Origin of the sequence: Corynebacterium capitovis DSM 44611, from assembly GCF_030440535.1 — a bacterium.
GTDB lineage: Bacteria > Actinomycetota > Actinomycetes > Mycobacteriales > Mycobacteriaceae > Corynebacterium > Corynebacterium capitovis.
This window is the reverse complement of the sequence record NZ_CP047117.1, coordinates 1,540,455-1,596,859: the sequence shown is the minus strand read 5'-3', so window position 1 is coordinate 1,596,859 and position 56,405 is coordinate 1,540,455. Positions and strand designations below refer to the sequence as shown.

Annotated in this window: 50 protein-coding genes, 1 tRNA gene, 3 rRNA genes and 1 riboswitch (1 of these 55 only partly in view); of the genes, 25 read left to right on the top strand and 29 right to left on the bottom strand. The window is 63.7% G+C overall.

Going from position 1 to position 56,405, the window contains the following annotated elements:
• Positions 1–90 precede the first annotated feature (90 nt).
• Positions 91–387, top strand: coding sequence for a GNAT family N-acetyltransferase (locus tag CAPI_RS07800; RefSeq protein ID WP_018018089.1), 297 nt, complete (start codon positions 91–93; stop codon positions 385–387).
• Here the strand turns inward: CAPI_RS07800 and epsC are convergent.
• Together epsC and cysK are read right to left on the bottom strand one after the other, a co-directional pair.
• Positions 384–953, bottom strand: coding sequence for a serine O-acetyltransferase EpsC (gene epsC, locus CAPI_RS07795; protein WP_018018088.1), 570 nt, complete (start codon positions 951–953; stop codon positions 384–386). The genes CAPI_RS07800 and epsC overlap by 4 nt on opposite strands.
• Positions 954–1,090: 137 nt before the next feature.
• Positions 1,091–2,026 (bottom strand): cysteine synthase A, encoded by a 936-nt coding sequence (gene cysK / locus CAPI_RS07790; protein WP_018018087.1) that lies wholly within the window; start codon positions 2,024–2,026, stop codon positions 1,091–1,093.
• Positions 2,027–2,321: 295 nt separating this feature from the next.
• Here cysK and ramA point away from each other — a divergent pair, with 295 nt between their 5' ends.
• From ramA to rrf, 5 genes are all read left to right on the top strand, one after another.
• On the top strand, positions 2,322–3,161 hold the full coding sequence (gene ramA, locus CAPI_RS07785; protein WP_018018086.1) for an acetate metabolism transcriptional regulator RamA: 840 nt from the start codon (positions 2,322–2,324) through the stop codon (positions 3,159–3,161).
• Positions 3,162–3,217: 56 nt separating this feature from the next.
• A complete protein-coding gene (murA, locus tag CAPI_RS07780) occupies positions 3,218–4,477 on the top strand; it encodes a UDP-N-acetylglucosamine 1-carboxyvinyltransferase (RefSeq protein WP_026157195.1) in 1,260 nt (419 codons plus the stop codon).
• A gap of 542 nt (positions 4,478–5,019) precedes the next feature.
• Positions 5,020–6,544: ribosomal RNA gene (locus tag CAPI_RS07775) — 16S ribosomal RNA — on the top strand.
• A 405-nt stretch (positions 6,545–6,949) separates the two neighbouring features.
• Positions 6,950–10,058: ribosomal RNA gene (locus CAPI_RS07770) — 23S ribosomal RNA — on the top strand.
• A gap of 101 nt (positions 10,059–10,159) precedes the next feature.
• Positions 10,160–10,277, top strand: a 5S ribosomal RNA gene (rrf, locus tag CAPI_RS07765).
• The 16S, 23S and 5S rRNA genes sit together here, the layout of an rRNA operon.
• Positions 10,278–10,340: 63 nt before the next feature.
• Here rrf and CAPI_RS07760 read toward each other — a convergent pair.
• From CAPI_RS07760 to CAPI_RS07735, 6 genes are all read right to left on the bottom strand, one after another.
• On the bottom strand, positions 10,341–12,413 hold the full coding sequence (locus tag CAPI_RS07760) for a YhgE/Pip domain-containing protein (RefSeq protein WP_018018084.1): 2,073 nt from the start codon (positions 12,411–12,413) through the stop codon (positions 10,341–10,343).
• A gap of 145 nt (positions 12,414–12,558) precedes the next feature.
• Positions 12,559–13,200, bottom strand: a complete 642-nt coding sequence (locus CAPI_RS07755) for a DUF3239 domain-containing protein (protein WP_245531649.1) — start codon at positions 13,198–13,200, stop codon at positions 12,559–12,561.
• Positions 13,201–13,210: 10 nt separating this feature from the next.
• A complete protein-coding gene (locus tag CAPI_RS07750; protein WP_156806914.1) occupies positions 13,211–14,851 on the bottom strand; it encodes a DNA repair helicase XPB in 1,641 nt (546 codons plus the stop codon).
• A 16-nt stretch (positions 14,852–14,867) separates the two neighbouring features.
• Positions 14,868–16,052 (bottom strand): ABC transporter permease, encoded by a 1,185-nt coding sequence (locus CAPI_RS07745; RefSeq protein ID WP_018018081.1) that lies wholly within the window; start codon positions 16,050–16,052, stop codon positions 14,868–14,870.
• On the bottom strand, positions 16,049–16,930 hold the full coding sequence (locus CAPI_RS07740; RefSeq protein ID WP_018018080.1) for an ABC transporter ATP-binding protein: 882 nt from the start codon (positions 16,928–16,930) through the stop codon (positions 16,049–16,051). Before CAPI_RS07740 ends, CAPI_RS07745 begins: the two co-directional genes overlap by 4 nt.
• 5 nt (positions 16,931–16,935) lie before the next feature.
• Entirely contained in the window at positions 16,936–19,017 is a 2,082-nt protein-coding gene (locus CAPI_RS07735) for a helicase-associated domain-containing protein (RefSeq protein WP_018018079.1), read from the bottom strand.
• Between the two features lie 53 nt (positions 19,018–19,070).
• On the opposite strand from CAPI_RS07735, the gene CAPI_RS07730 reads away from it, so the two are divergent.
• Positions 19,071–19,265, top strand: coding sequence for a hypothetical protein (locus tag CAPI_RS07730; protein ID WP_018018078.1), 195 nt, complete (start codon positions 19,071–19,073; stop codon positions 19,263–19,265).
• Positions 19,266–19,321: 56 nt separating this feature from the next.
• On the opposite strand, the gene CAPI_RS07725 is transcribed toward CAPI_RS07730, so the two are convergent.
• Positions 19,322–19,909: a resuscitation-promoting factor Rpf1 domain-containing protein gene (locus tag CAPI_RS07725; protein WP_018018077.1), complete on the bottom strand. Its 588-nt coding sequence runs from the start codon at positions 19,907–19,909 to the stop codon at positions 19,322–19,324.
• Positions 19,910–19,918: 9 nt separating this feature from the next.
• A riboswitch (cyclic di-AMP (ydaO/yuaA leader) is annotated at positions 19,919–20,093 on the bottom strand.
• Positions 20,094–20,403: 310 nt separating this feature from the next.
• Between CAPI_RS07725 and CAPI_RS07720 the strand changes: the two genes are divergently transcribed.
• Positions 20,404–20,787, top strand: a complete 384-nt coding sequence (locus tag CAPI_RS07720) for a cold-shock protein (protein WP_018018076.1) — start codon at positions 20,404–20,406, stop codon at positions 20,785–20,787.
• Here CAPI_RS07720 and CAPI_RS07715 read toward each other — a convergent pair.
• Together CAPI_RS07715 and CAPI_RS07710 are read right to left on the bottom strand one after the other, a co-directional pair.
• Positions 20,784–21,296, bottom strand: a complete 513-nt coding sequence (locus CAPI_RS07715; RefSeq protein ID WP_018018075.1) for a DUF2771 family protein — start codon at positions 21,294–21,296, stop codon at positions 20,784–20,786. The genes CAPI_RS07720 and CAPI_RS07715 overlap by 4 nt on opposite strands.
• Positions 21,297–21,307: 11 nt before the next feature.
• Positions 21,308–22,093: a glutaminyl-peptide cyclotransferase gene (locus CAPI_RS07710; protein WP_211205612.1), complete on the bottom strand. Its 786-nt coding sequence runs from the start codon at positions 22,091–22,093 to the stop codon at positions 21,308–21,310.
• A 24-nt stretch (positions 22,094–22,117) separates the two neighbouring features.
• Between CAPI_RS07710 and CAPI_RS07705 the strand changes: the two genes are divergently transcribed.
• The 3 genes from CAPI_RS07705 to CAPI_RS07695 are packed head-to-tail and all read left to right on the top strand — an operon-like array spanning position 22,118 to position 25,103.
• Positions 22,118–22,831, top strand: a complete 714-nt coding sequence (locus CAPI_RS07705; RefSeq protein WP_018018073.1) for a DUF3027 domain-containing protein — start codon at positions 22,118–22,120, stop codon at positions 22,829–22,831.
• A 32-nt stretch (positions 22,832–22,863) separates the two neighbouring features.
• On the top strand, positions 22,864–24,297 hold the full coding sequence (locus tag CAPI_RS07700; RefSeq protein ID WP_018018072.1) for an NCS2 family permease: 1,434 nt from the start codon (positions 22,864–22,866) through the stop codon (positions 24,295–24,297).
• Positions 24,294–25,103, top strand: coding sequence for a TrmH family RNA methyltransferase (locus CAPI_RS07695; protein ID WP_018018071.1), 810 nt, complete (start codon positions 24,294–24,296; stop codon positions 25,101–25,103). The genes CAPI_RS07700 and CAPI_RS07695 overlap by 4 nt, the downstream gene beginning before the upstream one ends.
• On the opposite strand, the gene CAPI_RS07690 is transcribed toward CAPI_RS07695, so the two are convergent.
• The 3 genes from CAPI_RS07690 to serC all read right to left on the bottom strand — a co-directional run bounded on the left by CAPI_RS07690 (position 25,100) and on the right by serC (position 28,134).
• Positions 25,100–25,966: a DUF6928 family protein gene (locus CAPI_RS07690; RefSeq protein ID WP_018018070.1), complete on the bottom strand. Its 867-nt coding sequence runs from the start codon at positions 25,964–25,966 to the stop codon at positions 25,100–25,102. The two genes, CAPI_RS07695 and CAPI_RS07690, sit on opposite strands and share 4 nt — an antisense overlap.
• 21 nt (positions 25,967–25,987) lie before the next feature.
• Positions 25,988–26,932, bottom strand: coding sequence for a septation protein SepH (sepH, locus tag CAPI_RS07685; protein WP_018018069.1), 945 nt, complete (start codon positions 26,930–26,932; stop codon positions 25,988–25,990).
• A 68-nt stretch (positions 26,933–27,000) separates the two neighbouring features.
• Positions 27,001–28,134: a phosphoserine transaminase gene (gene serC / locus CAPI_RS07680; RefSeq protein WP_018018068.1), complete on the bottom strand. Its 1,134-nt coding sequence runs from the start codon at positions 28,132–28,134 to the stop codon at positions 27,001–27,003.
• 211 nt (positions 28,135–28,345) lie between these two features.
• Here serC and CAPI_RS07675 point away from each other — a divergent pair, with 211 nt between their 5' ends.
• The 5 genes from CAPI_RS07675 (at position 28,346) to CAPI_RS07655 (ending at position 33,105) form a co-directional block, all read left to right on the top strand.
• Positions 28,346–29,641 (top strand): citrate synthase, encoded by a 1,296-nt coding sequence (locus CAPI_RS07675; protein ID WP_018018067.1) that lies wholly within the window; start codon positions 28,346–28,348, stop codon positions 29,639–29,641.
• An 88-nt stretch (positions 29,642–29,729) separates the two neighbouring features.
• Positions 29,730–30,089 (top strand): FKBP-type peptidyl-prolyl cis-trans isomerase, encoded by a 360-nt coding sequence (locus CAPI_RS07670; RefSeq protein WP_018018066.1) that lies wholly within the window; start codon positions 29,730–29,732, stop codon positions 30,087–30,089.
• Positions 30,089–30,919: an aldo/keto reductase gene (locus CAPI_RS07665; RefSeq protein ID WP_018018065.1), complete on the top strand. Its 831-nt coding sequence runs from the start codon at positions 30,089–30,091 to the stop codon at positions 30,917–30,919. Before CAPI_RS07670 ends, CAPI_RS07665 begins: the two co-directional genes overlap by 1 nt.
• A gap of 185 nt (positions 30,920–31,104) precedes the next feature.
• The gene (locus tag CAPI_RS07660; protein WP_018018064.1) at positions 31,105–31,446 is read left to right on the top strand and encodes a DUF485 domain-containing protein; all 342 of its coding nucleotides are present in this window, start codon (positions 31,105–31,107) and stop codon (positions 31,444–31,446) included.
• A 3-nt stretch (positions 31,447–31,449) separates the two neighbouring features.
• A complete protein-coding gene (locus CAPI_RS07655; protein WP_018018063.1) occupies positions 31,450–33,105 on the top strand; it encodes a monocarboxylic acid transporter in 1,656 nt (551 codons plus the stop codon).
• Here the strand turns inward: CAPI_RS07655 and CAPI_RS07650 are convergent.
• Positions 33,102–33,926 (bottom strand): DUF1906 domain-containing protein, encoded by an 825-nt coding sequence (locus CAPI_RS07650; protein ID WP_018018062.1) that lies wholly within the window; start codon positions 33,924–33,926, stop codon positions 33,102–33,104. The genes CAPI_RS07655 and CAPI_RS07650 overlap by 4 nt on opposite strands.
• Positions 33,927–34,009: 83 nt before the next feature.
• Between CAPI_RS07650 and CAPI_RS07645 the strand changes: the two genes are divergently transcribed.
• On the top strand, positions 34,010–34,864 hold the full coding sequence (locus CAPI_RS07645; RefSeq protein ID WP_018018061.1) for an MBL fold metallo-hydrolase: 855 nt from the start codon (positions 34,010–34,012) through the stop codon (positions 34,862–34,864).
• Here the strand turns inward: CAPI_RS07645 and CAPI_RS07640 are convergent.
• Entirely contained in the window at positions 34,852–35,199 is a 348-nt protein-coding gene (locus CAPI_RS07640) for a hypothetical protein (RefSeq protein WP_018018060.1), read from the bottom strand. The two genes, CAPI_RS07645 and CAPI_RS07640, sit on opposite strands and share 13 nt — an antisense overlap.
• 59 nt (positions 35,200–35,258) lie before the next feature.
• Between CAPI_RS07640 and CAPI_RS07635 the strand changes: the two genes are divergently transcribed.
• On the top strand, positions 35,259–36,542 hold the full coding sequence (locus tag CAPI_RS07635; RefSeq protein WP_040356847.1) for a hypothetical protein: 1,284 nt from the start codon (positions 35,259–35,261) through the stop codon (positions 36,540–36,542).
• Here CAPI_RS07635 and CAPI_RS07630 read toward each other — a convergent pair.
• The 5 genes from CAPI_RS07630 to CAPI_RS07610 all read right to left on the bottom strand — a co-directional run bounded on the left by CAPI_RS07630 (position 36,543) and on the right by CAPI_RS07610 (position 38,924).
• Positions 36,543–36,615 (bottom strand) — tRNA-Arg (locus tag CAPI_RS07630).
• An 18-nt stretch (positions 36,616–36,633) separates the two neighbouring features.
• Positions 36,634–36,879: a mycoredoxin gene (locus CAPI_RS07625; RefSeq protein WP_018018059.1), complete on the bottom strand. Its 246-nt coding sequence runs from the start codon at positions 36,877–36,879 to the stop codon at positions 36,634–36,636.
• Complete coding sequence (locus CAPI_RS07620; protein WP_018018058.1) at positions 36,876–37,355, bottom strand: dihydrofolate reductase; 480 nt, start codon at positions 37,353–37,355, stop codon at positions 36,876–36,878. Before CAPI_RS07620 ends, CAPI_RS07625 begins: the two co-directional genes overlap by 4 nt.
• Positions 37,352–38,152 carry a thymidylate synthase gene (locus CAPI_RS07615; protein ID WP_040356916.1) on the bottom strand — a complete coding sequence of 267 codons (801 nt, stop codon included), beginning with the start codon at positions 38,150–38,152 and terminating at the stop codon, positions 37,352–37,354. Before CAPI_RS07615 ends, CAPI_RS07620 begins: the two co-directional genes overlap by 4 nt.
• A gap of 10 nt (positions 38,153–38,162) precedes the next feature.
• The gene (locus CAPI_RS07610; protein WP_026157193.1) at positions 38,163–38,924 is read right to left on the bottom strand and encodes a 3'(2'),5'-bisphosphate nucleotidase CysQ; all 762 of its coding nucleotides are present in this window, start codon (positions 38,922–38,924) and stop codon (positions 38,163–38,165) included.
• 49 nt (positions 38,925–38,973) lie between these two features.
• Here CAPI_RS07610 and CAPI_RS07605 point away from each other — a divergent pair, with 49 nt between their 5' ends.
• Positions 38,974–43,566, top strand: coding sequence for an ATP-dependent helicase (locus CAPI_RS07605; RefSeq protein ID WP_018018055.1), 4,593 nt, complete (start codon positions 38,974–38,976; stop codon positions 43,564–43,566).
• A 52-nt stretch (positions 43,567–43,618) separates the two neighbouring features.
• Positions 43,619–44,398 carry a DNA-formamidopyrimidine glycosylase family protein gene (locus CAPI_RS07600; RefSeq protein WP_018018054.1) on the top strand — a complete coding sequence of 260 codons (780 nt, stop codon included), beginning with the start codon at positions 43,619–43,621 and terminating at the stop codon, positions 44,396–44,398.
• Here CAPI_RS07600 and CAPI_RS07595 read toward each other — a convergent pair.
• The 3 genes from CAPI_RS07595 to pgi are packed head-to-tail and all read right to left on the bottom strand — an operon-like array spanning position 44,361 to position 48,128.
• Positions 44,361–44,996, bottom strand: coding sequence for a DedA family protein (locus tag CAPI_RS07595; protein ID WP_018018053.1), 636 nt, complete (start codon positions 44,994–44,996; stop codon positions 44,361–44,363). The two genes, CAPI_RS07600 and CAPI_RS07595, sit on opposite strands and share 38 nt — an antisense overlap.
• A gap of 15 nt (positions 44,997–45,011) precedes the next feature.
• Entirely contained in the window at positions 45,012–46,499 is a 1,488-nt protein-coding gene (locus CAPI_RS07590) for a glutamate-cysteine ligase family protein (protein WP_018018052.1), read from the bottom strand.
• Positions 46,500–48,128, bottom strand: a complete 1,629-nt coding sequence (gene pgi, locus CAPI_RS07585) for a glucose-6-phosphate isomerase (protein ID WP_018018051.1) — start codon at positions 48,126–48,128, stop codon at positions 46,500–46,502.
• A 58-nt stretch (positions 48,129–48,186) separates the two neighbouring features.
• On the opposite strand from pgi, the gene CAPI_RS07580 reads away from it, so the two are divergent.
• The gene (locus CAPI_RS07580; protein ID WP_018018050.1) at positions 48,187–48,474 is read left to right on the top strand and encodes an antibiotic biosynthesis monooxygenase family protein; all 288 of its coding nucleotides are present in this window, start codon (positions 48,187–48,189) and stop codon (positions 48,472–48,474) included.
• Here CAPI_RS07580 and CAPI_RS07575 read toward each other — a convergent pair.
• Complete coding sequence (locus CAPI_RS07575; RefSeq protein ID WP_018018049.1) at positions 48,471–48,764, bottom strand: chorismate mutase; 294 nt, start codon at positions 48,762–48,764, stop codon at positions 48,471–48,473. The two genes, CAPI_RS07580 and CAPI_RS07575, sit on opposite strands and share 4 nt — an antisense overlap.
• A 65-nt stretch (positions 48,765–48,829) precedes the next feature.
• Here CAPI_RS07575 and pcrA point away from each other — a divergent pair, with 65 nt between their 5' ends.
• On the top strand, positions 48,830–51,109 hold the full coding sequence (gene pcrA, locus CAPI_RS07570; protein ID WP_018018048.1) for a DNA helicase PcrA: 2,280 nt from the start codon (positions 48,830–48,832) through the stop codon (positions 51,107–51,109).
• Here the strand turns inward: pcrA and CAPI_RS07565 are convergent.
• Positions 51,106–51,792 carry a M23 family metallopeptidase gene (locus CAPI_RS07565; protein WP_018018047.1) on the bottom strand — a complete coding sequence of 229 codons (687 nt, stop codon included), beginning with the start codon at positions 51,790–51,792 and terminating at the stop codon, positions 51,106–51,108. The genes pcrA and CAPI_RS07565 overlap by 4 nt on opposite strands.
• Positions 51,793–52,074: 282 nt before the next feature.
• Here CAPI_RS07565 and CAPI_RS07560 point away from each other — a divergent pair, with 282 nt between their 5' ends.
• Genes CAPI_RS07560 through purH form a run of 3 tightly spaced genes read left to right on the top strand, consistent with a single transcriptional unit; the run spans position 52,075 to position 55,248 of the window.
• Positions 52,075–53,142, top strand: coding sequence for a cell division protein PerM (locus CAPI_RS07560; RefSeq protein ID WP_018018046.1), 1,068 nt, complete (start codon positions 52,075–52,077; stop codon positions 53,140–53,142).
• Positions 53,143–53,152: 10 nt separating this feature from the next.
• Positions 53,153–53,725, top strand: a complete 573-nt coding sequence (gene purN, locus CAPI_RS07555; protein WP_018018045.1) for a phosphoribosylglycinamide formyltransferase — start codon at positions 53,153–53,155, stop codon at positions 53,723–53,725.
• The gene (gene purH, locus CAPI_RS07550) at positions 53,725–55,248 is read left to right on the top strand and encodes a bifunctional phosphoribosylaminoimidazolecarboxamide formyltransferase/IMP cyclohydrolase (protein ID WP_018018044.1); all 1,524 of its coding nucleotides are present in this window, start codon (positions 53,725–53,727) and stop codon (positions 55,246–55,248) included. The genes purN and purH overlap by 1 nt, the downstream gene beginning before the upstream one ends.
• 12 nt (positions 55,249–55,260) lie before the next feature.
• On the opposite strand, the gene CAPI_RS07545 is transcribed toward purH, so the two are convergent.
• The 3 genes from CAPI_RS07545 to rpsN all read right to left on the bottom strand — a co-directional run.
• Complete coding sequence (locus CAPI_RS07545; protein ID WP_018018043.1) at positions 55,261–55,932, bottom strand: TetR/AcrR family transcriptional regulator; 672 nt, start codon at positions 55,930–55,932, stop codon at positions 55,261–55,263.
• Between the two features lie 147 nt (positions 55,933–56,079).
• Positions 56,080–56,331 (bottom strand): 30S ribosomal protein S18, encoded by a 252-nt coding sequence (gene rpsR, locus CAPI_RS07540; protein ID WP_018018042.1) that lies wholly within the window; start codon positions 56,329–56,331, stop codon positions 56,080–56,082.
• 15 nt (positions 56,332–56,346) lie between these two features.
• Positions 56,347–56,405, bottom strand: partial view of a 30S ribosomal protein S14 gene (gene rpsN, locus CAPI_RS07535; protein WP_018018041.1) — the final stretch only. It continues 247 nt past the right edge of the window; only the last 59 of its 306 coding nucleotides appear in the window; its start codon lies off the right edge, out of view; it ends in the stop codon at positions 56,347–56,349.

Below are 56,405 nucleotides of genomic sequence, written 5' to 3'. Positions count from 1 at the left end.
ACCGTCAACCCCCTTCACTCCGGTGGAGGGGGTTGAGTGTTACCGCGGTAGGGTAGGACATCGACCGACCGTCGACGAAGGAGTCTAGTGATGGCAGAGCAGCCAGAGTTCGATCTGAGGGACAACCCCGACGAGAGCCGCTACGAGCTACGCGTAGGCGGCGAGGTTGCTGGTTTCGCGTCGTACAAAGACCACGAGGGGGTGCGCGTGATGCCGCACACCGTCGTGTACCCCAAGTACCGTGGACAGGGCCTGTCGAAGCCGCTGATCGCCTTCGCTCTTGACGACGTCTCCTCCCGCGGCCTCCGAGTTACGCCCGCCTGCTCGGCTGTGGAGCGCTTCATCGAGCAAAACCCGGACTACCAGAGCCTCGTCTCGGCCGATTAGATGACGTAGCTTCCGGGGTCGAAGTACTTGTCGGGGTCGACGAGCTTGTTCACCTCATCGTTCTTGCGTTCCCGCACCTTCGCGGGGATACCCACCGCGATGGAGTTGGGGGGCACGCTCTTCGTCACGACGGCGTTGGCCCCGATGGCGGAATTCGCCCCGATCTCGACCGGGCCGAGCACCTTGGCCCCGGCGCCGATCGTGACGTTGTCGTGGATCGTGGGGTGCCGCTTGGTCTGGGTGAGGACCTGCCCGCCCAGGGTGACGCCGTGGTAGAGCATCACGCCGTCGCCGATCTCGGCGGTTTCTCCGATGACAATGCCCATCCCGTGGTCGATAAAGAAGCGCCGGCCAATCCTCGCTCCCGGGTGGATCTCGATGCCGGTGAAAAAGCGATTGAGCTGCGCGAGAACGCGGGCCGGAGCTTTCCAGCCGCGGTTCCACATACGGTGGCATAGGCGGTGCACCCAGATGGCATGAAGACCCGAGTACACAACTGCGTTTTCGAGGTCGCCCCGCGCGGCGGGGTCGTGGTTCCTGGCGTTGTGGAGATCCTCGCGGACCATGTGAATTGCGTTGCGTACCTCCGCCATCATGCCCGCAGAGTCTAGCAGCGGGTAGCACGCGGGCCGGGCAAAATATTCAGCCCCCCGCGGCCGGCGGTGAACCGGGGCCGCGGGGGGCATCGACAAGCGAAGAGTTCTTAGTCGCGGATGTCTTCGTAGAGGATTGTGGAGATATAGCGTTCGCCGAAGTCGCAGGCGATGAAGACGATCGTCTTGCCCTCGTTCTCGGGACGCGCGGCAAGCTCCAGAGCGGCCTTCAGGTTTGCGCCGGTGGAAATGCCGGCGAGGACGCCCTCCTCGCGGGCAAGGGCACGAGAGGTCGAGACGGCGTCCTCGTTGGAGACGGTGATAATCTCGTCGACAATCTCGCGGTTGAGGGTGCCGGGGACGAAGTTCGCGCCGAGGCCCTGGATCTTGTGGGGCCCGGCCTCACCCTTCGACAGGAGGGGCGACGCAGACGGCTCAACCGCAACGAGCTGGATGTCGGGGTTTTGCTCCTTGAGGTACTTTCCCGCACCGGAGATCGTTCCACCGGTGCCGACGCCGGCGACGAGGATATCAATGGCGCCGTCGGTGTCGTTCCAGACTTCGGGGCCCGTCGTCTCGTAGTGGATCCGCGGGTTCGCTTCGTTCTCGAACTGCCGGGCGAGGATGGCGTTGGCGTTCGTCGCGACGATCTCGTTGGCCTTCTCCACGGCGCCCTTCATCCCGGCCGCGCCCGGGGTGAGAACGATCTCGGCGCCGAGCGCGCGCAAGACGACGCGGCGCTCGGTGGACATGGTTTCGGGCATGGTCAGGATGACGTGGTATCCCTTAGCCGCACCGGCCAGGGCGAGGGCGATGCCCGTGTTACCTGAGGTGGCCTCGACGATCGTGCCACCCGGCTTAAGCTCGCCGGAGGCCTCCGCCGCCTCGACGATGGCCTTACCAATACGGTCCTTCACGGAGTTGGCCGGGTTGTAGAACTCGAGCTTTGCGACGACGCGCGCCTTGGAATCGGCCGTGACGCGGTGAAGCTCGACAAGCGGGGTCCCGCCGACGAGGTCGAGGACGTTGTGTGCGATGTTCGCCATGTGTACTGCTCCTTCTGTGGTCCGCCCGCGGCCCGGCTCATCCTCCCCGGGCGCGTGGCTAGATGTTGCTGGGTACACCGCGCCATTATACACAGCTGCCTAGACAGAGCGGTATACTTAAAATGTACTGAGCAGTTTGCGCCGGGGATAGGGGGCATGGGCGGCGATTTGGCTACCCCCGATTTCGCGATATGATGACGCTCATTGCATAACGGGCGCGGTTTCACAACCGAGTTCGGGCGACACTAGGTCCCCCCGGGGACACCCGTAGGGGTGGAGGTTCTAAGGAACGATGATGGACGCGCAACGAATGAAGGATGACGACGACGCCATCCGCGCAGCGCTCACGGCTCTCAAGACCGCGACGGGTATCCCGGTGGCCATGTACGCGACCCTCCTGCCGGACAACCGGTTGCAGATCACGCAGTGGATCGGTTTGCGAACCCCCGCGCTGCAAAATCTCATCGTCGAGCCGGGTGCGGGCATGGGCGGCCGGGTCGTCGCCACCCGCCGCGCGGTGGGTATCTCCGACTACACCCGCGCCAACGTCATCTCCCACGAGTACGACCGACACATCCAAGACGAGGGGCTGCACTCCCTCGTGGCGGTACCCGTTATCGTTCAGCGCGAGATACGGGGCGTGCTCTACGTCGGTGTTCATTCGCCGGTGAGGCTAGGGGACAAGGTCATCGAGGAAGTGACGATGACCGCCCGCACCCTAGAGCAGGACCTCGCGGTCAACACCGCTTTACGACGCGCTGAGGCCGGCAAAGGCGCCTTGAAATCGGGCCGCGTGATGAACGGCGCCGAGTGGGAGCAGGTCCGTTCCACTCACTCGAAGCTGCGCATGCTGGCTAATCGAGTTGCCGACGAGGAGCTGCGGCGAGAGCTAGAGGGCTTGTGTGACCAGATGGTCTCCCCCGTGCGGATCAAGCAGTCCACCAAGTTGTCCGCGCGGGAACTCGACGTCTTGTCCTGCGTTGCGCTGGGCCACACCAACGTCGAGGCTGCGGAGGAAATGGGCATCGGTGCGGAGACCGTCAAGTCCTACCTCCGCAGCGTGATGCGCAAACTCGGCGCGCACACCCGCTACGAGGCCGTTAACGCGGCCCGCCGCATCGGCGCGCTGCCCTAAAAGGCTGCACCCGACGGGGGCGGGGGAGTGTCGGTGCCCGCTGTACTGTGGTGGGCGTGAAAGAACGTTTCTTGGTCCAGGGTGGCGCTTCCCTCAGCGGTGTCGTTGCCGTTGACGGCGCGAAAAACAGTGTTCTCAAACTCATGGCCGCCGCCCTCCTCGCCGAGGGGACGACGACTCTGCACAACTGCCCGGAGATCCTTGACGTTCCGCTCATGCGCGATGTCTTGGTCGGGTTGGGCTGCGATGTGACCATCGAAGGGCCCGTGGTGGCTATCACGACTCCCGCCGAAGTGTCCCCCCACGCCGATTTCGATGCGGTCCGGCAATTCCGGGCCTCCGTCGCCGTCCTCGGCCCGCTTGCCGCCCGGTGCGGAGAGGCCTACGTCGCGCTTCCGGGTGGCGACGCCATCGGTTCTCGCCCCCTCGACATGCACCAATCCGGTTTGGAAAAGCTGGGGGCGACAACGCACATCCAGCACGGCGCCGTCGTCGCCAAGGCCGAGAAGCTCACTGGGGCGACCATCAAGCTGGATTTCCCCTCGGTAGGTGCCACCGAGAACATCGTGACCGCCGCGGTTCTCGCGGAGGGGCGGACGGTGCTCGACAACGCCGCCCGTGAGCCCGAAATCGTCGATCTGTGCGCCATGCTCAACTCCATGGGCGCGCGGATCTGCGGAGCCGGCACGTCAACCGTGACAATTGACGGTGTCGAGCGCCTCCACCCCACACAGCACACGGTGGTGGGAGACCGCATCGTGGCCGGAACCTGGGCCTACGCCGCAGCGATGACGCGCGGGGACATCACGGTGACGGGGATTGCACCCGGTCACCTCCACTTAGCCCTGTCCAAGCTCAAGGTGGCGGGGGCGGAGGTAGAAACCTACGACTCAGCCTTCCGCGTCCGCATGAACAACCGGCCGAAGGCGGTCGATTACCAAACCCTGCCATTCCCTGGGTTCCCGACCGATCTCCAACCGATGGCGATCGGCATCGCCACAATTGCCGACGGCGCGTCCGTCATCACCGAGAACGTCTTCGAGGCGAGGTTCCGCTTCGTCGACGAAATGTTGCGGCTCGGCGCGGACGCCAACGTGGACGGGCACCACGTTGTCCTCCGCGGCGTCGAGCACCTCTCGTCCACCGATGTGTGGGCGTCCGATATCCGCGCTGGCGCAGGGCTTGTCCTCGCGGGGCTTGTTGCCGACGACGTCACCACCGTCCACGACGTGGCCCATATCGATCGGGGATACCCGCGCTTCGTGGAGAAGATGCGTGAATTGGGCGCGACCATCGAACGTGAAAAAGAGCGATGACCTGGTGATTTGTGTGTGTGATGGGGGGTGTGTAACTTTGTGTGAGTCAGCGAGACTGACAGCGCCGCGCTTGGTTGTGTGACTGGGTGTGTCGGCGGTGTGGGAGAGTGTTCGCTGGTTTTTGTAGCGTGGCTGTGCCCCTGGCTCTGTGTGGGTTGGTGGTGGGGTGTGCGTGTGGTGTTTGAGAACTCGATAGTGTGCCAATGTACTTTTGTTTGTGGGTTGGTTGTGTGCTGTGTGTGTCTTGCTGTGCTGCTGCTTGGTTGTGGTGGTGTGGTGGGGTGTGTGCCGGCGTGCATGTGCTGCTGCTGCTTGGTTGTGGTGGTGGTGTGTGTGGTTGGTGGCATGGTGCGTGATTGATTCGCGTGGTGTGTTTTTTGTGGCTGGCCTTTTGTGCTGCACTGCTGTGTTTTGTGGTGTGGTGTGGGGGGTTGGTTGTTTTTTGTGCGTGGCTGTGTGCGCTCTGCTTTGGTGTGGGGTGTGTGTGGTTGCGTGTTTTGGTTGGGTTTGGGCTTTTCACGGCCTGTTTCTGCTGAAACGTTTTTGTGGAGAGTTTGATCCTGGCTCAGGATGAACGCTGGCGGCGTGCTTAACACATGCAAGTCGAACGGAAAGGCCCTGGCTTGCTGGGGTGCTCGAGTGGCGAACGGGTGAGTAACACGTGGGTGATCTGCCCTGTACTTCGGGATAAGCTTGGGAAACTGGGTCTAATACCGGATAGGAATCGCATGTTGGTGTGTGGTTGGAAAGCTTTTGCGGTATGGGATGAGCTTGCGGCCTATCAGCTTGTTGGTGGGGTAATGGCCTACCAAGGCGTCGACGGGTAGCCGGCCTGAGAGGGTGTACGGCCACATTGGGACTGAGATACGGCCCAGACTCCTACGGGAGGCAGCAGTGGGGAATATTGCACAATGGGCGCAAGCCTGATGCAGCGACGCCGCGTGGGGGATGACGGCCTTCGGGTTGTAAACTCCTTTCGCCAGGGACGAAGCTTTTGTGACGGTACCTGGATAAGAAGCACCGGCTAACTACGTGCCAGCAGCCGCGGTAATACGTAGGGTGCGAGCGTTGTCCGGAATTACTGGGCGTAAAGAGCTCGTAGGTGGTTTGTCGCGTCGTTTGTGTAAGTCCATGGCTTAACTGTGGGGTTGCAGGCGATACGGGCATAACTTGAGTGCTGTAGGGGTAACTGGAATTCCTGGTGTAGCGGTGAAATGCGCAGATATCAGGAGGAACACCGATGGCGAAGGCAGGTTACTGGGCAGTTACTGACGCTGAGGAGCGAAAGCATGGGTAGCGAACAGGATTAGATACCCTGGTAGTCCATGCCGTAAACGGTGGGCGCTAGGTGTGAGTCCCTTCCACGGGGTTTGTGCCGTAGCTAACGCATTAAGCGCCCCGCCTGGGGAGTACGGCCGCAAGGCTAAAACTCAAAGGAATTGACGGGGGCCCGCACAAGCGGCGGAGCATGTGGATTAATTCGATGCAACGCGAAGAACCTTACCTGGGCTTGACATGAACAGGATCGCCGCAGAGATGTGGTTTCCCTTGTGGTCTGTTTGCAGGTGGTGCATGGTTGTCGTCAGCTCGTGTCGTGAGATGTTGGGTTAAGTCCCGCAACGAGCGCAACCCTTGTCTTATGTTGCCAGCAATTCGGTTGGGGACTCATGAGAGACTGCCGGGGTTAACTCGGAGGAAGGTGGGGATGACGTCAAATCATCATGCCCCTTATGTCCAGGGCTTCACACATGCTACAATGGTCGGTACAGCGCGTGTGCGAGCTTGTGAGAGTGAGCTAATCGCTGAAAGCCGGTCGTAGTTCGGATTGGGGTCTGCAACTCGACCCCATGAAGTCGGAGTCGCTAGTAATCGCAGATCAGCAATGCTGCGGTGAATACGTTCCCGGGCCTTGTACACACCGCCCGTCACGTCATGAAAGTTGGTAACACCCGAAGCCGGTGGCCTAAACCCTGTGTGGGTGGGGAGCTGTCGAAGGTGGGATCGGCGATTGGGACGAAGTCGTAACAAGGTAGCCGTACCGGAAGGTGCGGCTGGATCACCTCCTTTCTAAGGAGTTTTTTGTGTGCCCCCTGCGCGCGTGGTCGTGTGGTGGGGGTGGTGGTTGATGTGTCCGTGTGTGGCACTGCCATCTTTTTTTTAAATCTGGCCGGGTGGTCGCGCACCCCCTGTTGTGTGGATGATGCTGGTGTGTTGTTCGTGTGATGGTGGGCGTATGTGGTCATGACCGTGTGTCCTGCAAACGGGTGGTTGGCATGCTGTTGGGTGTCTGGGGCACTTCGCGTGTGTGCGCATGACTGTTGTGGTTGTGTGTGTGCGTGGTGTTCGTGGGCGTGCCTGTCATGATTGTGCACGGTGTGTGTGGTTGTGGGGGGTGTGTGTGGTGTGTGAGAACTGTATAGTGGACGCGAGTATCTTTCTTTTTTGTGTGTTGTGTGCCTGATTGTGTGTGTTGGGTGTGTTGTGAAGGGCGTACGGTGGATGCCTTGGCATGCTGAGCCGATGAAGGACGTGGGAGGCTGCGTTATGCCTTGGGGAGTTGCCAACCGAGCGTTGATCCGAGGATGTCCGAATGGGGAAACCTGGCACCAGTTGTGTGGTGTGACCTGCAGGTGAATTCATAGCCTGTGTGGGGGTGTACGCGGGGAAGTGAAACATCTCAGTACCCGTAGGAAGAGAAAACAAGTGTGATTCCGTTAGTAGTGGCGAGCGAACGCGGATGAGGCTAAACCATGTGCGTGTGAGACCTGGCAGGGGTTGCGTGTGTGGGGTTGTGGGATGATGCGTGTGTTCGGGCTGCCACCTGGGCCATTGTGGTGTGCGCGTGAGCGGAAGCATCTGGGATGGTGCGCCGTAGTGGGTGATGAGTCCCGTACGTGGTTGCGTGTGTGCTGTGGTGTGCGTGTTGTCCCGAGTAGCAGTGGGCTCGTGGAATCTGCTGTGAATCTGCCGGGACCACCCGGTAAGCCTAAATACTCAGTGTGACCGATAGTGGATAGTACCGTGAGGGAATGGTGAAAAGTACCCCGGGAGGGGAGTGAAAGAGTTCCTGAAACCGTGCGCTTACAATCCGTCAGAGCACCGCTGGTGTGTGATGGCGTGCCTTTTGAAGAATGAGCCTGCGAGTCAGCGGCATGTCGCGAGGTTAACCCGGTTGTGGGGGAGTCGTAGCGAAAGCGAATCCGAAGAGGGTGTGTAGTGGCATGTCCTGGACCCGAAGCGGGGTGATCTACCCATGGCCAGTGTGAAGCAATTGTAAGAGGTTGTGGAGGCGCGAACCCACTTAGGTTGAAAACTGAGGGGATGAGCTGTGGGTAGGGGTGAAAGGCCAATCAAACTCCGTGATAGCTGGTTCTCCCCGAAATGCATTTAGGTGCAGCGTTATGTGAGCTTGCCGGAGGTAGAGCTACTGGTTGGTTGAGCGGGACTATCATCTTAGCAATGTCAGCCAAACTCCGAATGCCGGTTAAGTGGTGCATGGCAGTGAGACTGTGGGGGATAAGCTTCATAGTCGAGAGGGAAACAGCCCAGATCGCCGGTTAAGGCCCCTAAGGGTGTACTAAGTGGAAAAGGATGTGGGATCGCGATGACAGCCAGGAGGTTGGCTTAGAAGCAGCCACCCTTGAAAGAGTGCGTAATAGCTCACTGGTCGAGTGGTTCCGCGCCGACAATGTAGTGGGGCTCAAGTACACCGCCGAAACCGCGGCAATGATATCCCTGTGGGGTGTTGTTGGGTAGGGGAGCGTCGCGTGTGGGGTGAAGCAGGACCGTGAGGGGTTGTGGACTGCACGCGAGTGAGAATGCAGGCATGAGTAACGAGTGGTAAGTGAGAATCTTACCCGCCGGATGACTAAGGGTTCCTGGGTCAAGTTCGTCTTCCCAGGGTGAGTCGGGTCCTAAGGCGAGGCCGACAGGCGTAGTCGATGGTCAACGGGTTGATATTCCCGTACCCGTATGCACGCGCCCAAGACGTAACGGGTGATACTAACTTCCCGCATGCTCATTATTGTGCTGCCTTCCCCTTCGGGGGGTGGTGGTGTGGTGGGTGTGTGGTGGAGGGCCTGAACCTTAGTAGGTCAGTGATGGGGTGACGCAGGAAGGTAGCCACGCCGCGGAATGGATTGCGCGGTGTAAGCGTGTGGCACGGTGGGGTGTGAAATGCAGCCCGCTTTTGTGTGAGGCGTGATGCGTAGCCCCCTAGAGGGGTGATGGTGGTGATCCTATGCTGTCGAGAAAAGCCTCTAGCGATGTGTGCGTACGGCCCGTACCCGAAACCGACACAGGTAGTCAGGTAGAGAATACTAAGGCGGTCGGGTGAACTGTGGTTAAGGAACTCGGCAAATTACCCCCGTAACTTCGGGAGAAGGGGGACCCTACGAGGTGATCACACTGTTCGTGTGTGAGCGTGGTGGGGTCGCAGAGAAGAGAGGGGAGCGACTGTTTACCAAAAACACAGGTCCGTGCGAAGACGTGATGTTGATGTATACGGACTGACGCCTGCCCGGTGCTGGAAGGTTACGAGGACCTGTTAGACCCCCCCTGTGGGGGTCGAAGCGGAGAATTTAAGCCCCAGTAAACGGCGGTGGTAACTATAACCATCCTAAGGTAGCGAAATTCCTTGTCGGGTAAGTTCCGACCTGCACGAATGGCGTAACGACTCCCCTGCTGTCTCAACCACAGGCCCGGTGAAATTGCAGTACGAGTAAAGATGCTCGTTTCGCGCGGCAGGACGAAAAGACCCCGGGACCTTCACTACAGCTTGGTATTGGTGTTCGGTGCGGTTTGTGTAGGATAGGTGGGAGACTATGACACCATCACGCTAGTGGTGGCCGAGTCGTTGGTGAAATACCACTCTGACCGTAGTGGATACCTTAACCTTGGCCCATGATCTGGGTTGGGGACAGTGCCTGGTGGGTAGTTTAACTGGGGCGGTTGCCTCCCAAAGAGTAACGGAGGCGCCCAAAGGTTCCCTCAGCCTGGTTGGCAATCAGGTGTTAAGAGTGTAAGTGCACAAGGGAGCTTGACTGTGAGACGGACATGTCGAGCAGGGACGAAAGTCGGGACTAGTGATCCGGCACCTACGAGTGGAAGTGGTGTCGCTCAACGGATAAAAGGTACCCCGGGGATAACAGGCTGATCTTCCCCAAGAGTCCATATCGACGGGATGGTTTGGCACCTCGATGTCGGCTCGTCGCATCCTGGGGCTGGAGTAGGTCCCAAGGGTTGGGCTGTTCGCCCATTAAAGCGGCACGCGAGCTGGGTTCAGAACGTCGTGAGACAGTTCGGTCTCTATCCGCCGCGCGCGTTGAAACTTGAAAAAAGCTGTCCCTAGTACGAGAGGACCGGGACGGACGTACCTCTAGTGTGCCAGTTGTTCCGCCAGGAGCACCGCTGGTTGGCTACGTACGGAAGGGATAACCGCTGAAAGCATCTAAGCGGGAAGCCTGTTTTAAGATGAGGTTTCATTCGAGGTTCCCCACAGACGATGGGGTTGATAGGCCAGAGTTGGACACACAGTAATGTGCACCAAGACGACTGGTACTAATACACCAAAACCACCCGCACACGAAACACACACCACAAAGGTGTCGTACCCGCGTCCACTATGCAGTATCTGACACACCACACCCCCCGGCCACGGGGCGCCCAACAACAAAAAAATGTGTCGGTGGTCAATAGCGGCGGGGACACGCCCGGACCCATTCCGAACCCGGAAGCTAAGCCCGCCCGCGCTGATGGTACTGCCCCCGGGAGGGGGTGGGAGAGTAAGTTACCGCCGACCAACAACTCAACAACACAAAAAGGGGCGCCCCCACCAAGGCGCCCCTTTTTTGCGTTCTCCGGTCTAGTTCGTGATCGAGGCGAACGGTTCTTCGCCGAGTCGTTCCCTGTGGGCCGGGGTGTGTCCGTCAACGAGTTCCTCTGCTGTATCGCGGCGCGCCTTGTAGATAACCGCCGAGAGGATGACCGCAAGGAGTGCCGACGCGAGAAGGACGATAAGTCCGGTCCAAAACGCGGCGTCGTAAAGCCCGTCCGTTGCCCTCATGAATGCGTCGCGCGCGTAGCTCATCGGGTGGATGCGGTGGAAGAACTGCAGTGGGGTGGGGATCGTGGGCAGTGGCCACACGCCGCCGAAGACAAACAGGCCAAGCGTGAAGAAGCCCACCGAGAACAGTCCGCCAACGAGCCGGCCGAAGAGGACCCGGAAGAATTGGAACAGGGCCGCGCCGTTGAGGGCGATCAAGCCGACGACGGCTGCCATGGCGCCCCAGTTGTCTGGGCGCCACCCAGTGAGGATAGCAATCGCCGTGAATACAGCCATGATGCCAAGGTTGATCAGGAAGATGAGGCCGAACGCCCGCAAGACGGGTCCGATGCCGGTCCGGCTGTTCGCGCGGCGACCCACGGCGTGAGGGAGCAGTGCGGAGAGCACCGCCATGATGAGGTAGCCGAAGACGATGATGACGATGAGAGAGATACCACTTTCGATGGTCTTGACGGTCGGGTTGGACTCGTCGACGAGAGCCTGCGTCGGGTGGAGGTTGGCCTCGTTGAAGACGATCGGGACGGCCATCTGGTGAGCGGATGCGGGGAGCTGGCTGACGGTGGGGGCTTTCTCGGCTCCCTCGTCGAGCTTGGTTCGCAGCTCCGTGGACCCGTCCTTGAGCTTTCCGATGCCGTCTGTGAGCTGTGATCCACCGTCGGCTAGCTGCGAGGTGCCGTCGGTAAGGCGCGCGGTTCCGTCTTTGAGCTGCGAGGTGCCGGTGAGGAGGCGGTCCGTGCCCGCGCGGAGCTCGGTGGAGCCGTTAGCGAGCTGCTGGGAGCCGTCGATGAGGCGGTTCACGCCGCTGAGGTACGGCGCGTCCGGACTATTCAGGTTGTAGCTCAACTGTGCTGTGCCGTCGCGCAGACGGTTGAGATCGTTGACCATGTTGCCCTGGTTGGCGGGGTCGAAGCGTGCGAGCGAATTCCGCAGCTGATCCGTCTGCGCAGTCAGGCCCGTGGCGTAGAGAGTGTCGATGACCGGCTGTACCTGCGTGACGACGCTCTGCACCTGCTCCAGAACGGGAATGAGGGTGCCCGTGAGCTGCTGGACTCCGGCGTCGATCTGGGCGGCGCCGTCACCGAGCTGTCCCGTCCCGTCCTTCAGGGTCAGCAGGCCGTCGGCAAGCTGGCCCGCCCCGTCCTCGAGGCGCTTGGCACCCGTGTTGAGTTCGCCCGCGCCGTCGTTAAGCTGGGCTGCACCGTCGTTGAGCTGGGTCGCGCCACTACCCAGCTGGTTGATTCCGTCCACCGCGCGACCAGCGCCGTCTTGGAGTTGACCGACGCCGTCGTCGAGCTGCCCGGCGCCGTCGGATGCGCGGCGGATGCCGTCACCAAGTTGGTTCAAGCCCGTCAAGGTCTGGGTGGCGTAGGTCTCGGAGATCTTGGCGGAGACTTCTGCCTGCAGCTCTGGAATGAGCGCGGCGGTCAGGACCTTGCCGTTGGACCCGCCGTAGTCGTTGTAGTCGACGCGGATTTCGGATTGGGCGGGGTTGTCCGAGATGAGGGAGACCGTATCGGCGGAGAAGTCCTCCGGGATTGTGACCACGAACAGGTAGTCACCCTTGATGAGGCCGATGGAGGCCTCATCCGCCGAGACCTCCGTGAAGTTGAGGTAGGAGGTGTCCACGAGACCCTTGACCACCTCGTCACCCACGACGCGGAACTCGCCATCGCTCTCGGCGCCCTTGTCCTCGTTCACAATGGCGAGGGGGACGCGGGGCAGGGTCTTGCTCGGGTCCCACAGCGCCCACATAAACGTTGCGGAGATGAGCAGGGGGATGACGAGCGCGAGGACGACGAGGATGCGGGCGAGCAGGCTGGCGGGCCGCCAGTTGAGAGCCCTCCTGAGGCGAGATGGTGTGGCCGTCGACAAAGACGTTTCCTTTCACATCGGACCTCCCCGCACCCATAATCGGGCTTTGAGGGACGGTCGGTTTTTGCTTAGGAAACTAAATTAATCGACGAACGGTGTCAATGAGGTGATACCAGGAATATTTTCCCCGGGGGAGTGACCCCGGTCACACCATGACGAGTCCTTCTCGAGCCTCGTCCACGCGGTCCCGGCAGCTCTCAAGAGTGGCCCACTGCTCTGGGGGAACTGCGCGAACAGCAGCGTCGATAACGGCAGCGTCCGGTGTGCCCCATGCGATAGGCATCGGCGTCACGATGTTCCACGTGTCGCGATCCTGCGCCGATCGTTGCCCGCCCACGGCGACAACCGGGACGCGAGTACCGACGTCATGCGGGCCGGGGAGGTTTCCCACGTCTTGCGCCGTCACCGCCCAACGCGGCCGGCGGGAGGGGTCGGCGTTCGTATTGACGAGCGCCAACAGGGTCAACGACGTGCCGCGGTCCTCGGCGACGATGGCGGGGGCGAGCGGGTGGGCGTCGTAAAGCGACTGCGCTGTGCCCATGGAGCGGGGGATGAGGAAGCCAACCACGAGCATCAGGAGGCCGAACAAGGCGAGGCCAACGGTGGCCAAAAGGCGCATGGGAGACGACGCGTCGACGAGGAACCAGGCGGCGGCCGCGCCCGCAAGCGAGAGCGCGAAAACGCAGACCGCGGAGATGACTAGCCGGCGGGTGTCGTGGAGCAGCTCGTTGTGCTGCTTTGCGTAAGCCTCGTCGACCGCGAACCGGAACACTTTCATCTCGCTCATGGCGCCAATGTTATAGGTCAGCTTCGTCCACAAGCCGGTAGGCGTAACCCTGCTCAGCGAGGAAACGCTGGCGGTGACGGGCGTACTCGGCGTCGAGCGTATCGCGGGCAACAACGGTGTAGAACAGGGCCTCGCCGCCCTCAGCCTTGGGGCGCAGCAGCCTGCCGAGACGCTGGGCCTCCTCTTGGCGGGAGCCAAACGTGCCCGACACCTGAATTCCCACCGACGCCTCCGGCAGGTCGATGGAGAAATTCGCCACCTTCGATACGACGAGGACGTCCAGCTCGCCGGCTCGGAACGCCGCGAAGGCCTCTTCGCGCTTCCTTGTGCTCGTCTTGCCGTGAACGAGCGGGGCCCCAATCCGCTCCGCGATGAGTTCGATCTGTTCGAGGTAGGCGCCAATAATAAGAACCTGTCGGCCGCGGTGACGCTCCAGCAGCTTCTCGACGACGCCCAGCTTCCCCTCACTCGTCGCCGCGATGCGGTAGCGCTCTCGCGTTTCCGCCGTGGCGTAGGCGAGACGCTCCTCGGCGTCGAGCTGCGTGCGGACCTCGACGCACTCCGCCGTGGCGATAAACCCCGCTGCCTCGAGCTCTTTCCACGGCGCGTCATAGCGTTTGGGGCCGATCAGGGAGAACACGTCGTTCTCCCGCCCGTCCTCGCGCACGAGGGTCGCCGTCAGGCCGAGACGGCGACGGGACTGCAGATCCGCGGCCATCCGGAACACGGGCGCGGGCAGGAGGTGCACTTCGTCGTAAATAATCAAGCCCCAGTCCCGGGCGTCAAGCAGTTCCAGGGCGCGGTACTCACCCTTCGTCTTGCGGGTGACTACCTGGTACGTGGCGATGGTGATAGGTCGAATTTCCTTGCGCTCTCCCGAATATTCCCCGATCTCTGCGGGGGTAAGGGTCGTTCGTCGCAGCAGCTCGTCGCGCCATTGTCGCCCCGCTACCGTGTTGGTGACCAAGATGAGCGTCGTTGTCTGGGCCTGCGCCATGGCGGCCGCCCCGACGATGGTCTTTCCCGCGCCGCAGGGCAAGACGACCACCCCAGAGCCCCCGGCCCAGAAGGACTCCGTAGCCTGGGCCTGGTAGTCGCGAACGCTCCACCCGTCCTCGGTCAAAGCGACGGGGTGGGCTTCGCCGTCGACGTAACCGGCGAGGTCCTCGGCGGGCCACCCGAGCCTGGTGAGCTCTTGCTTGATCCGTCCGCGCTCGGACGGGTGGACGGGGAGCGTGAGCTCGTCAATGGGAGCCCCCACCAAGGGGGCGATTTTCTTGTTGCGCGAGACCTCGGTGAGGATTGCGGCCTCGTCCGCCTCCAGAATCAACCCGTGCGCCGGGTGGTTGTGCAGGCGGACTCGGCCGTAGCGGGCCATTGTTTCGGCGACGTCAATAAGCACGTTCTGCGGCACGGGGAAACGGGAGAAGCGCTCGAGGACGTCGACGGCGGTTTCGGCGTCGAACCCGGCCGCGCGGGCGTTCCACAACGCCAGCGGCGTAATCCGATACGTATGAATGTGCTCGGGGGCGCGCTCTAACTCGGCAAAGGGCGCCAGCGCGGCGCGGGCTTCTCCCGAGAGCGGATGGGCGACGTCGAGAAGAACTGTCTGGTCGGATTGGACGATGAGGGGGCCGTCGGGCATGAGCACCGACTTTACGCCGCCTCTACGCGGCGGCGGCCTTGAGCCACGACATCTTGCGGCCGTTGTTTAGAATCGAATTCTTGTAGATTCTCCCTGCCAGCCAGACCACGCCGGCCGTCGCGACGAGCGCAAGGGCAAAAGAGGCAGCGAGCTTTACCGCCGAGAAGTTCCCCGCGGCATACGTCAGCGGGGCGGCGAAGATGGAAAACGGCGGGATCCAGCTGGCCACCTGCATCCACGTCTCGGAGGTATGAAGCCACCCCAGCAGCGGGATGTACATCGTGGCCATCAGCAGGAGAAGAACCGGCATCTGTGTTGATTGGAGGTCCTCGCTGCGCTGGACCAGCGCACCCGCTGCTGCGTAGAGAGCGCCGAAGAACAGCATGGCTGCTAGCCACGCCCCCAAAAGCACCGGGACTATGCCCCAGTCGAAGGATATGTCGCTGGCCAGCCCCGTGACCGCCAGCGCGACCGAACCAGCCCCGATAACAAGGAGCGTGGTGGCGAATCCGATGGCAATCGCCCCAAGCAGTTTCCCGGCGAGAAAGTCGCGGGGCTTCACCGAGGCGAGTACGAGCTCAACCACGCGGGAGGACTTTTCCACGGTGACGCGGCTGCCGACATTCGCCGCGAAGAGCACCACGGTGAACATGATGATTATCAGCGCGGCGAAGACCAAGCCGAGACGGGTAAAGTCGGCATCGGTCGTGTCCGCGTCGGCCGACAGATCCACCAACGTCACCGTTGTATTAGGCGAGGCCGCGGCGAAGTCGGCCGGGGACACACCGAGAGCGCTTAGGGCGGCGGTTGTGGAGTAGAACGACGCGGCCTGGTTCACGTGGGCATAGATGCTTGACGACGCTTCGGCGCCATCGTCCACCAACTCCCACCCCGAGGGGGAGGCGACGACGGCGGCCTCGACGTCCCCGTCGCGGACCAGCTGCTCGGCGGCACTACGGTCGGGGGCGTCGCGTGGCTCGAGCCCGGACCCGTCAAAGGCCGAGGCGGGTAGGCCCACGGTAGCGACCACGGGGGCGGAGTCCGACTCCTCAGAGTTGGCCTTCCACCCGATGACGCCGATGATCCCCACGATGCCGATGAGCAGAAGGGCGACGGTGAACCACACCGACTTGAGGCGGGCGACGACGTGAATTTCCCGCGCCGCAGTCAGGGCAATTGTGTGCACAGGTGAGTAGGGGCGGGTCACGCCACTGCCTCCTTAAAGAGTTCGGACAGGTCAGGCACAACGCGGGAGAACTCGTGGACCTCACCCGCATCCAGAGCGGCGCGCAGGATTCGCTGGTCGTCGCTCGCCTGCTCGGTTTCGACAACGACGTGCGTTGCTGTGTCCTCGACAAGCCGAGCACCCTCAGGCAGCCAGTCGCGGGCAGCGGTCGCCACCCGGAAGCGCACGGGCCCGCCCTGCCGTAACTCGTCGACGGTTCCTTCGGCCACCACGCGGCCGCGAGCCACGATCCCGACACGGTCGCACAACCGCTGCACCAAGTCGAGTTGGTGTGAGGAAAAGATGACGGGGACGCCATGCTCGCGCGCGCGGCGGGTGAGCATCGTGCTCATGACATCGACCGCGACGGGATCGAGGCCGGAGAAGGGCTCGTCGAGGATCAAAACGTCGGGGTCGTGAATGAGGCTAGCGGCCAGCTGCACGCGCTGTTGATTGCCGAGGGAGAGATCGTCGACCTTGTCCTGGAGGCGCTCGCCGAGCCCCAGCTCTTCCAGCAGGCGCGTCCCGCTGCGGACAGCGTCGTCGCGCGCCAGCCCGTTCAGCCTGGCCAGGAAGACGAGCTGCTCAAGGACCTTTTCCTTGCCGTACAGCCCGCGCTCTTCGGGCATGTACCCGATGCGGCGACGCGAGTCGTCGTCAAGCGGGGCCCCATCGAAGAGAACCTCGCCGCTATCCGTGGCGAGGACTCCCATGGCGATGCGCATGGTGGTGGACTTGCCGGCGCCGTTGGAGCCGACGAAGCCGTAGATTTCACCGGGGTGGACGGTCAGGCTCATTCCATTGAGTGCCTGGTTATCGCCGAAGCGCTTATACAGGCTGACAATGTCTAAGGAGGGCACGCGCCCTAGGCTAGCAGTACGTGGGTGACGCGGGGCAGCGAGATGCGGACCACGCTGTTTGTGGACTCTTCAAGCACATCCACCTGCCCAGACGTAGCCGAGAGGGGAAGAGCAGTAAGGGTCTTTGAACGTCCCTGGGCATCGACGAAGCCGATTGCGACGTGCCGTCGCGCGCGAACGGCAGCGCGCAGCGTAGACAACATGCTGTCATTTTCTTCAGTTTCCGTTGCCCCAGTGGCATCCGCCGTCCGGACGGCGCGCACGATCTCCTCCAGGTGCGCGGGGGAGACACCGTGGGGGGAGGGCAGGCGGGACGGCGTCGCCGCGACCAGACGCGGTTCGGGGGCCATGTCAATGCGCGCGCCCGTGAAATCCTCGGCGCTTGGTTGGAGGCCCACCCCGCGAAGCTCGCGCATGAGGGCGGGGAGGCCAAGCAAGGAGATCGCGACCGTGGGCGCGATGACGCGCAGCGAGGAGACGCGCTGTGCAGCTAGAGCGATAAGGGCGGGGTCCTCGCTGTGGATGTAGCTTGCGGCGGCGCCGGCTCGGGTGGCACCGTGGTGGCGCGCGGTGTCGTCGATAAGAAAGCTCATGGCGGGGGGAACCTCGCCGTCGACATAGCGCGCGAGCCACGAATGGAGCTCTGCAGCCGTCGTGCCGGCATTCAAAGCGCGCCGGACGGACTCGTGGGTGACCCGGTAGACGCTAGCCAGGCCCGGTGACTCGAGGTCAGCGAATAACTCTAAGACGCGAGCCATCTCAGGTGGCATGGGGCCGGGGGCAAGGATTGTCATATCCGCCTGGGCGATGACGGCATCAACCTCCGCGGGAACGAGTGCTGCCGCTGCCCGGGTGACATCCTCGCCGTTAAGCACAGCCGCCAGGGGAGAGGAGGGGAGACCATTGCCGAGCGCGCCGATCATGCGCCCCTCCTCGACGACGTCCTCGATGAAGTGCGAGGTCATCCCTGCAGCGGCAACGGGAAACCTGTACAGCAGGGTGGGCATCAGTGCCTCTGAGGCGCAGCGCACGACAATAGAGCGCGGCGTGCGCACCTCGGGCCGGTGCGTCTCCTTAGAGAGCAATCGCTGCTCGGCGCTTCGTTGCCAGGGGGATGCGAGCCACCCGGTGAGGAGTGTCGACCATTGGGCGGCGAGTGGCGAATCGAGCCAGGCGGGCGCGTCGCGGGTCGCGGCTAGCACGTCGGTGCCATCGACATTGCCACGGCCGACCACACCCGCCGATTCTCCCACCGTGATGATGAAAGACGGGTCAAAACCCAGGGCTTTGCTTAGCGACGCCACCGCCCTGAGCCCAACCGAACCGTCCTTATTCAGCGGCACCGGTGACGCAAACAGCGCCGTGAGGAGTTGACGCATGCGCCGCACGGCATCGAGGCCGTGGTCGGCTGCCACCGAATCCACCGCGGGGTCTTCGGTGGCGCTGCGCCCATCCGGCGGGATGACAGGATAGACACGCGGGGTCATTCCTCCTAGCGTCTCGCGCACCGGGCGAGGCAGGCGTACGGTGCGCTCGTCGACGCGCACGAGCAAACCGCGCTCGAGAAGTTGGGGGATGGGTCCCCGAGGGTCCGCGTCCGCGGCCGCTGCCCGAGTCGTACCGATCCCGCCGGAGGAAGCAAGAGTATCGAGCACCTGACGTTCGCGGGGCCCTAACTGCGCGACCTTCTCTTCGACGTCGGGAGGGACCGGATCGAGAACCCGCCAGCCTGCGGGGAGGGTGGCAAGAGCGCCGGGGGAACAACGAAGAGCGTCGTCGGGCCCGTAAAGAAGCGCTTTTTCCCTAAGTGATCGCACGGCCCCGGCGACATCGAGGGGGAGGTGCGCCAGGAGCCCGATGTCGATAGGCTCCAACTCGGCTCCCGCGTCACCGGCCGCCTCTAAGACGGCAAGTTCCCCAGCGTTGAGCGCGCGTACTACTCGGGCCACAGAACCGGGTAGTGAGAGTCGAGTGGCCAGGGAAGCGAGCGACGGTGGGGTGGGCACCGTGACGTCGGGGCGGGCTGATAGGACTGCGCGAAGTTCATCGTCGGTCATGGCGCGCAGGGCGGTGAGGAGATCAGACATTACGGGGGTGATTTTACGTGCGTTTTCGAGGCCGCCGTGAAACAATAGGCCTTATGGCTAACGACGTTGAGAAGATCGGTCGCGCAAACCCAGCGTGGCCGGAGCACACCCCCGGCAACGGTCACCCGGTGACGGAAATTTCCTCCAAGCTCGCTGGTGCCTCAAGCCCGTTCGGCGATGATCTGATTCTTCCCCGGCCCGCCGAGGAGATCGCGTACGTTCACCCGACGACGCGCATCAACCGCTAGAACGCAAACGCCAAAGGCCCTCGCAAACGCGAGGGCCTTTGGCGTTACATGGGCGCTTAGCCGCGGACGCCAGCCACCACCGTGTCGATGATGGCTTTATTGGCGGTATATGCGTCGCGCACCTGCGCGGGCACCTCCAGACCGTAAGCGCTCAGGGTGCTGCTGAGCTGGGCGTAGAGCGCGTCAGAAGCGGAGTCCGCCGGAGCCTGGACCTGCGCGTACTGAGCGGCCGGCTGAGCGGCCGGCTGGGTGGCCTGAGCGTACTGGGCGTCGCGGTTGGTCGGCGCGGAGTTCAGACCGAGCTGGGCGGAGCAAGCCGGCCAGGCGCCCCAGCCCTGGCCCGCGAGGGTGCGCTCAGCCACAACGATCTGCTGCTCGCGGGAGGCGAGGTTAGCAGTCGGGGCGAACTCCGCGCCACCGTATGCCTGCCACGTTGACGGGGAGAACTGCAGGCCGCCCTGGTAGCCATTTCCATTGTTGATGGCCCAGTTTCCGCCTGACTCGCACTGGGCGAGGCTGTCCCAGTCGGCGTCAGATGCCGCGGAAGCGTTCGGGGCGATAATGCCCGTCAGGGCGGCGGCTGCCGCGGTGCCGACGAGGGCCTTCTTGCCCATGGATGCAGTCTTCGTGGAGTGGCGTCCCATACGAATGTGTTTTCCTCTCTTCTGCGCCTGCGGAGTTAGCTGTCGGGTTCTGGCTGAGGTGCCAGGCCGCGTAGGCGGCCTCACCCCTAGGAGAGTGATCTCCGGCGGCGACATCGTGTGCGTCCCGTGTTCGTCCGCGGTGGGTTCCCCGCTTCTGTCCTCATGAAGTTTGTGGATGGGGTACAATGTATGCCTTAGATGACGCGGAGCCGGACAGAATTCGGCGTAGCTCCGAAGGCGTGAGGGCTACTCTAACGATGTGTAACGGTTATGTCACGCGATGGACACAAAATGACTGCCGTGCCGCCGAAAACCCGACCCTAGCCACTGTGTTTATGCTGCAAGAAGCGCGTTTTCCGCGCGTGGGTGATATGTGTCACATCTCGCGTTGCGGCTCCCCGTCGATAGAATGACTTCTTCCCATAGGGTTCCCATAGGGTTTACCTAGAGCCCCAAAGTGTTGATCCCGTAGAGAATGTAGGAGTGAGTGCTCAATGCCGATCGGAAAGGTGAAGTGGTACGACGCTGAAAAGGGGTTTGGATTCGCCTCCAACCCCGGTGACGAGGATGTTTTCGTCGGCCAGGCGGTGTTGCCCGAGGGTGTTGACGAGCTCGTTGCGGGCCAGCGTATCGAATTCGACTTCGCGGCTGGGCGCCGGGGTCCTCAGGCGCTGCGGGTTCGAATACTCGACACCCCCAAGCGCCGCCCGGTTCACCGCCGCAAGCCCGAGGAACTTGGCAGCATGCTTGCCGACGTCATGACGCTGATCGAAACACAAGTGCAGCCCGCCCTGACCGCAGGCCGCTACCCGGAGCGCAAAGAGGCGCGGCAAGTCGCCGAGATTCTCCGAGCTGTGGCGAAAGAGCTCGACGCCTAATTAGCTGGGGCATTAAACGACACTGAATAGGTTGCAACGACGGGGGTCTCGTGGCCCTGAGTGTCCGTGCCGACAGTAAGGAACGACACCTCGGCTACGACGAGGTGGGCCTCGCCTTTCGTGGCGGGCGCGGTCGCTTCCAGCGCGTCCCCCGCCTGGAAGAGTTGTTGGTCGTTAGCGGCCGGGTCGTCGTAGATAGTGAGCAACTGCCAGCTCGACTCCCCAATTTCTTCGGGCACGCGAACGGTGACATCGGACCCAGTGTCGAGGGCCAGGCTGGGGGGCTGTCCTCCCTCGCACTCCGCGTCAAGTTCGCACACCGTGTAGGCGCCCACGTCGAGTGTCGCGTCACCGCTGGTCACCGCAACCGTCACTTCGGAGGCGGGCCTACCCGGCTTGTTTTTCTGCCAATCCCAGAAGGCGTAAAGGCCGGCGACCAGAACGAGCACCCCGAGGCCCAGCACGATAAGCAGTTTCCACGCGGAAGTTCGCGATGCGTTTGTGGCCATGGTCGGAGATTTTAATCTTCGGGTTCGAAGGTGACGGTGTACAGGTCGGGCCACCGCTTGCCGGTGAGAAAAAACTCGTCGGTCCCGGGTATCTTCGCGATGCCGTTGAGCACGTTGTTGGGGTCGGGCGCGGCGTTGTTGGGAACGCCGGAGGCGTCGATAACTGCGGTGACCACTCCCGTTGTGGCATCGATACGGACGATATCCGTCGTGAGGAAGATGTTGGCATATATGTCATCGTGGACGCATTCAAGTTCGTTGAGCCCCGTGACGGGCTGGCCAGCGCGCGTCACCTCGAAGCGGCTGCGCTCGGTCAGTGTCTCCGGGTCCATTCTGCGCAGCTCGTTGGAGCCGTCGGAGACCACCACCTCGTCCCCGCGGGAGCAAGCGCCCCAACCCTCCCCGGATAAAGGGACGCGGGCTGTCTCCTCCAGCGAGTCTGCATCGCGCTGGATGGCCACGCCATCGCGCCAGGTGAGCTGCCATAGCGACGAACCCGCGCGGGTAATCCCCTCTCCGAAGAACGACGCATCGAGGTCGCGGGAGGAGAGCATTTCGCCATCCACCGTGCGGCGGTACACGCGGGACTGGCCCACCCAGCCAGTGCCGACGTACAGTGTGCCATCCTCTGCCATTTCCAGGCCCTGCGTGAAGCTACCGGTGTCCGCCGGGTGGCGGTCTTTCACTACCGCCACGAGGTGCTCTGGCTCGTCGCCAGGATCGGCGGGGGAAGAACATGCAGCAAGAAGCAGTGCGGTACTGACCAACGCGGCGAGACGACCCATGCGGTCTATCATGCATCCCTCGCGCATAATGGGGGAGTGACTGAGAAGAGGAACGCGGACGCTCTGCTCGGCCCCAGGGCTGTTTCAACCGCGCGGGCGGCGCTGGGTGAAATCGCCGAGGGTGGCGTCGGCGAACACATCGGTGTGGCGGGGGTGTCCCGCAACGTGGCTACCCACCGATTTGTGGCCGACGTCCCCGGATACCCGGGCTGGGAATGGAACGCCGTCGTTGCCTGCGCCACGGGGTCAACCTGGGTCACCGTCAATGAGGTGGCGCTGGTGCCGTCGCCAAGCGGTGAGGCGCTTGAGGCCCCCCAGTGGGTGCCGTACGCGGAGAGGTTGAGGCCTGGGGACCTCAGACCGGGCGATCTGCTGGAGCCCGCGCCGGACGACCCGCGCCTGACGGACGACTCGTTCGACCGCGACGCAGTGACGTTGCCGGGGCGGGAGACGCGGAAGTACCTGACGCGCGCCGGTCTGGACGAGGCGCGGCGCCGGTGGCGCACCGGAGACTACGGGCCGAACAGCGAGTTCGCCGCGCAAGCCCAGCTGAAATGCAGGTCGTGCGCGTTTTTCCTGCCCTTTGGGGAGCCGGTGGGGGACAACTTCGGCGCGTGCTGCAACGAGTTCTCGGCGGACGGTAGGGTCGTTTCCGCGAGCTACGGCTGCGGAGCACACTCAGACACACGGGTCCCCGCCCCGCACGCGGGCGCGGACGAGTTCTTTGACGACGAGAAACCGTTGTTTTGAGGCGCAGCTAGCAGCGCTCTAAGCTCACTTGCGTGAGCACGAGCCAGCAGAGCATTGACCGTTTTTTCAGCATCACCGACCGCGGATCCTCAATTGCAACTGAAATCCGCGGGGGTGTGGTCACGTTCTTTGCGATGGCCTACATCGTCTTGCTCAACCCCCTGATCATCGGCACCAGCGCCGACCGCGAGGGTGTTGTGTTGGGCATCCCCCAGGTCGCGGCCGCGACGGCCCTCGCCGCGGGGGTGATGTCCATTCTCTTCGGCCTCGTCGCGCGCTACCCCTTCGGCATTGCCGCGGGCCTCGGCTTGAATACGCTCGTCGCCGTCACTCTGGTGGGGCAGCAGGGGCTCACCTGGCCGGAAGCCATGGGGCTGGTGGTTATTGACGGTTTGGTGATCTGCATCCTCGCCGTCACAGGGTTCCGCAGTGCGGTCTTTCGTGCCATCCCAGATTCGATGCGGGCCGCCATGTCCGTCGGCATCGGGCTGTTCATTGCCCTTATCGGCCTGGTCGACGCCGGCTTCGTGCGCCGCGTCCCAGATGCGGCGATGACCACCGTTCCGGTGCAACTGGGCATCAACGGGTCGATCGCTTCGTGGCCCACGTTCGTTTTCATCATCGGCCTCATTATCTGCGGGTACATGGTCGTGCGGGGCGTGCCCGGGGGGCTGTTCATCGGCATCGTCGTCACGACCGTGATCTCCCTCATCGTGGAGGCCCTTGTCGGGGCGGGCTCGTCGACGAACAACCCCGCTGGGTGGAGCCTTGCGGTTCCCAAGCTCCCTGACTCGCTGGGAGGCCTGCCTGACCTCTCGATCGTCGGCAACATCGATCCCGTCGGCGCCTTTGCTCACGCCGGTGTGATCGCGGCTTCCCTCTTCGTGTTCACGCTTGTGTTGGCCAACTTCTTCGACGCGATGGGCACGATGACGGCCCTCGGCCGTCAGGGCGGGTTGACCGACGAGCACGGTGAGCTGCCCGATATGAAGCGCGCGCTCGTCGTCGAGGGCTTCGGCGCTGTCGTCGGCGGCGCCACCTCCGCGTCGTCGAACACGGTTTACGTGGATTCCTCCGCGGGCATCGCAGACGGCGCGCGCACGGGCTTGGCGAACATCGTGACCGGTGTGCTGTTCCTTCTTGCCATGTTCCTCACCCCGCTGTACGCCGTTGTGCCGGTTGAAGCTGCGGCCCCCGTCCTCGTCATCGTGGGCGCGCTCATGATGATGCAAGTGGGTTCCATCGAGTGGAACCAGTTCCATGTGGCGCTGCCGGCCTTCCTCACCATCGTCACAATGCCCTTTACCTATTCCATCGCAAATGGCATCGGGGTGGGGTTCATCTCGTTTACGCTGATGGCCGTGTTCGCCGGCAAGCGCAAGGACGTCCATTGGATTATGTGGCTCATCTCCGCTCTCTTCGTGCTGTACTTCGCCCACGGTCCTTTGCTGGCGGCGCTCGCGTGACGCGCATTCTTATCGACGACCCCAGCGACCCCCGGCTCGACGATATCCGGGACCTCAAGCACTCCGATGCGAAGCGCGACCTGGTCTTCGGCGAGGGCCCGCTTGTGTGCGGTCGCCTCGCGCAGTCTCGCTTCCCGCTGCGCAGCGTCATCGGATTCGGCGGCCGCCTCGATGCGTTCCTCGCGTCGCACGGAGACGTTGCCGCGGCGGGGGTGCCTGTCTACGAGGTCTCGCGTTCGGTGCTGGCTCAGGTGGCGGGTTATGATATGCACCGCGGCCTGCTTGCCGTGGGCGAAAGACCCGCGCCTCTTCCCGTCGAGGATGTCGTGGCCAATGCCCGCACGTTGGTCATCCTCGAGGGGGTGGGAGACCACGAAAACATCGGCGCCATCTTCCGCAACGCGGCGGGGATGGATGTCGACGGGGTACTGTTCGGTGCCGGCTGCGCTGACCCTCTTTACCGGCGTAGCGTACGGGTTTCAATGGGCCACGTCCTGCGCACCCCCTTTGCGCACCTCGAGGGCAGTGTTACCACCTGGCAGCGCAGCCTGCAGGCACTGCGGGACCAGGGGTGGTGGCTGGTATCCCTCACTCCAGCGTCGGACTCCGTCCACATTGCGGACGCCGTGGGCGGGCACGAGAAAGTCGCCTTTTTGGTCGGCGGGGAGGGGCCCGGGCTCACGCCGCACGCGATGCGCGCTACGGACGTCAGGGCGCGCATCCCGATGGCAGCGGGAACGGACTCCCTCAACGTCGCGACGTCAGCCGCGATCGCGTTCTACGAACGACAGCGCAGCCTGCGCTAACGGTCGGAGTGGCGGATCCGCTCGATGAGCGCGGACCGCGCTGCTCGCACTCGGCGGCGCACGATTCTGGTGACGCGTTTCGCGGCGGCCACGGAGGCGTCGACAAGCTGGGCGAATTCCTCGCCGTCCTGCTCGCCGGTCGCGTCTGGCGAGCCCTCGTAATCGTCGTAATCCGCGTCTCGTTCCCGTTGAGCGAAACGTGCGGCGACGTGCTCCACAGACTTCGTTTCCTCCCGCTGAGCCGGCTTTTCGATCCTCGGTTCGGGTCGTCCGTCAATCGCGTAACCTACGACGTTGATGTCCGGTCCGGAGGGGGAGACGTCGACCCCAATCCATGTTTCTTGCGCGGCGCGTGCAAGGTCTTTGGGCTCGAAGGGAAGGGAGATTCCGCCGATTTGCTCCGCCTTCTCACCGGCCCAGTAGGGGGCTTCGAAAGGATCGGGCAGACCGACATCCTCGATGACAACGTCGCGGGTGGCGGTCAGTGCGCGCTGTAGGGTGGGCCCGGCGAAGTGAGCGAACCCGGCAAAGTCGCTCTCCGTGCCCTCCGCGAAGAGGTAGACGTCGGCGGCGGGCAGACCTTGGCGAAGTTCCGGGGCGACGGTTGACAGGGCACCGGCATCATCGACGAAGGTCTGCACCACCGCGACACCTGGGTAGCCGGCGATGTAGAACTCGTTGCGGCTGGGCAGGGAAGAACGGTTTAGGGGGAACTCGCCAATGGGCGTGATCGGCCACGCCGGGTTCAGCTGGGCGAGGAGCTTGCGGCCGAAACCCCGGTCGGCCTTCGGCTCGCCCTCCAGCACCTGCGCCGGGTCTGCGGTATTGACAAACCATAAGGTCACAACTGCGGGGTTTGACATTGATGCTCCTTCTGGCGGCTGTTACTGGCGGGGCCGTTTCGTATTCGTGCGCACCCCTAAAAGCACGTCCTCCCAGTGTGGGGTGACGGCCTTACGGCGGCGCTTCTGGGGTTGTTGAGCCGGCTCGGGGTGGCGCAACACGTCACCCTCCGCCACCTCCTCCGACTCGGGGTAGGGTGCTGAGCTCTCGAGTGGGTCCCGGCTGGGGTCCTGATCAGCCGCGTTGACGCTGGCCTGTGCGCGGCTGGGATCGGCGGGCCCCATGGCCACGAGCGAACGGACAGGCTGCGCGAAGTTGGGGTCCGTCAGGTCAGCCGCGACGGCGTTTCGAGCCTCTGTGACGGCCGGGGAACCAAAGGATCGCTTCACCGTCCACAATGCTTCGTTCGAACTGAGCCCCGTTCGCCATGTCACGCGAACGACCCACTCATCACCCGGGTCCCGGGTCGCGTCCCAGGTGGCCTCCGAGATGGAATGACCGCGGGCCGCAAACGCGGTGGCCAAAATCTCGAAGAGGGTGAGTGTGGCGGGGCCATCCTCCCGCTTCGGGTGGGACTGCTTGGCCACCTCGGCGATCTGGATGCGCTCGAGCATGACGGGGTGCGCGTACGGTTCGATGCGACTTTCCGGCACCCCCGTTTCCTCTGCTAACTCGGCCGCCGTCGCGCCGGCGCGAATGCGCGCTTGAACCTCTTTTGGGCGCAGCGCCAGCGGATCAGCGGCCACATCCGGGACCGAAGCCGTGGCAGGGGCTGGGATAGGGCCAGTGATAGAGCCAGGGATAGGGCCAGGGACGGCCACCGGCTCTGGCTCCAGCGTCGGCTCGGCATCTGGCGCGGGCTGAGAAACGGCGTCAGGCCCAGGGGCAAATTCCGCCCGCGCGACCTGATAGCGGACCCCGTCACTGTCGCGGAGGACGTAAAAGGTGTCCGTCGATTCCTCGTCAGTGAGGTGCAGCTCGCGCATCACGGCTCCTTCCCGGGGTCTGCGTTAAGACGGATTTCAGCTTATCCCACGGCCAGCGCTGCTGGGGCTCACCGCGCGCGTCCGACACCCTGCTCGAGCAGGAAATCGACGCAACGCGTCAGCTTCACCACGTCCTCGGGGTCAATTGCCGGGAACATGCCCACTCGCAGCTGGTTGCGGCCGAGCTTGCGGTAAGGCTCGACGTCGACAATGCCCGCGGCGCGCAGAGCACGCGCGAGTTCGGCGGCGTCGACGGAATCGTCGAAATCGATCGTCCCGACAACAAGGGAGCGCAACGCGGGATCCGTCACGAACGGTCGGGCGAGCTCGTGCGCCTCGGCCCAGCTGTATAACGCGGTGGACGAGGCCGTGGTCCGCGCCACCATCCCGTCGAGCCCACCGTTATCGTTCATCCACTCCACTTGGTCGGCGAGCATGAGCAGCGTCGCCACCGCGGGGGTGTTATACGTCTGGTTTTTGCGGGAGTTCTCCACCGCGGTCTGTAGGTCGAGGAACGCTGGAATGAAGCGCCCCGAGTTCGTGATCCGTTCGATCCGCTCGAGGGCTGCGGGGCTCATCGCCGCGAGCCAGAGACCTCCGTCCGAGGCGAAGCACTTCTGCGGGGAGAAGTAGTAGATATCAGCCTGCCCCATGTCCACGGGAAGCCCGCCGGCGCCGGAGGTGGCGTCGATAAGCACGAGTGCTGAATTGCTCGGGCGGTCGACGGGGAGCATCGCGCCTGTCGACGTCTCGTTGTGCGCCCAGGCGACAACGTCTGCGTCCGTTTCGGCCAACGCGGACGGGGGGGGCGCGCTGCCCGGCTCGGCGGTGACGATCTCCGGGTCGTCGAGCCACGGGGCGGACTTTGCAGCCTTAGCAAATTTTGCGGAGAATTCCCCAAACGAGAGGTGAGCGGACTTCCGCTCAATAACGCCGAACGTCGCGGCGTCCCAGAAGGCCGTCGCCCCTCCTAGCGAAAGGACGATTTCGTATCCCTCGGGTAGGGAAAAGAGCTGCGCCAAGCCCTCGCGAACGCGGCCAACCGTATCTTTGACGGCTTTCTGCCGGTGCGACGTGCCGATTATGCCGTGGCCTGCCCGAGTCACGGCCTCGAGCTGGGAGGGGCGGACTTTCGACGGTCCACACCCGAAGCGCCCGTCTGAGGGGAGCAGGTCGGCGGGGATCGAGAGGGAGGGGCTCATGGTGGGCACTTTCTGTCAACGAACAGGGGGTGCATAATATTACCCCATCAGCATACGTTTGATGCCAAGAATCGGAAAGGGTGTGGCGCAGGGGTGGAAATCTGTAACTTGTTGTGACCGTCACAACCTTTGCTAGGATTACGGCCAGCATGAACCCCTCGGTACCCTACGTACGTAGAGGGGGGAACCATACTTCGTGGAAAGGTTAACTGTGGCTTCCGAAAACAACGATAAGGCCGTACTTCACTACCCCGGCGGTGAGTACGAGATGGACATCATGCGCGCCACCGAGGGTAACGACGGTGTCGTGCTGGGCAAGTTCCTAGGTGAGACCGGCCTGGTCACCTTCGATCCCGGCTACGTCTCCACGGGATCCACGGAGTCCAAGATCACGTACATCGACGGTGACGCGGGTATTCTCCGCTACCGCGGCTACGACATTGCGGAACTCGCGGAAAACGCCACCTTCAACGAGGTGTCCTACCTACTCATCCGCGGCGAACTACCGACCTCCGAACAGCTAGAGAACTTCAACCAGGAGATCCGCCACCACACGCTGCTGGACGAGGACTTCAAGGCCGCGTTCAACGTCTTCCCGCGCAACGCTCACCCCATGGCGGTGCTGGCATCCTCCGTCAACATTCTCTCCGCGTACTACCAGGACCAGCTCAACCCGCTGGACGAGGAGCAACTGGACAAGGCAACGGTGCGCCTCATGGCGAAAGTGCCGATGCTCGCGGCCTACGCCTACCGTGCCTCTAAGGGCAAGCCTTACATGTACCCGGACAACTCCCTCAACCCGCGCGAGAACTTCCTGCGAATGATGTTCGGTTACCCGACGGAGCCGTACGAGGTCGACCCGGTGTTGGTCAAAGCGTTGGACAAACTCCTTATCCTGCACGCCGACCACGAGCAGAACTGCTCAACCTCGACCGTGCGCATGATTGGCTCCGCCCAAGCGAACATGTTCGTCTCCATCGCCGGCGGGATCAACGCGCTTGCGGGCCCGCTCCACGGCGGCGCAAACCAGGCCGTTCTTGAGATGCTCGAAGACATCAAGAACAACCACGGCGGCGACGCGACCGACTTCATGAACCGCGTGAAGAACAAGGAAAAGGGCGTTCGCCTGATGGGCTTCGGCCACCGCGTGTACAAGAACTACGACCCGCGCGCCGCCATCGTCAAGGAGACCGCGCACGACGTGCTCGAGCACCTCGGCGGCGACGAGCTGCTCGACCTCGCGATGAAGCTCGAAGATATCGCGCTGAAGGACGATTACTTCGTGTCGCGCAAGCTCTACCCGAACGTCGACTTCTACACCGGCTTGATCTACCGCGCGATGGGCTTCCAGACGGACTTCTTCACCGTCTTGTTCGCCATCGGCCGCCTGCCGGGCTGGATCGCTCACTACCGCGAGCAGCTGGAGATGAACTCCAAGATCAACCGTCCGCGCCAGATCTACACCGGTGCGACGCAGCGGGCTTTCGTACCGCGCGACCAGCGCTAGAACCCCGCCAATTCCGCCGAGAACGCCGTTTCCCCTACAATCGGGGGTCAGTTCTCGGCGGTTTTCTATTGTCTAGAGGAGATATCTCATGGAAAAGCCCAGCATTGACGCGCCTCAGGAGCCGGCACCGGTCGACCTTGTCGTCCGCGACATCACCGTCGGCGAGGGTGCTGAGGCCGTAGCTGGCGGGTACGTGAAGGTGCACTACCTCGGCGTCGACTTCGAGTCCGGTGAGGAGTTCGACTCCTCGTGGGACCGCGGCGAGGCAGCTGAGTTTCCCCTTGCCGGCCTGATCGAGGGCTGGCAGGAAGGCATTCCGGGGATGAAGGTCGGCGGGCGTCGCGAGCTCATCATTCCGCCTGTCAAGGCGTACGGCCCCGCCGGTGGAGGGCACCCACTGTCCGGGCGCACCCTCATCTTCGTTATCGACTTGCTGGACGCGCGTTAGTGCGGGCCGCCACGCTTAACGACGGCACGGCGCTGCCGCTCCTCGGCCTGGGCACCTACAAGCTGCGCGGGGGAGAGGCGGAAACGATTGTCCGTAGGGCAATTGAGATTGGATACCGCCACATCGATACGGCCTCTTTCTACGGCAACGAGGAAGAGGTCGGCCGCGCCATCAACGCGGCTATGGCGGCCGGAGACGTCTCACGAGAAGAACTCATCGTCACCACCAAACTGTGGAACGATGACCAGGGCCGCGCGCGCCAGGCATTCGATGAGTCCCGTCAGCGTCTCGGTCTCGAATATCTCGACATCTTCCTCGTTCACTGGCCGTGGCCGCAGAAAGGCCTTTACACGCGCGCCTTCGCAGACATTGCGAGATTGAGGGAATCCGGTGCGTTGCGCGCCGCGGGTGTGGCCAACTTCTACCCCGAGGTGCTCGACGTTATTCTCGACGCCACAGGCGTCACCCCGGTTCTCAACCAGGTTGAGTTGCATGCCGGGTTCACCCAACCCGAGCTGCGGGACTACCACCGGCAGCACGGCATCCTTACCGAGGCGTGGGCCCCACTGGCGCGCGGCGGAAATTTCGACGCGCCTCACATTGTGGCGGTGGCGGAAAAGCACCAGAAAACGCCAGCCCAGGTCGTGCTTGCGTACCTCATGGAATTGGGTTGCTCCGTAATTCCGAAAACTGCGAACCCGCAGCGCCTCGTCGAAAATTGGGGCGCGGGCGAGGTCGCATTGTCCAGCGAGGACATCGAGTTATTGAACTCGGTGGAGGGCAACCGGATGTCCGGTGACCCGCTGACATTCCCCGGTGATGCGGATTAACGTATCGCATTCATAGGCTGCGGGGGTAGCGGGAGGGTGCGCTATTTCTGCAGCTCGGTGGGGGAAGTGGGGGTAAGGCGAACCCCCTGCGCAACAGTAGGTTCGCAAACATAACTAAAAAGCGGTTCCGGTGGGTTACGTTTTTTGTGTCTCGTTCAGTGACATGACTAAGAAAGGATGTGGCCGTGTCCCAAGGATCGACCGCAGTTCCGACTCGCCGAGAACCCACCCCCGACGAGTTTGTAGCAATGCAAAAAAGCACGGAGTTTCAGGAACTCCGCAAGGCGTACCGAGGGTTTACCTTCCCCGTCTCGGTGGCCTTCTTCGCGTGGTATGTCTTCTACGTCCTCGTGGCCACCTTCATGCCGGACACAATGGCCAAACCCCTCCTCGGTATGAACGTGGGAATCTGGCTGGGCATTCTCCAGTTCGTTACGACGTTCCTCATCACGTGGGCGTACGTCGTTTATGCAAACAAGAACATCGAACCCCGCGCGGCCCACATCCGCGAAGAAATGGAGGGCTAGGCCATGACTACCCACTATCTAGCCGAAGGGGCAGCCGCGTCGGAGGGGGTAGGCAACCCCGTCCTTAACATCGCCATCTTTGCCATCTTCATCGCGGTGACCATGTTCATCGTCACCCGCGCCGGCAAGACGACGAGCGAATCCGCGGACTTCTACACGGGCGGCGCCTCGTTCTCTGGCACCCAGAATGGTCTGGCCATCGCGGGCGACTACCTCTCCGCCGCGTCGTTCTTGGGAATCGTCGGATCCATCGCACTCACCGGGTACGACGGATTCCTGTACTCCATCGGCTTTTTCGTAGCCTGGCTGGTAGCGCTTCTTCTCGTCGCGGAGCCACTGCGCAACGTCGGTCGTTTCACCATGGCGGATGTGTTGTCTTTCCGCCTCAAGCAGAAGCCAGTCCGAGTCGCCGCGGCCTTCGGCACACTGTTCGTGTCGCTGTTCTACCTCATCGCGCAGATGGCGGGCGCCGGTTCCTTGGTGTCCGTGCTGCTGAACCTGCACTCCTTCGGCTCCCAGGCAATCTGCGTCACCATCGTGGGCATCGTCATGATCGCTTACGTGTTGATCGGCGGCATGAAGGGCACGACGTACGTTCAAATGATCAAGGCAGTGCTGCTCATCAGCGGTGTTGCCATCATGACCGTCCTCGTCTTTGTGTCCGTCAAAGGCGGGATGGGCACGCTGTTCGACAGCGCGGTTGATTCCCATGCGGCGTCGCAGACCTTGCAAAAGAAAGGCTACGACGCATCCGCGATCATGGCCCCGGGGCTGAAGTACGGCGCGACGCTGACCAGCAAGATCGACTTCTTGTCTCTCGGCCTCTCCCTTGTGCTGGGAACTGCTGGCCTGCCGCACGTGCTGATGCGTTTCTACACGGTGCCCACGGCCAAGGAAGCTCGCAAGTCCGTGACGTGGGCGATCGTGCTGATCGGCTCGTTCTACCTGCTGACCCTGGTGCTGGGCTACGGTGCGGCTGCCCTCGTCGGCCCGGACCGCATCAACGCAGCGCCGGGTGGGGCGAACGCGGCGGCCCCGCTGCTCGCCTTCGAGCTGGGAGGCTCCATCTTCATGGCCCTGATCTCCGCGGTCGCCTTCGCGACGGTCCTCGCCGTCGTGGCCGGCCTGGCCATCACAGCCTCGGCGTCGGTCGCACACGATATCTACAACGCGGTGATGCGCGATGGACGTGCCACCGAAGCGGAGCAGGTCCGGGTCTCCCGGATGACCGTGGTGGTGATCGGGATCGTCGCTATCGTGCTGGGCATTCTGGCAATGAAGCAAAACGTCGCGTTCCTCGTCTCGCTCGCCTTTGCTATCGCCGCGTCCGCCAACTTGCCGACGATCCTGTACTCCCTCTACTGGAAGCGCTTCAACACCACGGGCGCCGTCGCGTCTATGTACACCGGCTTGATCTCGGCGCTCGTGCTCATCGTCCTCTCTCCGGCCGTGTCCGGTACCGCGACGTCGATGTTCCCGAACGTCGACTGGGCGGTCTTCCCCCTCACGAGCCCCGGCATCGTCTCCATCCCGCTCGCGTTCCTTGCAGGTGCGATCGGATCGATGATCGGTAAGCCCGATGGGCTCGACGAGCTACAGGCGGAGATGGAGGTTCGATCCCTCACCGGCGTCGGCGTCGAGGCGCCGGTCCAGCATTAGAGGCCCAGCACGGCCCGGGCGGCATTGACCGCCACGCTGGATGCCTGGGCTGCTTGGGCCACTTGGTCTGCCTGGCTCACCGTTCCGCTAGGGGCGGTGGAAGCAGACCGGCCGGGGGTCCATTGGCCCCAATCTGCGGTGAGCACGTCGTTGACATCGCACTCAGTGCCCTCGATCGTGGCTCGTCTCCCACTGACCTGGTGAAGGTTGGCCCGCTGGTGGACGCGTCCGCCGGAACCCCAGTCGTGCATCCAGAAGAACGTGCCAATGTGGTCCTGGGTGCACCACTCGATGGTGTTGTAATTCGCGTACACGCCCGTTTGGAAGCCCGCGGCCGATAACACCGCGCTGAAGCCGGTCAAGTACGGGCGGATGAGGCTCTCGTACTCGGCTCGAGAAGGGTTATCGTCAATCGCGACGTAAATCGGCCGCCCGGTCGGGCCGCCAGCGGCGACGTGAAGGGCAATTGCTTGAGGGGCGTGGGTGGCAACACCCGCGGCCCCGCGGCGCCAGTCGGCGGTGTCGTTTTTCCCGAATTGGTACACCGATGCCGTCGCTAAGCCTGCTGCTTTGAAGTCGGTGGCCTCTGCCAGCGAGACGGGCTTGCCTTTCATCCACTCGGCGCCGGGGCGGCGCTGCGAGACGTAGCGGACGGCGCCCACGTGACCGGCGGCCTTGACCGCGGCGGCAGAGGGAACGCCGGCGGAGTAATCCAGCACCGTTCCGAGGCTTGCGGCGCGTGCCGGGAGAGCTGAAAATGCTGGGGCCAGGCTAGCCATTGCGGCAACCTGGAGGAAGCGGCGGCGGTTGACGTGCGGCACGGGGTAACCCTCCTCGTTCGGGGTGAAAAAACACCCCTACAATAACACCGATGTGGAGCAGGGCACGTGGTAACTTCACGGGCATGAATCTCGGGATACAGTGCACCTTTTACGGCACGTCAAGTGTTCACCTCTTCGACGGGAGAACCAGCATCTTCATCGACGCTTTCCTTACCCGCCCCAGTGCAGGGTCCCTCATCTTCCGCAGGATCAGCCCGAACGAGGACAAGATCGGGAGAGCGTTGCGGCGGGGAGGCGTCGACAAGCTTGATGCGTTGTTCGTTGCGCATTCGCATTTCGACCACGTCCTCGATTCTGCCGCTGTGCTCAAGCGGTTCAGCGGAACTTTTTATGGGTCGGCCTCCTCATTGAACGTGGGCAGGGGCGAAGGCCTGGAGGAAGCGCGGTTGGGCCTGATCAAGGATGGTGACACCCTGAACCTGGGGGAGTTCACGGTGTCCGTCATCGACGGCCTTCACAGCCCCGGCAACCTTTTCCCGGGTCGGATCGGGCACCGTCTTGCATCTCCGGCGCGCGCCTGGGATTACCGGTGCGAGGGGAGCTTTAGTTTCCACTTGGCGCACCCTCTGGGAAACATCCTTATCGTCCCCAGCGCGAACTTCGTCCCCGGCTTCCTTGACGGCTTCGAGGCCGACATCGTCTACCTGGGCATCGGGACGCTCGGGCGTCAATCCCCCGAATTTAAGAAAAGTTACTGGGCTCACACCGTCGAAGCGGTGAATCCGCAGCTCGTCGTGCCCATTCACTGGGACAACTTCACCCGTTCACTGGATAAGCCACTTAAAGACGTGCCATTCCCGGCCGACAACGTCCGATCAGCTCGGAGATTCCTGCGCAACACCGGCGTCCCCGTCCACTTCCCGGAGGCGTTCGACACCGTGACGCTTGGGCCGCACGGCATCTCCTACGCCTCGTAAGGGCGCTGCTCCCACTCCGCCGTCGCGCCGTCATAAGCCGCGAAATGCTCGTAGGCCTCGTCGGCCGCGTAGCCGACGGCGTCGGCGACGTCCTCGCCCCCGGCGACAAAGTCGATCATGCGGGAGCGGCCGGAGTTGGCGTTGCCCGCCTCACAGGCGACCCAGCCCCCGCTGCCGTGGAATCCGTTGGCTTCCTCCAGGTCCGCAAAAAACGCGGCCACTGCTTGCTTGGCCGTCGCGGCGTCGTCGAAAGTAAATGTGCCCCGCAGCGTGACGGGGTCGCCCGGGCGTTTGGTGCCCCAGGCCCAGTCGTGGTCTACCTCGTAGCGTTTCATATATTCTCCCTGAATTAATCTCAAGACTCGAGGCTACGCCGTTCATTAAGGTGCCCACCATGAGTTTGTGCACATCCGCTGCCTTCGCGCTCTGCACGGCGTTGTCCGCCGTGACCATGCACGGCGACGTCCAGGCCAGCGACACCACCGATTACCCCGGCCCGGGTGCAGGACCCAAGAGCGTAGAGTTCAGCGTCAAGCTTGCCGCCTGCCCCACCGTGCTGTCAGAGTTGTCCGATTCAACCGGCATGGTGTGGGCGCTGTGCACGACGATGATCGGGCGCTCGCCGGAGGTCCTCCTGCTTGACCCCGCGACAGGGGAGACGGTCGACCAGCTGCCCATCGCGAAGGGTTCGCTCCTCGGCGGCGTGTACGCCTACCTCGACGACGCAGATCGCCTCGTGCTTGTCGACGGCACACAGCACCTGCTCAAGGTCGCGGCCTCTCCGGACCACCACATTTACGTGGATGACAGCATCGACCTGAGTGCTTTTGTAGGCGGTAGCTCAGTGGTGGCCCTGACCCCGGGCGCCACCGGGATCTGGGTGGCAACGGAGGACGGGCGGGTCGGCGTCGTGGGAGACGGGGGTGAAGTCCGTTCGGTCACGCTGGGGGAGGGTGAACGCATCGACAACTCGATCTCATCCTCTTCGGCCGGCGTCGCCGTGGCCACCTCCAAGGCGCTCTACTTTCTCGAGGATGTGGGAGGCGGGCCCGAAGTGGTCTGGTCCCAGCTCTACGACGCGGGGTCTGCCCGCAAACCCGGTCAGCTCAGCTGGGGGACGGGCGCCACCCCAACAATCTTCAACGACGACCGGTGGGTCACTATCACCGACAACGCCGACGGGCAGATCCACCTTCTTGTCTACGACACCGCCGATGGCTCGCTTGTGTGTGAGCAACCCGTGCTGGGCAACCCGGGGGGCACCGAGAACTCCGCGATCGGGTCGGGCACCTCTGTGATCGTGGCCAGCACATACGGGTACCCTTATCCGGCGGAACCAGCGGGCGCGGGCCCGAGCTCGCCCTTGTTCGCCCCGTTCACCGGGGGAATAGAACGCTACGAGGTCGACCCCGCAACGGGGTGCTCCCTGGCGTGGTCGAGCCCCGTCGCTTCCGCCGCCGTGCCACGATTGTCCACCGCGGATGGTCTGGTCTACACGGTGGAGCGCCGCGGCCTCGCCTTCGACGCGGTCACCCTCAACGGCGCAACCGGAGAGGTCACCTCGCGCCAACGAATCGCCGACACCCCGGCACAGGACACCCTGCAGATGGCCGGCACGATCACCCGAGACGGCGTGTGGTGGCAGGGCGCGGTGAGCGGGGTGTTCCGCATCAAATAGCGCCCCAGAGAGGGATCGAACCTCCGACACCGGCTTTAGGAGAGCCGTGCTCTATCCACTGAGCTACTGGGGCAGCAGGGACAAGGTTACCCTACCGGTTTAGCTCCTCATACTTAGCCATGACCTGCGCCAATGATGGGTTCGTGGCGTGGGTGCCGTCGCTGTAGCGCACAGTGGGAACGACGCGATTGCCCCCATTGACGGACTCGACCCACGCCGCGGCCTCGTCGTTGCCGGGAGCCTCAACGTCGACGACCTCGTAATCTAGGCCGGTGTTCTCCAGCGCGGAAAGGAGGGAACGGCAAAAGGGGCACCAGCTCGTGGCGTAGATGGTCATGAGATCCTCTCGAAGCGTTGGAAGGAATAGCGCAGGCCGCTTGCCGACGTCTCCCAGCGTGACTGGTCAACAAGCGTGAACTCAGGCGGCACGTCCGGGAGGATCACGGCGCGCGCGCCGAGATCGGGCGCCAGGTGGACGTCGATAAGAGTGCGCTCGATTCTGTCGACGAGGGGGAGAGTGGCGCTGAAAAGCTGAGCTCCCCCGATGATCCACGCGTCCTCTAACGGGGGGAATTCGTGCGCGACGTGCGCCCCCGCGGACCACTCTCCGGGCTCGCGGGAGGAGATGATGATGTTCTCCCGGCCGGGCAGGGGGCGCAAGGTGAGCGACTCCCAGGTGCGGCGCCCCATGACGATCGGGGAGCCCAGGGTGATCGTCTTGAAGTGTTTGAGGTCTTCGGGGAGGTGCCAGGGCAGCGACGTGCCGTCACCGATGACACCGTCGAGCGACTGGGCCCAGATCGCGCCTTTCATACTGAGACCGGGGCCTTGATCGCGGGGTGCGGGTCGTAACCGACGACCGAGATGTCCTCGAAGGTGTAGTCGAAGAGCGAGTCGGCCCGATTCAGGCTCAGCTGCGGGTAGGGGCGGGCCGTGCGGGAGAGCTGTTCGCGGGCCTGGTCGAGGTGGTCGTTGTAGATGTGGCAGTCGCCGCCAGTCCAAATCAGGTCACCGACCTCTAAACCGGCCTGCTGGGCGAACATGTGGGTGAGCAGGGCGTAGGACGCGATGTTGAACGGCACGCCGAGAAACATGTCGGCGGAGCGCTGGTAGACCTGCAAAGACAAGCGGCCCTGAGAGACGTAAAGCTGGAACAAAAGGTGGCAAGGCATGAGGGCCATCTCGTCGAGCTCCGTCACGTTCCACGCCGAGACGATGTTGCGGCGCGAATCGGGATTGGAGCGAAGCGTGTCGAGCGCCTGCTGGATCTGGTCGACGTGGCGGCCGTCCGGGGTCGGCCACGAACGCCACTGCACCCCGTAAACCGGTCCGAGCTCGCCGTCCGCGTCAGCCCATTCATCCCAGATGTGGATGTTGTTGTCCTGCAGCCAGTGCACATTGGATTCTCCCCGCAGGAACCACAGAAGTTCGCCTACGACCCCTTTGAAGTACACGCGCTTCGTGGTCAGCAGGGGAAAGGACTGCGACAGGTCGTAGCGGAGCTGACGCCCAAAGACGCTGCATGTGCCCGTTCCCGTGCGGTCGCCCTTGGTCGTGCCGTTGTCCAGAATGTCGCGCAGGAGGTCTTCGTAGGGAGTGGGGACAGACATGCGCATCAGGCTACTCGTAAGAGCCGTGTTCCTCGAAAAACTCCGCGCACGTGGCGAGGATGTCGTCCGCGAGTTCCGGGCGGCAGATGAGCAGGTCGGGGATGTAGGTGTCTTCGTTGTTGTAGCGCAGCTCGGAGCCATCGAGCCGGGAGCAGTGCAGCCCGGCCGCCAGGGACACCCCAACGGGCGCCGCTTGGTCCCACTCGTACTGGCCACCGGCGTGGACATAGGCGTCGTAATCGCCCAGGAGCACGTGCATTGCCTTGGCGCCGGCGGAACCGATGCCCTCGGCCTCGAACCCGAGGCGCGAGGCGACGCGGTGCGCGACAGCGGGCGGCCGGTTGCGCGACAACGCGATCTTGCGAGCGTAGGGCCCGGAGACGTGGCGCACGTCGGAGGACTTAAACACCACGCCGAGGTCGGGAAGGCCCACCGCGGCGTGGGTGGGCACCCCATTTTCTACGAGGGCGACATGAACCGCCCAGTCCTGGCGGCCAGTGGCGAACTCTTTCGTCCCGTCGAGCGGGTCGATGATCCAGACCCTGTCGTTGTTCAAGCGGGCACGATCATCGGCCGCTTCCTCGGACAGGAAACCGTCATCGGGGCGGTGCTGGGCCAAAACCCGGGCGATCCAATTCTGGGCAAGATCGTCCCCGGCCTCACCCAATTCGCGGCCACGCAGCAGGCCGACGCCACGAATTCCTTTGAGGATTTCGCCGGTGCCCTGGGCGATGAGGTTGGTCAACCGAGAGTCCGAGTACGAAGCGGTCATGGCTCCGACCTTACCGGAGAGTGCGGTAGCGTACCGTAAAGTGACCTCCATGCCCGAGGAGATCCTAGACCGATTCCGACCCCAGGTTTCCACGTGGTTCCGAGAGGTGTTCGAGGCTCCCACGCCAGTTCAAGAGGGGGCGTGGCGGGCCATCTCTGCGGGGGAAAACTGCCTGGTTGTTGCTCCCACCGGGTCCGGCAAGACCCTCGCCGCCTTCCTCTGGGCGCTCAACAGCCTGGTGGAGAGGCCCGGGCAGCAGGCACTTCCTCTCGACGGCGCCCGCACCTCCACGCACGGCGGAGTCCGCGTCCTTTATATCTCCCCGCTCAAGGCCCTGGGTGTGGATGTGGAAAACAACCTCCGCGCTCCGCTCGGGGGCATCGCGCGCGTGGCTCAGCGCCTCGGCCGGGACATGCCGGACATTTCCGTCGGTGTCCGCTCCGGCGACACCCCGCAGGTGGAGCGCAACCGGCAGGTGCGCAAGCCACCGGACATCCTCATCACGACGCCAGAATCGCTCTACCTCATGCTTACCTCCAAGGCGGCGGGCATCTTGAGCAGCGTCGACACGGTTATTGTCGACGAAATCCACGCCCTGGCAGGCACGAAACGGGGAGTCCACCTGTCGTTGTCCCTCGAGCGCCTCGCCCTGGTGGCGGGGTCCTTCCAACGCATCGGCCTGTCCGCGACGGTGCGCCCCTTAGATTCGGTGGCTAATTTCCTCGGCCCGCATACAACGATTGTGAACCCCCCGGCGGAAAAACGCTGGGGTCTCGACGTTGTCGTCCCCGTCGAGGACATGAGCGATCTTCCAGTGCCGGAGGAGGCGTCCACGATCGGGGAGGCGGTGCTAGACAATCAGCTAGACGGCCCACCGGCGCCCGCTTCGATCTGGCCGCATATCGAGCGCGCCGTGTACGACCAAGTGATGAGCCACCGCTCCACCATCATCTTTGTCAACTCGCGCCGTTCCGCGGAACGCTTGACCAGCCGATTGAACGAGCTGTGGGCCACCGAGCACGACCCTGATGCGCTCTCACCCCCGCTGCGCCGGCCCCCGGCGCAGATCATGGTTCCCAGCGACACTGCAGGGCACGCCGCCCCCGTCATCGCCCGCGCCCACCACGGCAGCGTGTCCAAGGACGAGCGTCTGCTTACGGAGACGATGCTGAAGGAAGGGGCCCTGCGCGCCGTCGTATCTACGTCTTCGCTCGAGCTGGGCATCGATATGGGTGCCGTCGACTTGGTCATCCAGGTCGAATCCCCGCCGTCCGTGGCCTCAGGCCTGCAGCGCGTGGGGCGCGCCGGGCACACGGTCGGCGCTGTCTCGGAGGGCACCTTTTACCCGAAGCATCGCGCCGACCTGGTGCAAACGGCGGTGACCGTGCCTCGCATGCGGGCGGGGGAGATCGAGGAGCTCCACGTCCCCGTCTCGCCCCTCGATGTGCTCACGCAGCAGACTGTCGCTGCGGTGTCCGTGTCGGACCTCGACATCGACCAGTGGTACGACACCGTGCGTCGCGCCTGGCCGTACCGCTCGCTGGCCCGCGATGTCTACGACGCCGTCATTGACCTCATCGTCGGTGTCTACCCCTCGACGGATTTCGCAGAGCTTCGGCCCCGCGCCATTCGGGAAGGCAACGTCTTAAAGGCTCGGCCCGGCGTGCAACGCGTCGCCGTGACGAGCGGGGGGACTATTCCGGACCGGGGGATGTTCGGGGTCTTCCTCGTCGGGTCGGAAACGTCCGCGCCACGCCGCGTGGGGGAGCTGGACGAGGAGATGGTTTACGAGTCCCGGGTCGGGGATGTCTTTACGCTGGGGGCGTCGTCCTGGCGCATCGAGAACATCACCCGCGATCAGGTGCAGGTCAGCCCCGCGCCGGGGCACACGGGGCGTCTGCCCTTCTGGACGGGTGACGGCCTCGGCCGGCCCTACGAGCTGGGAAAGGCGCTGGGCGCGTTTCGTCGAGAAGCGAAAAGCGGTGAGAACATCGACTCCTCGCTGGACGGTTTCGCCCGCAACAACCTCGTGGCGTACCTGCGCGAGCAGGAAGAAGCCACCGGCATCGTCCCCGACGACACGACCCTGGTGCTGGAGCGCTTCACCGACGAACTGGGGGACTGGCGGGTCGTGTTGCACACGCCTTTTGGCAAACCGGTCAACGCCGCGTGGGCGCTGGCCACCGGCTGGCGAGTCGCCCAGGACACCGGCATGGATGCGCAGGCCGTGGCCGGGGACGACGGCATCGTGCTGCGGCTCCCGCAGGGAGACAAGGAACCCGACGCGTCCATCTTCCAGTTCGACGCTGACGATATCGCCGACATCGTCACCGCCCAGGTGGGCAACTCCGCCCTCTTCGCGTCCCGGTTTCGGGAGTGCGCGGCCCGGGCCCTCCTCCTGCCGCGGCGCAACCCGGGCAAGCGCGCCCCGCTGTGGCAGCAAAGGCAGAAAGCAGAACAGCTTCTCGACGTCGCCCGGAACTACCCTTCTTTTCCCATCATCCTCGAAACCGTTCGGGAGTGCCTGCAGGACGTCTACGACCTACCCTCCCTCCAGCAGGTGATGCGCGATCTCGCGACTCGCCGCATCCGCGTCGCCGAGGTCACCACCGAGCAGCCCAGCCCTTTCGCCTCCTCGTTGCTGTTTAACTACACCGGCGCGTTCATGTACGAAGGCGACACCCCCTTAGCAGAGAAGCGCGCGGCGGCGCTCGCCCTTGATCCGGCGCTCCTCGCCAAGCTCCTCGGCACCGTTGAACTGCGGGAGCTGCTCGACCCGCAGATCATCGCGGAGGTCGACGCCTCGCTGCGACGCCTCGGGCGCGCCGGCACCTCGGAGCAGTTTGCGGATACGCTGCGCATTGTCGGGCCGGTAGCCGTCGACAAGCTCGAGCTGTACACGACGGTCCCGCTCCACGCCCTCGAGGGTGCGCTGGGCGGGCGGATCATGCGGGTGCGCATCGGCGGGCGCGAGCACGTCGCCCAAACCCTCGACGCGCCGCTGTTGCGCGACGGCCTAGGCGTCCCTGTCCCGCCCGGTGTTGCCGCCCAGACGAGCACGATCTCCGATGCGCTCGCCCAGCTCGTGGGACGGTGGGTGCGCACCCGCGGACCCTTCACTCTGCGCGACCTCGCCGCGGACTTCGGCCTTGCCGTCGGTGCCGCGTACTCGGCGCTGCGCCCGCTTATCGACGCCAACAAGGTCGTCGAGGGACGCTACCGGCAGGGCATCGACGAGCAGGAATACGTCTCCGCCGAGGTGCTAAAAATCATCCGAACGCGCTCGCTGGCTGCGGCGCGGGCTCAGACCCGGCCCGTGTCCCAATCGGCCTACGCGCGCTTCTTAGCGTCGTGGTCCCACGTGGCCGAGGTCGGGGTGACCCCGGCGCTGCGCGGCGCTGACGGCGTCTACGCCGCGGTGGAGCAGCTGGCGGGGGTGCGCCTGCCCGCGTCGGCCTGGGAGTCGTGGATCCTGCCCTCCCGTGTGGGGGATTACTCCCCGGCGATGCTCGATGAGCTCACCGGGTCCGGAGAGGTTGCCATCGTTGGCGCCGGCAAGGCGGGGTCCCGCGACCCGTGGATTATGCTCCTCCCCGCCGATTACGCCGAGCAGCTTGTCCCCGTTGCCGACGAGCCCTTGCTCTCCCTTACCCAAGCGCACGTGATGGACATGATCCGCGCCGGGGGCGGGTACCTCTTCACCGACCTCGTGGAGGGCACCACCACCGCTGATGAGCTGCGGGAATCGCTGTGGGATTTGGTCGAGGCGGGATTGGTCTCACCCGATTCCTTCGCCCCGATCCGCGCCCGCCTCGCGGGGGGAAGCACGGCGCACCGGGCGAAGCGACGCCCTTCGCGCTCCCGCGTCCGGTCCGGACGCACGTCTTTTGCCTCGCTCACCCCGCCTGACATGGTGGGGAGGTGGGCCGCCTCACCTCTCGCCGATACGGACCCGACCCGCCGTTCCGTCGCCCTCGGCGAGGCATGGCTGGACCGTTATGGAGTGGTCACCCGTGGCAGCATTGTGGCCGAGGACATCCTGGGCGGGTTCGCCCTGACCTACAAGACGCTGAGCGGGTTCGAGGAATCAGGCAAGGCGATGCGCGGTTATCTCGTGGAGGGGCTGGGGGCGTCGCAGTTTTCAACGCCCGCCACCATCGACAGGCTACGCGGACACCAGGATTCCGACGACGTCCTCGGGTGGCCGTCCGGTGCCCGCGAACCCGTTGTGCACGTGCTTGCGGCCACCGACCCCGCGAACCCCTACGGCGCCGCGCTGCCCTGGCCGAAACAGGGACCGACGCGCAGCGCGGGGGCACTAGTCATTCTTATCGACGGCCTCCTCGCCGCCCACGTCACACGCGGCGGCAAGGTCATGACCACGTTCTTCGACACGTTTCCAGACGGTACCGGCCAGCCCTACGACGTGGTGGTCGCCGCGCTGGCAGACGCGGTGCAGCGTGGCCGGATGCGCCCGGTCAACGTCGAGAAGCTGGATGGCGAATCGGCGTATAAGCTGCGTGAGTTTGGCGCAACCGTGAGCCCGCGGGGGGTGAAGATTGGCGCGGCGAGGGGCGCGCCGCCGAAGCGGAGGGGTCGATCCGTTGCGGAAGCCCTGGGAGAGATCAGTTTCGACGATTAGCTACTGGCTCCGGTAGCGGGCGAGCGTCTGGTGCAGGGTAAGTTTGGGTCTTGTGCCAGAAGGGGATTCCGTCTACCAGCTCGCCCACCGGCTCCAGTTCATGGAGGGGCGCGAGGTAACTCGCTGCCAGCTCCGGGTGCCACGCTTCGCGCTAGTGGACTTCACCGGCCTGACCTGCGAGAGGGTTTGGCCCTACGGCAAGCACTTGTTCATGCAGTTCGGGTCGGAGATCCTTCACACGCACCTCAAGATGGAGGGAACCTGGGCCGTGCACCGCCCGGGGACGCGGTGGCGCAAACCTGGGTATACCGCGCGGGTCATCCTTGAGCTGGGAGACGTCGAACTGGTGGGCCATGAGCTTGGTCTGGTGGATGTTTTCCCCGCCAGAGAGTACTCCGAAAGGATGGGCTACCTGGGCCCGGACATGCTCGCCGAGGACTTCGATGAGGCGGAGGTGATCCGCCGAATCCGTCGCAACCCCCGGATGGAAATTGGGCGGGCGTTGCTGGACCAGAAGAACGCCGCGGGGATTGGCAACGAGTATCGCGCGGAGATCGGTTTTCTCGCCGGCACTCACCCTGCGAGGTTGGTGGGGGACGTGGACGTCGATAAGCATGTGCGCCTTGCCCGGCGCCTGATGTGGGCCAACAAGGACTCTCCGGTGCGCGTCACCACGGGGGTCAGGCGTGCCGGGGAGACGAGTTACGTGTTCGGGCGCAACAACAAGCCGTGCCGGCGTTGCGGAGCTCTGATCACCAAGGGATTTCTTGGTGGGCAGGGGGACCTCGAGCGGGTTATTTGGTGGTGCCCCCAGTGCCAGCCCGCTCCTTGACCTCCCGGCGAATGAAGAAAGCGAGGAAACCAACGATGACCAAGGCCAAAATGAGGTAGACGACGTGTGAGTAGGTGTTGATGTATTCCTCCACAACGTGCCAGTTCTCGCCCATGTAAAAGCCCAGGGTGATGAGTATCGCGTTCCAGATGGCCGACCCAATCAGAGTCCACAGGCCGAACGTGACAACGTTCATGCGGTCGAGCCCGGCGGGGATGGAAATCAGGGAGCGAATTCCCGGAATCAGCCGCCCAACAAGCACCGAGACCTTACCGTACTTCCGGAAAAACTCCAGGGAGTTGTCTACGTCGGACTCCCTGACCAGCCACATCTTGTACGCGATGCGGCGAAGACGGTCGGCGCCGAGCCAGGCGCCCAGGCCGTAGAGCACGTAGGCGCCGCCCACCGAGCCGAGGAGGGACCACACGAAGACGGATGCTGCGTTGAGCGACCCCTGAGACACGGTGAAGCCTGCCAGCGGGAGCACAACCTCTGAGGGAATCGGGGGAAAGAGGTTCTCTAGCAGGATGGCGATGCCGACACCGGGGGCGCCGAGCACCTCCATCAAGTGCACAATCCAGTCAATGAGGGGTTGCATGCTCCTGATTGTGCACTATTCCACGGCGGTGGACCATGTATGAACCGGCGTGTCTTCCTCTTGATTGCGCAGGTATTGGCGCAGGACCCTGGCGAGCGCCTCCGCCCGCTCCGGCGTGCCCGGGTGAGTGCCGGCGCCCGCCTGCGTCAGGGCGGCGAGCTGCCACGTGGCGCCGTTTTGCCGGCGGGTGGCGCGCCCTTCGATGATTCCCATGTATTCGTCGATGCGCCGCTGGCTCACGTCGAGTTTGTCCAGTCCGCGCCGCGCCTGCGGGAGCAGATGCTCTTTCACCAGCTGGGCCACCTCGATGGTGCCAAGCGTTGGCCATTCCATGCGAGCAGTTAAACCGTCGCGGGCGCCCGCTTCAAAATTGCGGCGCGCCTGCTCGAATCCGAGGCGGGACCACACCGGCCGCGTTTGCTCGCCGAGGTATTTAACCAGCCCGTAGTAGAACGCCGCGTCGGCGACGATGTCCTTGACCGTTGGCCCTGCGGGGAGCAGGCGATTTTCCACCCGAATGTGCGAGAGCTGCCCGTTGGGGTCGTAGATCGGGCGGTTCCACCGCCAGACGGTCCCGTTATGCAGGTTCAGGTAGTGCAAACCTGGGTTGTCGCCCGACATCATGGGGCGTCCAGCCTCCAAGCGGCCTTCGGGGATGAGAGGGGAGAAGTAGCGCACGTTTTCTTCGAAGAGGTCGAATACCGAGGTGATCCACCGCTCGCCGAACCATACTCGTGGCCGCACGCCCTGGTTGATCAGTTCCTTGGTTCGTGTATCGATGGACTGCTTGAACACCGGTATGCGGGACTCGTGCCAGAGCCGGCGGCCCATCAGCAGGGGAGAATTGGCACCGATAGCCGCCTGGACACCGGCAATGGCTTGGGAAGCGTTCCACGCGCTGGCGAAACGATCGGGCGCGACCTGCAGGTGCAGTTGGATGGACGTGCAGGTCGACTCCGGGGAGATGTCGTCGAACTCGTGTACGAGACTTTCTACCCTGTTCAGATCGATGCGGACCAGCTCCCCGCGGGACTCCATCACCGAGTTATTGAGCCCCAGGTAGCGAAACTCATTGGTCATCCACCCCGCTTCTTCCAAAAACTCGGGCGTCACCGTGGGTAGGGTGCCAATCATCGCGACGCGCGTCCCGACGTCCGCGGCCGCGCGCTTCACCCTGCCCAGGCGGTCGCGCAGCATCGCTTCCATCTCCGCCAGGCCGTCGCCCCCGATGCTTTGTGGCGGGAGGTTCAGCTCTACGTTGTAGGAACCGATCTCGGACTGATAGTCGTCGCTTAACCGGGCGAGGACATCGTTGTTGCGCCGGGCCGGCTGCATAGCGTCGTCGACAAGATTGAGCTCGAGCTCGAGGCCGATCGTGCCGCGCGAAATGAACTCCGCATCCTGCAGGTGCCGGTCGAACACCTCCAACTCGTCTTCTAAGCGTTTGCGGTAGATCGACCGTTGACGGGGGGTGTACGAATCGGTCGAAATGGAGTCACCCATTTACTTCTGGCTCCTGTACCACGCAATGAGGGCGTCGGTGGACCCGTCGCCGGTGTCGGGCTCTTCCTGCCCGGACACCGCGGGGGCCAGATCGTTCGCCTGCTGTTTGCCCAGCTCAACCCCCCACTGGTCGAAGGCATTGATGTCCCAGATCACCGATTCTGTGAACACGATGTGTTCGTATAGCGCGATCAACGCACCCAGCGCGCGCGGCGTGAGCGCAGGAGCGAGGATGGTCGTCGAGGGACGGTTGCCCGGCATTACCTTATGCGGAGCAAGGCGCTTATCGACGCCCTCACGCTCCACCTCGTCCAGCGTCTTGCCAAAGGCGAGCACCTTGGTCTGGGCAAACAGATTGCCCATTAATAGGTCGTGCATGGAACCGGTCCCGGTGGCCGTCGCAAAGTCCTCGGCTGGGTTGGCAAAGCCGATGAAATCTGCCGGGACCACCGTCGTGCCCTGGTGGAGGAGCTGGTAGAACGCGTGCTGGCCGTTCGTCCCGGGCTCGCCCCAGAACACCTCCCCGGTGTCGCAATCGACAGGACGCCCGTCGCGTGTGACGGACTTTCCGTTAGATTCCATCGTGAGCTGCTGAAGATACGCGGGGAGGCGCGCCAAGTCTTCGGAATAGGGCAAAACCGCATGGGTCTGCGTGCCGTAGAAGTTGCGGTACCAGACGTTGAGCAGACCGAGCAGAGCCGGGACGTTGCCGCGGAGGTCGGCGGTGCGGAAGTGCTCGTCGACGTCGTGAAATCCCTCCAAGAAGCGCATGAAGTCGCGCGGGCCGATGACCGCCATCAGCGCCAGCCCGATTGCGGAATCAACCGAGTAACGGCCGCCGACCCAATCCCAGAAGGGGAACATGTTGGCCGTGTCGATGCCGAACTCGGAGACTTTCTGCGCGTTGGTGGACACCGCGACGAAGTGCTTGGCAATCGCGGAGGTATCCCCGTCACACCTCTCCAGCAGCCACCGCTTCGCGGCGTGGGCGTTCGAGAGGGTCTCCTGCGTCGTGAACGTCTTGGAGGCGACGATGAAGAGAGTTTCCGCCGGGTTGCAGGTGTCGAGGACCCGGGCGAGATCGGCCGGATCGACGTTAGAGACGAACTCCGCGGTGATCCCGGCTGTAGCGTAGGAACGCAAGGCGTGCGTCGCCATGGCAGGGCCCAAATCAGACCCGCCTATTCCGATGTTGACCACCTTCTTGATGGTGTGCCCGCTATGGCCCAGCCATGCGCCGGACCGCAGGGCACTGGCGAAATCGCGCATCCGCCCAAGCACCTCGTGAACATCCGCCGCGACGTCTTGGTCGCCGACGGTGAGATCCGCCTCGGGCGGGAGACGCAGGGCGGTGTGCAACACGGAACGGTCTTCCGTGTTGTTGATGCGCTCGCCATTAAACATCGCCTCAATACGGCTACGCAGCCCGGCTTCCTCGGCCAGGGCGATCAGGCCGTCGACCACGTCGTCGTCGATAAGGTTCTTGGACATATCGACGTGCAGCCCCGCCGCGTCGAAGGTGTAGCGGCGGGCTCGCTCGGGGTCAGAGACGAAAAGCTCGCGTAGGTTCAGCCCGCGCTTCGCCTCAAACAGTTCCTGCAGGTGACGGGCGGACGAAAGGTTCTTCATTGCTCCTCCTCGGGCGGGCATTGATAACGCACTCCACGCTAGTGAAAAATAGGGAGCCATGAGCATTGTGAAGATCAACGCCATTTCCGTCCCAGAGGGGGCCGGCGAGGAGCTGGAAAAACGCTTCGCGGCCCGCAGACACGCCATTGATGAGCAGCAGGGGTTCGAGGGCTTCGAGCTGCTCCGCCCCGTCCGGGGCGAGACCCGCTACTTCGTTGTGACGCGGTGGGCGGATCAAGAATCCTATGACGCCTGGTGGAGCGGGGAAGGGCGCGCCGCTCACGGGGGAGGAGGGGCACCCGTCGCGACCGCTGCGGAGCTGCTCGAGTTCGAGGTCGTGTTCTAACCGAGCTTCCCGCGTCCCAGACGAAGCAAAACGGTCGCTAAAGCGGGACCTTCCTCTCCGAGCTCGTCGCGAAACATGTTGACGATGGCCAGCTCGCGGGTGTGGACAAGCTTGGTTCCCCCGGAGCCCATGCGCGCTCGGCCGATGGCCTGGGACACCTGAGACCGCCTTTTGACCGCGTCAAGGATGACGCGGTCGAGGCGATCGATTTCTTTCCGGTAGTCCTGGATTTCCGCATCCGTCAGCGGGTCGTCGGTGCCGGAGGGGAGACGGATCTCTAACTCGCTCATGGGGTGAGGGTACGACACCGGGGCGCTCGGGCGTGTCTGAAGGGGATTGTAGGGTTGGATCCATCATGAATTCAGATCTTGTTTTAGGCCTCAACCCGCAGCAACGGGCTGCCGTCACGCACGCCGGTGGGCCTCTCCTCATCGTCGCCGGCGCCGGTTCTGGTAAGACCGCAGTGCTCACGCGGCGCATCGCCTACCTCCTCCAGGAACGGGGCGTGGCACCGTGGCAGATCCTCGCCATCACGTTTACCAATAAGGCCGCCGCAGAGATGCGGGAGCGGGTTGCGCAGCTCGTGGGCCCGGAAGCGGAGCGGATGTGGGTTGCCACCTTCCACTCCGTGTGCGTGCGCATCCTGCGCCAGCAAGCCCAGCTCGTGCCCGGCCTTAACAGCAACTTCTCCATTTACGACAGCGACGACTCGCGCCGTCTGCTCGCCATGATTGCCAAGGAGACGAACCTCGATCCGAAAAAGTTCTCGCCGCGGACGCTCGCCAACGCTATATCGGCTCTCAAGAACGAACTGATCGGCCCAGAGGAGGCTTATGCCGAGGCAGCCCGCACTCACAACCCCTTCGACACGGCAGTCGCTGGTGTCTACGCGGATTACCAGCGCCGGTTGCGGCAGTCCAACTCCCTGGATTTCGATGACTTAATCGGGGAAGTCGTCCGCATCTTCCACCAGCACCCCCCGGTGCTGGATTACTACAGGCGCCGTTTCCGCCATGTCCTCGTTGACGAGTACCAGGACACGAACCACGCGCAATACGAGCTCATCCACGCGCTCGTCGGGGCCGGGCCCGATGCCCCGGAACTCGCCGTCGTGGGAGATTCGGACCAGTCCATCTACGCGTTCCGTGGCGCGACGATCCGCAACATCGAGGAGTTTGAGCGGGACTACCCCGATGCCACCACAGTTCTCCTGGAACAAAACTATCGCTCGACGCAGACGATCCTCAGCGCCGCCAACGCGGTCATTGCGCAGAACGCGGGCCGGCGCCCCAAAAACCTGTGGACCGATCAGGGGTCTGGTGACAAGATCGTCGGGTACGTGGCCGATAACGAGCACGACGAGGCCCGCTTCGTTGCCACGGAGATTGACCAGCTGGCCGACTCAGGCGTGGCCTATTCAGACATCGCCGTGATGTATCGGACAAACAACGCTTCTCGCGCGCTGGAAGACATCTTCATCCGTTCCGGCATTCCCTACAAGGTGGTCGGCGGAACCCGCTTTTACGAAAGGCGAGAAGTCCGCGACATCGTCGCGTACCTCAAGGTGCTCGATAACCCCGACGACTCCGTTTCCTTGCGTCGGATTGTCAACGTGCCGAAACGCGCCATCGGTGACAAGGCGCAGGCGCTAGTGGCGCTCCACGCAGACAACACGAATGTCAGTTTCGGTGCCGCCCTGAAGGAGGCGGCAGAGGGCAGGGTGCCTCTGCTAGGCGGGCGTGCGGTCAACGCGATAAGAAAATTTGTTGACCTCTTAGACGGCCTACGCGCGGATGCGAATTCAATGCGCAACGAGGTGACCGGAATGCCGGATTTGGGCGCCCTTGTCACGCGAGTGTTGGAGGCGACCGGATACCAAGAGGAACTCGCCACGTCGAACGACCCCCAGGACGGAGCGCGCCTAGACAACCTCAACGAATTGGTGTCCGTGGCCCGGGAGTTTTCCTCCGAAGCTGCCAATCAGCTCGCGTACGCGGAACCCGATGAAGGGGAACCCGCGCCGGGCAGCCTCCAGGCGTTCTTGGAACGTGTTTCGCTGGTTGCGGACGCCGACCAGATTCCGGACAACGAGCAAGGGGTGGTCACCCTCATGACGTTGCACACGGCGAAGGGGCTCGAATTCCCCTACGTCTTCGTCACGGGGTGGGAAGACGGCCAGTTCCCTCACATGCGCGCCCTCGGCGACCCGCACGAACTGGCTGAGGAAAGGCGCCTCGCCTACGTGGGAATTACCCGAGCCAAGCGCAGGCTCTACCTCACGCGCGCAATACTGCGCTCGTCGTGGGGGGATCCTGCCGCGAACCCGGCGAGCCGGTTCTTGTCTGAAGTTCCGAGCGAGCTCGTCGACTGGCGCCGTCTCGAGCCTGAACGGGACCCTGAACGGGACCGAGCGTGGGTGCATCCGCGCCGGCCAGCTCGGCCTGCCCCGCGAACCAAGGTAAACAAAAACCTGCACCTCGAACAGGGGGACCGCGTCAACCACGCCAAATACGGGTTGGGCACGGTCCTCACTGTGGAGGGTGCAGGTGTGCGTGAAACAGTGACGGTGGACTTTGGTTCCTCCGGAACTGTCCGCCTCATGCTTATCGGCGGTGTGCCGATGGAGAAGCTCTAGAGGGTGATACCCCGGGCGGCGAGCCACGGAACCGGGTCGACCGGGTTCGTTCCGTCCGGGTGGATTTCGAAGTGCAGGTGGCTGCCGGTGGAGAATCCCTGGCTGCCCATCCCTGCGATCTGCTGGCCCGCGGTGACGTGCTGGCCAACGGCGACGTTAAGGGTCTCCATGTGGCCGTAAACCGACACGGAGCCGTCGTCATGGCGAATGCGAATCCACTGGCCGAAACCCTGGGCGGGGCCGGAGTCAATGACAATCCCATCGGCGACTGCCCGGATGGGCGTTCCGATGGCGTTGGCGATGTCGATGCCGTTGTGCATCGCCCCCCAGCGGGCCCCGAAGCCAGAGGTGAAGGTGCCGTCGGCGGGCTTGATGCTCAGCGGGGCGCGGGCCGCCTCATCCAACGCTGCGACCACGCTGGAATGCTCAACCGCCTTATTGAGTTGCTCCGTGAGGTTGTCAACGGGCTTGTATTCCGGGATCGCCAGGATCTGCGGAGTAGTTTCGGCGCTGGGGGCGGCCTCAGCGACGTCGTTCGAAGTCAGTTCGTAATCGACCGGCTGCTCTGCCGCAGCGGAGACGCCGGCAGTGGTAACCGCGCCCGTGGCGACAGCTACCAATGCGGCGCGACCCTTGTTCGGGGAGTGCTTACGGTGCCTGCCGCCCGCGACCCGGTTGACCATGTGAGACCTCGTTCTAGATCGTCTACGGGGTTACATTCGCGCTTGAATTGTAACCTTCTTGTTATCTACGAACGGTTACTGTAACGAACTGGTTTCAACATGGCAACCCGCTGCAAAAAACGCGTGCAACTTGTTTGTCGGCGGTGGGCCACCGAATGTTACGTCGCGTCTGTGGCAAAGTTATCTGGGATGAGTAACAAGTCCAGTCCACGGTCCTCCCGGTCCAGGCCACGCCGCGTCGCGCCGAAGGTCGCGCCCCCTCAGTCTCAAGAGCGTGCAAAGGTGACCTGGGCGGGCCGAATCCGCGCGTTCCTCCCCCGCGTCGGCCCAGCTGACCTTGTCATAGTGCTCGCCGTGATCACCCTCGGCCTCGCGATTGTGATCTTCGGCGGCCTCCCCTTGTCGGCGCTGGCCGCGGTGATCGGGACCCTGTGGCTGGCGGTGCACGCGGCCCCCGTCAGCATGTCCGGGGTGACCCTCGCCGCCGTGCCCCTTTTGCCCGCGGTGGGAACCGCGGCGCTCGTCGCCCGCAGAGTTCGCGCCGCGGTGCGCGACACGGAGGGGAAAGAAGACTACATCGTCGTCGCCGGTCTTGCGCTGGGCCTGCCACTCGTGCTGACCCTTAGTGCGTTGTTCATGGTTGCAGATGCGTCCCCGGTGTACCCGGTGTCCGTGCCACCCCTTGCGCGGGCTGTATGTGTTCCGTTGCTCGTCCACGCAGCGGGTCTGGGCCTGGGGTTGGGCGCGAAGCTGGGCCTTCCTCGCACTGTTAAAGACGCAATAAGACTGCTCCTTATGCTGCTGGGCGTAGCCGGGGCGGTGTACGTCGTCCTGTTCATTGCCGGTTACCAGCGCGTGAGCGATCTAGCGGGTGCATTCCCCGTCTTGTCCGCGGGCGGGGTGCTTGGTCTGTGCGTGATGAGCTTGCTGTATCTGCCTAACGCTGTCATTAGCACTCTCGCGGTGCTGCTCGGCGGCCGCGTCGCCTACGCCAGCGGTTCCGCTTCGCTTTTTGCTGTGGACAACATCGCCCTCCCCCCGTTACCCGTATTCGCCGCGATCCCGGGCAGCGTTCCAGCGTGGGCGCCAGTGTTACTAGCCATCCCGGCAGCGGTGTTCGTGAGGTGGGCGATGGGTTCTAGGCATTCGCTTACCGACGTCGCCCTGACCGCAGCCTATGTGGGAGCGCTGACCTTCTTTTTCGCAGCTTTGGCGGGGGGAACCGCCGGAGCCTACGGGTACATTGGGCCGACGCCCTGGATGGCCGGCGGGTTGGCATTCCTGTGGGCGGAAGTAGTTGGTGCGGTTGCCTGGGGCGTCGAGAAGCTTCGGACTCGTCGCAACGGCTAGTATTAAGCGTGTGACCTTTAGCGACGTCGCCGTGCTTGTCTCCGGTTCGGGGACGCTTTTGCAGTCGATCCTCGACCACCAAGACGAGAACTACCGTGTGGTTCTTGTCGTGGCTGATCAGGTCTGCCCGGCGGTCGATCGAGCTCGCAGAGCTGGGGTGCCGACGCGTGTGGTCGAGATGGGGGAGGACCGCGCTGAGTGGAACTTACGCCTGCGCCAGGTTGTGGAGGCTGGCGGGCCCGATGTGGTCGTATCGGCTGGTTTCATGCGCATCCTCGGTCCGGAGTTCCTTGCGCGCTTCGAGGGGCGCCTCATCAACACCCACCCAGCGCTGCTTCCCGCTTTCCCTGGCGCTCATGCGGTGCGTGACGCGTTGGCGTACGGCGTGAAGGTCACAGGTACCACAGTCCATTACATCGACTTGGGCATCGATTCGGGGGAGATCATCGCGCAGCGGGCAGTTGACGTTCGCCCCGGTGAGACCGAGGAACACCTGCATGAACGAATCAAACAGCAGGAGCGGGAGCTCATCGTCGATGTGCTGCGCCGCGCCCGCTTAGAAGACGGAAAGGTCACCTTCTGATGAGCAACAACCGAACCCCAATTAGGCGCGCCCTCGTGAGCGTGTACGACAAGTCCGGGCTCGACGAGCTCGCGCGGGCGCTCGGGGAGGCGGGCGTGGAAATCGTGTCGACCGGCTCCACCGCCAAACAGATCGCAGGCGCGGGTGTCAGCGTGACCGAGGTGGCGGACCTGACCGGGTTCCCCGAGGTCCTAGAGGGACGGGTGAAGACCCTCCACCCGCGAGTTCACGCGGGCATCCTCGCGGATGTGCGCAAGCAGGACCACGCCGACCAGCTCCGTGAGCTTGGGATCGAACCCTTCGAGCTCGTCGTGGTGAACCTCTACCCCTTCGAGGACACCGTGGAATCGGGCGCCAGCTTCGACGAGTGCGTCGAGCAGATCGACATCGGAGGCCCGTCCATGGTTCGGGCGGCCGCGAAAAACCACCCGTCGGTTGCGGTGATCACGGCGCCCTCGCAGTACGCCCAGCTTATCGACGCCCTCCGAGCCGGTGGCTTCACGCTCGAGGAGCGGCGCCGCCTCGCCGCCGAGGCCTTCGCCCACACGGCCGATTACGACTCCGCCGTCGCCGACTGGATGGAAGAGCAGATCGGCGACGCGACCACTGATCTGCGCTACGGAGAGAACCCGCACCAAGCAGCGAAGCTCATCAATGAGGGGTGGGGCCTTGCCAACGCCGTCCAGCACGGCGGCAAGGAGATGAGTTACAACAACTACCAAGACGCCGACGCCGCCTGGCGGGCAGCCTGGGACCACGACCGACCCTGCGTGGCCATTATCAAGCACGCCAACCCGTGTGGAGTCGCGGTGTCGGACACCTCGATCGCGCAGGCGCACCTGTTGGCCCACGCCTGCGACCCCGTGTCGGCCTACGGCGGTGTCATCGCGTCGAATCGTGTGGTGACCGCCGAGATGGCTGAACAAGTCCGCCCCATCTTCACCGAGGTCGTCGTGGCCCCCGGTTACGAACCCGCAGCCCTTGACATCCTGCGGGAAAAGAAGAACCTGCGCGTCCTCGAAGTCGCGCCTGAGGAGGCGGAGGAGGAGATCAAGCACATCTCCGGTGGCTACCTAGTTCAGGAGCGCGACGTGTATCAGGCTGAGGGGGACGACCCGGCGAACTGGGAGCTCGCTGCCGGGGAGCCAGCCTCGCCCGAGACCCTCGCTGACCTCGAGTTCGCATGGCACGCGGTGCGCTGCGTGAAGTCCAACGCGATCCTCATCGCGGCAGGCGGGGCCTCGGTGGGTATTGGGATGGGGCAGGTCAATCGCGTCGACTCCGCACGCCTTGCAGTGGAGCGTGCCAACACCCTTGACGAGGGGCGGAACCGTACCAACGGAGCCGTCGCCGCCTCGGACGCCTTTTTCCCCTTCGCCGACGGGTTCCAGGTTCTCGCCGACGCCGGGATCACGGCCGTCGTTCAGCCCGGCGGGTCCATCCGCGATGAGGAGGTCATCGCCGCAGCCGAGGATGCGGGCGTGACGATGTACTTCACAGGCACGCGCCACTTCGCCCACTAGGGTCGCAGCCTGCTAGTCGCCGAGGGCAGTGGAGACGAGATCGAGGGTGCGCTCGCCTCGATTCTCCGGCAGATCGGCGTGCAAAACGTCCAAGACGGCGTCAGCGATGACAACGGAGGGGGCCGGCAGCGCGTCGTCGACTAGCGGATAAGGCGCAACGCCGGTGTTGTCACGCATTTCGATCGCCGCGAGGGTCATGTGGAAGGGCAGTTCGATGCGGGGGTCGTCGTCCCCCACGATTTCGGCCGCGAGACCGCGGAAGATGTTCTCGAGCGCTCGTCGAGCCTCGTGATAATCGTGGAATTCCTCCGAGACGGCGATGGGGAGCTGATAGAGCCGGCCGATGTTCCAGTTGGAGGAGAGGAGGATGCGCGTCTCGGCGGCGACGAGGGCCCAGAGCTTCAGGGCCGGGGGCTCGTCGGATTTAGAAAGCTCTGACGCGAGGTCAAGGGAGGGCTGCACGGTCCCCATCAGCAGCGTGAGAAAGATCTCCGCCTTGGAGGGGAAGTGGTAGTACAGCGACGCTTGGCGGATCCCCACCGCGTCGGCGATCTGGTGCGTTGAGGTGGTCGCGAAACCTTGGGTGGTAAACAGCTCCGAGGATGCGTCGAGAATCTCATCTCGTGCCGTCTTGCCACGCCGGCGGGGGCTGTTTTTGCGCGGACGCCCGACCGTTCCCGCCATTCAGGCACCTCTTTCTGGATTACCGGGGTTTTGAGTGATTAACCAAAAGTTACACCAAGCACGAAATCACCCGCCTCCCAGCGAGGGGAGGCGGGTGGGTCGAAGATCCCTAAGGAGATCGATACGCTGCCGTCGTCAACCGTAGAATTAGCGGCTGGTGAACGGCAGGAGAGCCATCTCGCGGGCGTTCTTCACGGCGGTGGCCACCTGGCGCTGCTGCTGCGGCGTCAGGCCGGTGACGCGGCGAGAGCGGATCTTGTGGCGATCGGAGATGAACAGTCGAAGGGTCTCAATGTCCTTGTAGTCGACCTTCTCGATGCCCTTGACCTTCAAAGGGTTCTTCTTCGGGCGACGGGACTGCTCCATCCGCGCCTTGCGCTGATTAGTGTTGCGCTTCATAGTGTGGGTTCCTCCTTACCACGAAGACTTGCGGACGCCCGGCAGCTCACCGCGGTGAGCCATCTCGCGCATAC

What these genes read in the sequence shown, in the direction of transcription:
- CAPI_RS07615 (WP_040356916.1), bottom strand. Translation starts at nt 38,152, where the DNA reads ATGTCTGTCCCCACTCCCTACGAAGACCTCCTGCGCGACATTCTGGAC.
- CAPI_RS07730 (WP_018018078.1), top strand. Translation starts at nt 19,071, where the DNA reads ATGGCTAACGACGTTGAGAAGATCGGTCGCGCAAACCCAGCGTGGCCG.
- CAPI_RS07670 (WP_018018066.1), top strand. Translation starts at nt 29,730, where the DNA reads ATGGAAAAGCCCAGCATTGACGCGCCTCAGGAGCCGGCACCGGTCGAC.
- CAPI_RS07800 (WP_018018089.1), top strand. Translation starts at nt 91, where the DNA reads ATGGCAGAGCAGCCAGAGTTCGATCTGAGGGACAACCCCGACGAGAGC.
- CAPI_RS07655 (WP_018018063.1), top strand. Translation starts at nt 31,450, where the DNA reads ATGACTACCCACTATCTAGCCGAAGGGGCAGCCGCGTCGGAGGGGGTA.
- CAPI_RS07610 (WP_026157193.1), bottom strand. Translation starts at nt 38,924, where the DNA reads ATGACCGCTTCGTACTCGGACTCTCGGTTGACCAACCTCATCGCCCAG.
- CAPI_RS07725 (WP_018018077.1), bottom strand. Translation starts at nt 19,909, where the DNA reads ATGGGACGCCACTCCACGAAGACTGCATCCATGGGCAAGAAGGCCCTC.
- CAPI_RS07715 (WP_018018075.1), bottom strand. Translation starts at nt 21,296, where the DNA reads ATGGCCACAAACGCATCGCGAACTTCCGCGTGGAAACTGCTTATCGTG.
- CAPI_RS07565 (WP_018018047.1), bottom strand. Translation starts at nt 51,792, where the DNA reads ATGGTCAACCGGGTCGCGGGCGGCAGGCACCGTAAGCACTCCCCGAAC.
- CAPI_RS07645 (WP_018018061.1), top strand. Translation starts at nt 34,010, where the DNA reads ATGAATCTCGGGATACAGTGCACCTTTTACGGCACGTCAAGTGTTCAC.
- CAPI_RS07710 (WP_211205612.1), bottom strand. Translation starts at nt 22,093, where the DNA reads ATGATAGACCGCATGGGTCGTCTCGCCGCGTTGGTCAGTACCGCACTG.
- CAPI_RS07640 (WP_018018060.1), bottom strand. Translation starts at nt 35,199, where the DNA reads ATGAAACGCTACGAGGTAGACCACGACTGGGCCTGGGGCACCAAACGC.
- CAPI_RS07590 (WP_018018052.1), bottom strand. Translation starts at nt 46,499, where the DNA reads ATGGGTGACTCCATTTCGACCGATTCGTACACCCCCCGTCAACGGTCG.
- CAPI_RS07635 (WP_040356847.1), top strand. Translation starts at nt 35,259, where the DNA reads ATGAGTTTGTGCACATCCGCTGCCTTCGCGCTCTGCACGGCGTTGTCC.
- CAPI_RS07755 (WP_245531649.1), bottom strand. Translation starts at nt 13,200, where the DNA reads ATGAGCGAGATGAAAGTGTTCCGGTTCGCGGTCGACGAGGCTTACGCA.
- CAPI_RS07620 (WP_018018058.1), bottom strand. Translation starts at nt 37,355, where the DNA reads ATGAAAGGCGCGATCTGGGCCCAGTCGCTCGACGGTGTCATCGGTGAC.
- sepH (WP_018018069.1), bottom strand. Translation starts at nt 26,932, where the DNA reads ATGCGCGAGCTGCACCTCACTGACGAGGAATCGACGGACACCTTTTAC.
- ramA (WP_018018086.1), top strand. Translation starts at nt 2,322, where the DNA reads ATGGACGCGCAACGAATGAAGGATGACGACGACGCCATCCGCGCAGCG.
- CAPI_RS07720 (WP_018018076.1), top strand. Translation starts at nt 20,404, where the DNA reads ATGCCGATCGGAAAGGTGAAGTGGTACGACGCTGAAAAGGGGTTTGGA.
- CAPI_RS07575 (WP_018018049.1), bottom strand. Translation starts at nt 48,764, where the DNA reads ATGAGCGAGTTAGAGATCCGTCTCCCCTCCGGCACCGACGACCCGCTG.
- pgi (WP_018018051.1), bottom strand. Translation starts at nt 48,128, where the DNA reads ATGAAGAACCTTTCGTCCGCCCGTCACCTGCAGGAACTGTTTGAGGCG.
- CAPI_RS07605 (WP_018018055.1), top strand. Translation starts at nt 38,974, where the DNA reads ATGCCCGAGGAGATCCTAGACCGATTCCGACCCCAGGTTTCCACGTGG.
- epsC (WP_018018088.1), bottom strand. Translation starts at nt 953, where the DNA reads ATGGTCCGCGAGGATCTCCACAACGCCAGGAACCACGACCCCGCCGCG.
- rpsR (WP_018018042.1), bottom strand. Translation starts at nt 56,331, where the DNA reads ATGAAGCGCAACACTAATCAGCGCAAGGCGCGGATGGAGCAGTCCCGT.
- serC (WP_018018068.1), bottom strand. Translation starts at nt 28,134, where the DNA reads ATGAGCCCCTCCCTCTCGATCCCCGCCGACCTGCTCCCCTCAGACGGG.
- purH (WP_018018044.1), top strand. Translation starts at nt 53,725, where the DNA reads ATGAGCAACAACCGAACCCCAATTAGGCGCGCCCTCGTGAGCGTGTAC.
- CAPI_RS07545 (WP_018018043.1), bottom strand. Translation starts at nt 55,932, where the DNA reads ATGGCGGGAACGGTCGGGCGTCCGCGCAAAAACAGCCCCCGCCGGCGT.
- CAPI_RS07735 (WP_018018079.1), bottom strand. Translation starts at nt 19,017, where the DNA reads ATGTCTGATCTCCTCACCGCCCTGCGCGCCATGACCGACGATGAACTT.
- CAPI_RS07595 (WP_018018053.1), bottom strand. Translation starts at nt 44,996, where the DNA reads ATGCAACCCCTCATTGACTGGATTGTGCACTTGATGGAGGTGCTCGGC.
- cysK (WP_018018087.1), bottom strand. Translation starts at nt 2,026, where the DNA reads ATGGCGAACATCGCACACAACGTCCTCGACCTCGTCGGCGGGACCCCG.
- CAPI_RS07580 (WP_018018050.1), top strand. Translation starts at nt 48,187, where the DNA reads ATGAGCATTGTGAAGATCAACGCCATTTCCGTCCCAGAGGGGGCCGGC.
- pcrA (WP_018018048.1), top strand. Translation starts at nt 48,830, where the DNA reads ATGAATTCAGATCTTGTTTTAGGCCTCAACCCGCAGCAACGGGCTGCC.
- CAPI_RS07690 (WP_018018070.1), bottom strand. Translation starts at nt 25,966, where the DNA reads ATGTCAAACCCCGCAGTTGTGACCTTATGGTTTGTCAATACCGCAGAC.
- CAPI_RS07625 (WP_018018059.1), bottom strand. Translation starts at nt 36,879, where the DNA reads ATGACCATCTACGCCACGAGCTGGTGCCCCTTTTGCCGTTCCCTCCTT.